The sequence below is a fragment of the Actinotalea sp. Marseille-Q4924 genome (genome assembly GCF_916618755.1).
Lineage (GTDB): Bacteria > Actinomycetota > Actinomycetes > Actinomycetales > Cellulomonadaceae > Actinotalea.
The window spans coordinates 229,839-285,972 of the sequence record NZ_CAKAKB010000002.1 but is presented as its reverse complement, the minus strand read 5'-3'; the positions used below and the strand labels follow the sequence as shown (position 1 = coordinate 285,972).

Annotated in this window: 57 protein-coding genes (2 of these 57 only partly in view); 18 read left to right on the top strand and 39 right to left on the bottom strand. The window is 74.4% G+C overall.

Going from position 1 to position 56,134, the window contains the following annotated elements; genetic code table 11:
- The 3 genes from LG379_RS05605 to arsM all read right to left on the bottom strand — a co-directional run.
- A protein-coding gene (locus LG379_RS05605; protein ID WP_225753605.1) for a metalloregulator ArsR/SmtB family transcription factor crosses the window boundary here: on the bottom strand, positions 1-163 show its start. 551 nt of this gene lie to the left of the window's left edge; 163 of the gene's 714 nt are visible here — the first part of the coding sequence; its start codon is at positions 161-163; its stop codon lies off the left edge, out of view.
- 147 nt (positions 164-310) lie between these two features.
- Positions 311-565 (bottom strand): hypothetical protein, encoded by a 255-nt coding sequence (locus LG379_RS05600; RefSeq protein ID WP_225753604.1) that lies wholly within the window; start codon positions 563-565, stop codon positions 311-313.
- Positions 566-602: 37 nt separating this feature from the next.
- On the bottom strand, positions 603-1,424 hold the full coding sequence (gene arsM, locus LG379_RS05595; protein ID WP_225753603.1) for an arsenite methyltransferase: 822 nt from the start codon (positions 1,422-1,424) through the stop codon (positions 603-605).
- Positions 1,425-1,509: 85 nt separating this feature from the next.
- Between arsM and LG379_RS05590 the strand changes: the two genes are divergently transcribed.
- Complete coding sequence (locus LG379_RS05590; protein WP_225753602.1) at positions 1,510-1,887, top strand: helix-turn-helix transcriptional regulator; 378 nt, start codon at positions 1,510-1,512, stop codon at positions 1,885-1,887.
- Between the two features lie 7 nt (positions 1,888-1,894).
- Positions 1,895-2,350 (top strand): isoprenylcysteine carboxylmethyltransferase family protein, encoded by a 456-nt coding sequence (locus tag LG379_RS05585; protein ID WP_225753601.1) that lies wholly within the window; start codon positions 1,895-1,897, stop codon positions 2,348-2,350.
- Between the two features lie 177 nt (positions 2,351-2,527).
- Here LG379_RS05585 and LG379_RS05580 read toward each other — a convergent pair whose 3' ends face one another.
- The 6 genes from LG379_RS05580 to LG379_RS05555 all read right to left on the bottom strand — a co-directional run bounded on the left by LG379_RS05580 (position 2,528) and on the right by LG379_RS05555 (position 7,479).
- Complete coding sequence (locus LG379_RS05580; RefSeq protein ID WP_225753600.1) at positions 2,528-2,920, bottom strand: cupin domain-containing protein; 393 nt, start codon at positions 2,918-2,920, stop codon at positions 2,528-2,530.
- A 43-nt stretch (positions 2,921-2,963) separates the two neighbouring features.
- Positions 2,964-4,274 carry a YihY/virulence factor BrkB family protein gene (locus tag LG379_RS05575; protein ID WP_225753599.1) on the bottom strand — a complete coding sequence of 437 codons (1,311 nt, stop codon included), beginning with the start codon at positions 4,272-4,274 and terminating at the stop codon, positions 2,964-2,966.
- Positions 4,275-4,327: 53 nt separating this feature from the next.
- Entirely contained in the window at positions 4,328-5,092 is a 765-nt protein-coding gene (locus LG379_RS05570) for a hypothetical protein (RefSeq protein WP_225753598.1), read from the bottom strand.
- Between the two features lie 148 nt (positions 5,093-5,240).
- Complete coding sequence (locus LG379_RS05565) at positions 5,241-5,918, bottom strand: DUF3618 domain-containing protein (RefSeq protein WP_225753597.1); 678 nt, start codon at positions 5,916-5,918, stop codon at positions 5,241-5,243.
- Positions 5,915-6,406 carry a phage holin family protein gene (locus LG379_RS05560; RefSeq protein WP_225753596.1) on the bottom strand — a complete coding sequence of 164 codons (492 nt, stop codon included), beginning with the start codon at positions 6,404-6,406 and terminating at the stop codon, positions 5,915-5,917. Before LG379_RS05560 ends, LG379_RS05565 begins: the two co-directional genes overlap by 4 nt.
- On the bottom strand, positions 6,403-7,479 hold the full coding sequence (locus LG379_RS05555) for a hypothetical protein (protein WP_225753595.1): 1,077 nt from the start codon (positions 7,477-7,479) through the stop codon (positions 6,403-6,405). The genes LG379_RS05560 and LG379_RS05555 overlap by 4 nt, the downstream gene beginning before the upstream one ends.
- A gap of 1,036 nt (positions 7,480-8,515) precedes the next feature.
- Here LG379_RS05555 and LG379_RS05550 point away from each other — a divergent pair.
- From LG379_RS05550 to LG379_RS05535, 4 genes are all read left to right on the top strand, one after another.
- Entirely contained in the window at positions 8,516-9,835 is a 1,320-nt protein-coding gene (locus tag LG379_RS05550) for an ABC transporter substrate-binding protein (protein WP_225753594.1), read from the top strand.
- Between the two features lie 201 nt (positions 9,836-10,036).
- On the top strand, positions 10,037-10,957 hold the full coding sequence (locus tag LG379_RS05545) for a carbohydrate ABC transporter permease (RefSeq protein WP_370634458.1): 921 nt from the start codon (positions 10,037-10,039) through the stop codon (positions 10,955-10,957).
- Positions 10,957-11,883, top strand: coding sequence for a carbohydrate ABC transporter permease (locus LG379_RS05540; protein WP_225753593.1), 927 nt, complete (start codon positions 10,957-10,959; stop codon positions 11,881-11,883). Before LG379_RS05545 ends, LG379_RS05540 begins: the two co-directional genes overlap by 1 nt.
- A gap of 125 nt (positions 11,884-12,008) precedes the next feature.
- Positions 12,009-13,100: a LacI family DNA-binding transcriptional regulator gene (locus tag LG379_RS05535; RefSeq protein WP_225753592.1), complete on the top strand. Its 1,092-nt coding sequence runs from the start codon at positions 12,009-12,011 to the stop codon at positions 13,098-13,100.
- A 58-nt stretch (positions 13,101-13,158) separates the two neighbouring features.
- Here LG379_RS05535 and LG379_RS05530 read toward each other — a convergent pair whose 3' ends face one another.
- On the bottom strand, positions 13,159-13,977 hold the full coding sequence (locus LG379_RS05530; RefSeq protein ID WP_225753591.1) for a VIT family protein: 819 nt from the start codon (positions 13,975-13,977) through the stop codon (positions 13,159-13,161).
- Positions 13,978-14,035: 58 nt separating this feature from the next.
- Positions 14,036-14,491 carry a nitroreductase family deazaflavin-dependent oxidoreductase gene (locus LG379_RS05525; RefSeq protein ID WP_225753590.1) on the bottom strand — a complete coding sequence of 152 codons (456 nt, stop codon included), beginning with the start codon at positions 14,489-14,491 and terminating at the stop codon, positions 14,036-14,038.
- A 179-nt stretch (positions 14,492-14,670) separates the two neighbouring features.
- Between LG379_RS05525 and LG379_RS05520 the strand changes: the two genes are divergently transcribed.
- The gene (locus tag LG379_RS05520; RefSeq protein ID WP_225753589.1) at positions 14,671-16,194 is read left to right on the top strand and encodes a PP2C family protein-serine/threonine phosphatase; all 1,524 of its coding nucleotides are present in this window, start codon (positions 14,671-14,673) and stop codon (positions 16,192-16,194) included.
- 24 nt (positions 16,195-16,218) lie between these two features.
- Here LG379_RS05520 and LG379_RS05515 read toward each other — a convergent pair whose 3' ends face one another.
- From LG379_RS05515 to LG379_RS05465, 11 genes are all read right to left on the bottom strand, one after another.
- Positions 16,219-16,461, bottom strand: coding sequence for a hypothetical protein (locus LG379_RS05515; protein ID WP_225753588.1), 243 nt, complete (start codon positions 16,459-16,461; stop codon positions 16,219-16,221).
- 119 nt (positions 16,462-16,580) lie between these two features.
- On the bottom strand, positions 16,581-16,799 hold the full coding sequence (locus LG379_RS05510; protein WP_225753587.1) for a hypothetical protein: 219 nt from the start codon (positions 16,797-16,799) through the stop codon (positions 16,581-16,583).
- A 238-nt stretch (positions 16,800-17,037) separates the two neighbouring features.
- Positions 17,038-17,802, bottom strand: coding sequence for a triacylglycerol lipase (locus LG379_RS05505; protein WP_225753586.1), 765 nt, complete (start codon positions 17,800-17,802; stop codon positions 17,038-17,040).
- Entirely contained in the window at positions 17,802-18,578 is a 777-nt protein-coding gene (locus LG379_RS05500) for an alpha/beta fold hydrolase (RefSeq protein WP_225753585.1), read from the bottom strand. The genes LG379_RS05505 and LG379_RS05500 overlap by 1 nt, the downstream gene beginning before the upstream one ends.
- Entirely contained in the window at positions 18,575-18,940 is a 366-nt protein-coding gene (locus LG379_RS05495; protein WP_225753584.1) for an STAS domain-containing protein, read from the bottom strand. Before LG379_RS05495 ends, LG379_RS05500 begins: the two co-directional genes overlap by 4 nt.
- A gap of 180 nt (positions 18,941-19,120) precedes the next feature.
- Positions 19,121-19,570: an ATP-binding protein gene (locus LG379_RS05490; RefSeq protein ID WP_225753583.1), complete on the bottom strand. Its 450-nt coding sequence runs from the start codon at positions 19,568-19,570 to the stop codon at positions 19,121-19,123.
- A 131-nt stretch (positions 19,571-19,701) separates the two neighbouring features.
- Positions 19,702-21,351 carry an NAD(P)-binding protein gene (locus LG379_RS05485; protein WP_225753582.1) on the bottom strand — a complete coding sequence of 550 codons (1,650 nt, stop codon included), beginning with the start codon at positions 21,349-21,351 and terminating at the stop codon, positions 19,702-19,704.
- Complete coding sequence (locus LG379_RS05480) at positions 21,351-22,421, bottom strand: thiamine pyrophosphate-dependent enzyme (RefSeq protein ID WP_225753581.1); 1,071 nt, start codon at positions 22,419-22,421, stop codon at positions 21,351-21,353. The genes LG379_RS05485 and LG379_RS05480 overlap by 1 nt, the downstream gene beginning before the upstream one ends.
- A complete protein-coding gene (locus LG379_RS05475; protein WP_225753580.1) occupies positions 22,418-23,638 on the bottom strand; it encodes a hypothetical protein in 1,221 nt (406 codons plus the stop codon). Before LG379_RS05475 ends, LG379_RS05480 begins: the two co-directional genes overlap by 4 nt.
- On the bottom strand, positions 23,622-24,260 hold the full coding sequence (locus LG379_RS05470) for a 2-oxoacid:acceptor oxidoreductase family protein (protein ID WP_225753579.1): 639 nt from the start codon (positions 24,258-24,260) through the stop codon (positions 23,622-23,624). The genes LG379_RS05475 and LG379_RS05470 overlap by 17 nt, the downstream gene beginning before the upstream one ends.
- 73 nt (positions 24,261-24,333) lie before the next feature.
- On the bottom strand, positions 24,334-24,693 hold the full coding sequence (locus LG379_RS05465) for an EAL domain-containing protein (protein WP_225753578.1): 360 nt from the start codon (positions 24,691-24,693) through the stop codon (positions 24,334-24,336).
- 283 nt (positions 24,694-24,976) lie between these two features.
- On the opposite strand from LG379_RS05465, the gene LG379_RS05460 reads away from it, so the two are divergent.
- The 3 genes from LG379_RS05460 to LG379_RS05450 all read left to right on the top strand — a co-directional run bounded on the left by LG379_RS05460 (position 24,977) and on the right by LG379_RS05450 (position 27,021).
- The gene (locus tag LG379_RS05460; RefSeq protein ID WP_370634437.1) at positions 24,977-25,249 is read left to right on the top strand and encodes an SDR family NAD(P)-dependent oxidoreductase; all 273 of its coding nucleotides are present in this window, start codon (positions 24,977-24,979) and stop codon (positions 25,247-25,249) included.
- Between the two features lie 105 nt (positions 25,250-25,354).
- Positions 25,355-25,891: a low molecular weight phosphatase family protein gene (locus LG379_RS05455; RefSeq protein WP_255632890.1), complete on the top strand. Its 537-nt coding sequence runs from the start codon at positions 25,355-25,357 to the stop codon at positions 25,889-25,891.
- 191 nt (positions 25,892-26,082) lie between these two features.
- Positions 26,083-27,021 carry a hypothetical protein gene (locus LG379_RS05450; protein WP_225753576.1) on the top strand — a complete coding sequence of 313 codons (939 nt, stop codon included), beginning with the start codon at positions 26,083-26,085 and terminating at the stop codon, positions 27,019-27,021.
- 46 nt (positions 27,022-27,067) lie between these two features.
- Here the strand turns inward: LG379_RS05450 and LG379_RS05445 are convergent, their stop codons facing one another.
- Positions 27,068-27,634, bottom strand: a complete 567-nt coding sequence (locus LG379_RS05445; RefSeq protein WP_225753575.1) for a hypothetical protein — start codon at positions 27,632-27,634, stop codon at positions 27,068-27,070.
- A gap of 332 nt (positions 27,635-27,966) precedes the next feature.
- Between LG379_RS05445 and LG379_RS05440 the strand changes: the two genes are divergently transcribed.
- Positions 27,967-29,586, top strand: a complete 1,620-nt coding sequence (locus LG379_RS05440) for a diguanylate cyclase (RefSeq protein WP_225753574.1) — start codon at positions 27,967-27,969, stop codon at positions 29,584-29,586.
- Between the two features lie 46 nt (positions 29,587-29,632).
- Here the strand turns inward: LG379_RS05440 and LG379_RS05435 are convergent, their stop codons facing one another.
- From LG379_RS05435 to LG379_RS05405, 7 genes are all read right to left on the bottom strand, one after another.
- Positions 29,633-31,825 carry a bifunctional diguanylate cyclase/phosphodiesterase gene (locus LG379_RS05435; protein ID WP_225753800.1) on the bottom strand — a complete coding sequence of 731 codons (2,193 nt, stop codon included), beginning with the start codon at positions 31,823-31,825 and terminating at the stop codon, positions 29,633-29,635.
- Between the two features lie 107 nt (positions 31,826-31,932).
- Positions 31,933-32,433, bottom strand: coding sequence for an ATP-binding protein (locus LG379_RS05430; protein WP_225753573.1), 501 nt, complete (start codon positions 32,431-32,433; stop codon positions 31,933-31,935).
- Entirely contained in the window at positions 32,417-33,334 is a 918-nt protein-coding gene (locus tag LG379_RS05425) for an MEDS domain-containing protein (protein ID WP_225753572.1), read from the bottom strand. The genes LG379_RS05430 and LG379_RS05425 overlap by 17 nt, the downstream gene beginning before the upstream one ends.
- An 88-nt stretch (positions 33,335-33,422) precedes the next feature.
- A complete protein-coding gene (locus tag LG379_RS05420) occupies positions 33,423-35,093 on the bottom strand; it encodes a phospholipase D family protein (RefSeq protein ID WP_225753571.1) in 1,671 nt (556 codons plus the stop codon).
- Between the two features lie 129 nt (positions 35,094-35,222).
- Positions 35,223-37,097: a phospholipase D family protein gene (locus LG379_RS05415; RefSeq protein ID WP_225753570.1), complete on the bottom strand. Its 1,875-nt coding sequence runs from the start codon at positions 37,095-37,097 to the stop codon at positions 35,223-35,225.
- Between the two features lie 107 nt (positions 37,098-37,204).
- The gene (locus LG379_RS05410) at positions 37,205-38,791 is read right to left on the bottom strand and encodes a ribonuclease J (RefSeq protein ID WP_370634457.1); all 1,587 of its coding nucleotides are present in this window, start codon (positions 38,789-38,791) and stop codon (positions 37,205-37,207) included.
- A gap of 249 nt (positions 38,792-39,040) precedes the next feature.
- Positions 39,041-40,720: a peptide chain release factor 3 gene (locus LG379_RS05405; RefSeq protein ID WP_370634435.1), complete on the bottom strand. Its 1,680-nt coding sequence runs from the start codon at positions 40,718-40,720 to the stop codon at positions 39,041-39,043.
- A gap of 291 nt (positions 40,721-41,011) precedes the next feature.
- On the opposite strand from LG379_RS05405, the gene LG379_RS05400 reads away from it, so the two are divergent.
- Positions 41,012-42,460: an HNH endonuclease signature motif containing protein gene (locus tag LG379_RS05400; protein ID WP_225753568.1), complete on the top strand. Its 1,449-nt coding sequence runs from the start codon at positions 41,012-41,014 to the stop codon at positions 42,458-42,460.
- A gap of 166 nt (positions 42,461-42,626) precedes the next feature.
- On the opposite strand, the gene LG379_RS05395 is transcribed toward LG379_RS05400, so the two are convergent.
- Together LG379_RS05395 and LG379_RS05390 are read right to left on the bottom strand one after the other, a co-directional pair.
- Entirely contained in the window at positions 42,627-43,088 is a 462-nt protein-coding gene (locus LG379_RS05395) for an aromatic ring-opening dioxygenase LigA (RefSeq protein ID WP_225753567.1), read from the bottom strand.
- A gap of 258 nt (positions 43,089-43,346) precedes the next feature.
- The gene (locus LG379_RS05390) at positions 43,347-44,471 is read right to left on the bottom strand and encodes a glycerate kinase (protein ID WP_225753566.1); all 1,125 of its coding nucleotides are present in this window, start codon (positions 44,469-44,471) and stop codon (positions 43,347-43,349) included.
- A gap of 173 nt (positions 44,472-44,644) precedes the next feature.
- Between LG379_RS05390 and LG379_RS05385 the strand changes: the two genes are divergently transcribed.
- Entirely contained in the window at positions 44,645-45,046 is a 402-nt protein-coding gene (locus LG379_RS05385; RefSeq protein WP_225753565.1) for a four-helix bundle copper-binding protein, read from the top strand.
- Between the two features lie 112 nt (positions 45,047-45,158).
- Here LG379_RS05385 and LG379_RS05380 read toward each other — a convergent pair whose 3' ends face one another.
- Genes LG379_RS05380 through LG379_RS05370 form a run of 3 tightly spaced genes read right to left on the bottom strand, consistent with a single transcriptional unit; the run spans position 45,159 to position 48,910 of the window.
- The gene (locus LG379_RS05380) at positions 45,159-46,709 is read right to left on the bottom strand and encodes a serine hydrolase (protein WP_225753564.1); all 1,551 of its coding nucleotides are present in this window, start codon (positions 46,707-46,709) and stop codon (positions 45,159-45,161) included.
- Positions 46,710-46,757: 48 nt separating this feature from the next.
- Positions 46,758-47,699: a F510_1955 family glycosylhydrolase gene (locus LG379_RS05375; protein WP_225753563.1), complete on the bottom strand. Its 942-nt coding sequence runs from the start codon at positions 47,697-47,699 to the stop codon at positions 46,758-46,760.
- An 8-nt stretch (positions 47,700-47,707) separates the two neighbouring features.
- The gene (locus tag LG379_RS05370) at positions 47,708-48,910 is read right to left on the bottom strand and encodes a glutamate--cysteine ligase (RefSeq protein WP_225753562.1); all 1,203 of its coding nucleotides are present in this window, start codon (positions 48,908-48,910) and stop codon (positions 47,708-47,710) included.
- Between the two features lie 266 nt (positions 48,911-49,176).
- On the opposite strand from LG379_RS05370, the gene LG379_RS05365 reads away from it, so the two are divergent.
- Positions 49,177-49,683 (top strand): CrcB family protein, encoded by a 507-nt coding sequence (locus LG379_RS05365; RefSeq protein ID WP_225753561.1) that lies wholly within the window; start codon positions 49,177-49,179, stop codon positions 49,681-49,683.
- Positions 49,680-50,078, top strand: a complete 399-nt coding sequence (locus tag LG379_RS05360) for a CrcB family protein (RefSeq protein WP_225753560.1) — start codon at positions 49,680-49,682, stop codon at positions 50,076-50,078. The genes LG379_RS05365 and LG379_RS05360 overlap by 4 nt, the downstream gene beginning before the upstream one ends.
- On the opposite strand, the gene LG379_RS05355 is transcribed toward LG379_RS05360, so the two are convergent.
- The 3 genes from LG379_RS05355 to LG379_RS05345 are packed head-to-tail and all read right to left on the bottom strand — an operon-like array spanning position 50,053 to position 51,923.
- Entirely contained in the window at positions 50,053-50,670 is a 618-nt protein-coding gene (locus LG379_RS05355) for a peroxiredoxin (RefSeq protein ID WP_225753559.1), read from the bottom strand. The genes LG379_RS05360 and LG379_RS05355 overlap by 26 nt on opposite strands.
- Positions 50,667-51,620 carry a cytochrome c biogenesis CcdA family protein gene (locus tag LG379_RS05350; protein ID WP_225753558.1) on the bottom strand — a complete coding sequence of 318 codons (954 nt, stop codon included), beginning with the start codon at positions 51,618-51,620 and terminating at the stop codon, positions 50,667-50,669. Before LG379_RS05350 ends, LG379_RS05355 begins: the two co-directional genes overlap by 4 nt.
- 3 nt (positions 51,621-51,623) lie before the next feature.
- A complete protein-coding gene (locus LG379_RS05345) occupies positions 51,624-51,923 on the bottom strand; it encodes a glutaredoxin family protein (RefSeq protein WP_225753557.1) in 300 nt (99 codons plus the stop codon).
- Between the two features lie 253 nt (positions 51,924-52,176).
- On the opposite strand from LG379_RS05345, the gene LG379_RS05340 reads away from it, so the two are divergent.
- Positions 52,177-52,932 (top strand): response regulator transcription factor, encoded by a 756-nt coding sequence (locus LG379_RS05340; RefSeq protein WP_225753556.1) that lies wholly within the window; start codon positions 52,177-52,179, stop codon positions 52,930-52,932.
- The gene (locus tag LG379_RS05335; protein WP_225753555.1) at positions 52,929-54,077 is read left to right on the top strand and encodes a cell wall metabolism sensor histidine kinase WalK; all 1,149 of its coding nucleotides are present in this window, start codon (positions 52,929-52,931) and stop codon (positions 54,075-54,077) included. The genes LG379_RS05340 and LG379_RS05335 overlap by 4 nt, the downstream gene beginning before the upstream one ends.
- Here LG379_RS05335 and LG379_RS05330 read toward each other — a convergent pair.
- Positions 54,040-54,273 (bottom strand): hypothetical protein, encoded by a 234-nt coding sequence (locus LG379_RS05330; RefSeq protein ID WP_225753554.1) that lies wholly within the window; start codon positions 54,271-54,273, stop codon positions 54,040-54,042. The two genes, LG379_RS05335 and LG379_RS05330, sit on opposite strands and share 38 nt — an antisense overlap.
- Before the next feature lie 321 nt (positions 54,274-54,594).
- Between LG379_RS05330 and LG379_RS05325 the strand changes: the two genes are divergently transcribed.
- Positions 54,595-56,134 carry the 5' portion of a heavy metal translocating P-type ATPase gene (locus LG379_RS05325; RefSeq protein ID WP_370634434.1) on the top strand. The gene runs 824 nt beyond the window's last position, so the window shows 1,540 of its 2,364 coding nt (coding positions 1-1,540); it begins with the start codon at positions 54,595-54,597; its stop codon lies beyond the right edge, outside the window.

Genomic DNA, 56,134 nt, shown 5'->3' with positions numbered 1-56,134 from the left:
CCAGGCGGTCCAGGTGCTCCCGGACGGTGTTGACGTGCAGTCCCACCTCCTCGGCCACGGTCTCCACCGGGAGGGGGGTCCCGCGCTCCTCGAGCAGGCGCAGGATCGCCACCCGGCTCTCGGAGGAGAGGACCCGGTACGCGTCGACGGATCGCCGGACCATGAACCCAGTCTCCGCCGGGTCAAACGCCGCCGCCTGGGACCAAAGAGCCCCCGTCCGGTGACGGACGGGGGCTGTTCGGTCGATCCCGCTCCCTGTCCGGCGGCCGGCCGCGGGCTGACCGACGGGAGCGGGCGGTGGGGCGGCGCGTCAGGCCGGGCAGCAGGCGGGCTCGCGCCCGCCCACCGCTCGCGCGCCGACCGGTCCGGCGACCGCGCCGGCGAGCACCGCGAGGGTCCGCCGGACCGCCGCGGACGCCTCCCGGACGACGTCGCCGACGACGCCGACCCGCGCCGGCTCCGCCCGCGGGTCGGCTCCGCGCCGGGTCGCGTGGCGCGCCGCGACGGCGACGAGCTCGTCGTGACGCTGGTGGTGGATCTGCAGGAGGGTCTCGGGCGAGTACATGGCGGGCTCCGTTCGGTGCGGTGGGGTGGGTGGTCGGTCAGACGGTGACGGGCTTGACGGCCCGGACGATCGCGCCGTGCAGCCCGGGCCGGACCTCGTGCGTGAACGTGACCTCGGTCTCGGTGAACCCGGCGGCGGTCAGGCCGTCCAGGTACTCCTGGCGGGACAGGGCGCCGGCGATGCAGCCGGCGAAGTCCCCGCGCTCCGCCCGCTCGGCCGGCGACAGGTGGTCCTCCGCGACGACGTCGGAGATGCCGACACGTCCGCCGGGGACCAGCACGCGGAAGACCTCGGCGAGCACGGCGTCCTTGTCGGTCGACAGGTTCACGACGCAGTTCGAGATGACGACGTCGACGGCGGCATCGGGCAGGGGCAGCGCCTCGATGCGGCCCTCGAGGAACTCGACGTTCGTGGCGCCCGCCTCCGCAGCGTTGCGCCGCGCGAGCTCGAGCATCTCGGGCGTCATGTCGACGCCGTAGGCGAAGCCGGTGGGTCCCACCCGGCGTGCGGAGAGCAGCACGTCGATCCCGCCGCCGGACCCGAGGTCCAGCACACGCTCCCCCGCCCGGAGCTCCGCGACGGCGGTCGGGTTGCCGCAGCCGAGGCTGGCGAGGACGGCGCCGTCGGGCAGCTCCGCGGTCTCGTCCGCCGCGTAGAGGGCCGCACCGAACACCTCCTCCGTCTCGACCGGTGCCGTCGCGTCGCCGCAGCAGCCGGCGGCCGGGGCACCGGCCGTGCTGTCCCCGGCCGGGGCGGCAGGGCTGCCGCAGCAGCCGCCGCTGGACCCCGTAGCGGTCAGCACGGTCGTCGCCGCGGCGCGGTAGCGCTCACGGACCTGCTCGAGCCTGTCGTTCTCCATGGCCCCTCCAGACATTGATGTGTGTCGATGTATGGACTCTGGAGCAGACATCGACAGATGTCAATACCTGAGCGATACTCGTTCCATGACCACCGACACGCTCGCCGGACCCATCCCTGAGGTGGCGTGCTGCGCCCCCCTCGTCCGCGCGCCGCTGGGGGCGGCCGAGGCCGAGGGGCTGGCCAAGGTCCTCAAGGCGATCGCCGAGCCCAACCGGCTGCGCGTGCTGTCCCTCGTCGCCGCCCGCGACGGCGCCGCCTGCGTCTGCGACCTCACCGAGCCGCTCGGCCTGGCGCAGCCGACCGTGTCCCACCACCTCAAGACGCTCGTCGACGCCGGTCTCCTGACCCGCGAGAAGCGCGGCGTCTGGGCGTACTTCTCCCTCGTCCCGGGCGCGCTCGACGACGTCGCACGTGTGCTCAGCACGGCCGGCGTCACCCCCGTCGCGGACTCCTGCGGCTGAGGCCCTCGTGCGCGACGACACGCCCCTCATCACCGCGCAGGCCGTCGCGCTGGCGGCGCTCGCGTGGCCGGGCCGGGCACGGTGGGCGCTGCCGGCGCCCGTGACGACGACCGCCGTGCTCGCCGGCGCCGCCGGTGGCGCCCTCGCCGTGGCCGGTCTGGCGCCGCACGGCACCTCGATCACCCCGCGCGTCGAGCCGCCGTCCGGCAGCGGCCTGCACACCGGGGGCGCGTACGGCGTGAGTCGTCATCCCATCTACGCCGGACTGCTCGTCGCCGGTGGCGCCGTGGCGGTGCTGCGACGCCGGCCCGAGCCGCTGGTGGCGTGGGCGGCGCTCGTCGCGGTGCTCGACACGAAGACCCGGCGCGAGGAACGGCACCTGCTCGAGCGTTTCGGCTCGGTCTACGCGCGCTACCGCGAGCGCACCCCCCGCCTGCTGGGCCTGCCCGCTCGACGCCGGTGACGCCGTCGCCGGTGACGACCGGATCCACGGTGCTCGAGCGCGGAGGGATCGCCGCGTCCCGCGCGGAAGACTCTCCGCGCTCGGCGTGAGCCCGTCGCGGTCGGCTGACGGCCGACGTCGCCCGGACGCGGCGAGGCCCGCCGCGCGGTGTGCGGGGCGGGCCTCGACGGGCGTCGGTCAGGAGGTCGGCGGCTCGTCCTTGCCGGCCTCCTCGGCCGCGTCGGCCTCTTCCTTGGTCTTGTGGACGGCGCCGTCGGCGTGCTCGGGCGGGCCGTAGACCGTGTAGAGGATCAGCGGGTTCTCCCCGGTGTTGACGAAGTTGTGCTTCTTCCCGGCGGGCACCACCACCAGGTCTCCCTGGGCGACCTTCCTCTTCTGGCCGCTCACGATCGCCTCACCGATCCCGCTGACGAACGTGAGGATCTGGTCGATGTCCTCGTGGACCTCCTCGCCGATCTCGCCACCCGGCGGGATCGTCATGACGACGAGCTGGGTGTGCTCACCGGTCCAGAGCACGCGGCGGAAGTCCGGGCTCTCCTCGGCGACGGTCGCGATCGTGTAGTGCTCCATGGAGCTCTCCTTCTCTCGGGGTCTGGGACTGAGGGGCGCCGGGTCAGGACCGGTGGATGTCGCGACGCGAGAGCACCCGGCGATGGGCACCGGCGGTGTCGTCGTCGCCGCGGTCGCGACGTGACGCCCGCTGGGTGTCGTCGTCGCCGCGCTCGCGACGGGCGGCCCGCTCGGCGTCGTGGTCGCCGCTGTGGTTCTCGCCGTCGGAGTGGCCGGCGCTGAGGCGGAGCTCACGGCCCTTCGCGATGTCCTTCTCGTGCTGCTTCTGCTTCTTGTCGCTGGCCTTGGTGTCGCGCGGCGGGAGCTGGATGGTCTCCTCCGCCTCGATGCCGGCGACGAGCTCACGGGAGCGCTCGAGCTCGGCGTCGACCTCCGCACCGAACAGCAGGGCGTTGTTGGTGATCCAGATCCACAGCAGGAAGAGGATGACGCCCGCCAGGGCGCCGTACGTCTGCGCGTAGTTCTCGCCACCACCGAAGCCCGTGACGTAGACGACGAAGCCCACCGTCGCCAGCGCCCAGACGATGATCGCCACGAACGCCCCGACGCTCATCCAGCGGAACTTCGGCTGCTTCACGTTGGGCGTCGCGTAGTACAGGATCGCGATGACGAGCGCCACGAGCAGCACGATGACCGGCCACTTGGCGATGTTCCAGATCAGCACCGCCTGGCTGCTCAGGCCGATGAAGCCACCGACCTGCTCCGCTACCGGGCCGGAGAGGACCATCGCGCCGACGATGACGGCGACGAGCACGAGCATGACGAACGTGACGCCGTACAGGACGGGGCGCAGCTTGTAGAACGGCCGGCCCTCGTCCACCTGGTAGATGCGGTTCATCGCGCGGCTGAACGCGTTGACGTAGCCCGATGCCGACCAGATCGCCAGCAGCAGACCGATGATGAAGCTGAGCCCGGCGCCCTGGGCGCTCGTGAGGTTCGTGATGACGCTCCGGACGAGGTCCAGCGAGTCCTGCGGCATGCCGCGGCCCTCGGCGAACTCGACCACCCGCTCGACCGTCTGCTGCCCGTTGCTGAACAGCCCCAGCAACGACACCAGCGCCAGGAGGGTCGGCGCGATCGCCAGCACGCCCCAGTAGGTCAGCGCGGCGGCGAGGTCCGTCACCTGGTCGCGCTGGAACTCGCGGAACGCCTTGCGGGCGGTGTACTTCCAGCCCGGCTTGGGGATGTCGTCCGGCGAGTCCGGCTTGCGCTCGTCGTCCGGGTGCGGCGCGGTCGCGGCCTTCTGGGACGACGGCACCTGCGTGCCGCCCTCGTGCGACTGGGTGCGGTCCGCCCCGTCCGCCCCGTCCGCCCGGGCGGCGCCGGTGCTGCTGTCGTGCGACGTCCTGCTCATGTCGTTCTCCTCGGTCTGTGCCGCTCGGGCTTCCGGTCGGCTACCGGTCCGGGTCAGTGGGTGGTCGAGGGTGGGCCGGCGGCGCCGTCCGGCTGCGCCGATCTGGCCTGCGACGCCGTGTACGCGGGTGTCCGGAGGGCCGCGACCCAGGGGTACGTACGCAGACCGGGTGGCGTCCGCAGCGGCTGGAACCGGATCGACCGGTCGACCGCGAACGGCGCCTCGGCCATGATCTCCAGGGTTCCGAAGGCCCGCCACCGGGAGCGGGGCGACGCCCACGACAGGCTCAGGACGAGCGGCCGCGCGGCGAGCTCCGCAGCGAGCGCGTCGCGGTCGGCGGGCAGGTCACGCGCCGCTGCCGGCTCCGCCAGCAGGAGCACGGGGCCACGCGGGCCGAGGAACGGCAGCACCGACCCGTAGGGCGCCCGTCCGTGACCGCGGCGCGGCCCCGGGACGTGCCGCAGCCCCGGGGCGGTACCCACGGGCGAGGACAGCAGCAGGTCGACCTCCCCCGCCCGGACTGCGAGCCCGACCACGTCGGGCAGCCGGCGCGGGAGGCCACCCCCGCGGGACAGCCGCACGACGACGTCGTCGTCCCCCGCCTCGTCCAGCCAGGTGCCGGTCGCGTCGGCGCCGGTCAGCCCGTACCGCCGCAGCCGCCCGCGCAGGACCAGGCCCTGCGGGTGCAGCGCCTTGCCGCGGCGCAGCCGGGCGACGACGCCGACGACGGCGCCGAGCGTCGTCCCGAGGAGGGCGGCGGCTCGCGACGCGGACGCGGTCCCGTACCGCCCGGGGATCCCTGCGACCCCGGGAGGCACGGCACCCGTCCGTGTCCGTCCGTCCACGTGCACCTCGCTCCTCGTCCGATGTGCGCCGCGGCGGGGGTGGTCACCCACCCCCGCCGCGGTGTCGTCGGTCGTCCCGGCCGCGGCGTGCACCGGCCGGGACGACGACGGTCAGTACTGGTCAGTACTGCGAGCGCTGCTCCTCGACGTGGTGCTGGGCCTGGCCCTGCACCTCGTCCTTGGCGCCCTGGGCGTCCTGCTTGACGCCCTCGGCCTCGCTGCGGCCCTCGGACTTGAGGTGGTCCGCGGCGTCCGTCGCGCGCTCCTTGACGGCCTGAGCGGCCTCCTGAGCGGGCTCCTTGAGGTCCTGTGCGACCTCCTTGGCCTTCTCCTTGGCGCCCTCGACGAGCGGCTGCGCCTGCTCCTTGGCCTGGCCGGCGAGCTGCTTCTCCTTCTCGGAGACCGGCAGCAGGCTGCCCGCGAGCCACCCGACGCCGAAGGCCACGAGACCGGCGGCGAACGGGTTGCCCTCGGCCTGGTGCTTCACCGTGCCGGGAAGCCCCTTGGCCTGGTGGCCGACGGAGTGCGCCGCCGAGCCGACGGAGTCCTTGGCGCCGTGCAGCGCGTCCGAGGTCTTGTCCTTGGCGCTGTGCCCGCCGGAGGACACCGACGACGAGGTGCTCTGCGCGGAGCCCATGACGCGCTCCTTCACGGAGCCGAAGCGGCTGCGCACGTCCTGCTTGCGCCGCTGGACGATCGCCGACGGGCTGACCTTCTCCTCCAGGGCGTCGACGTCGTTGCTCAGCTCGGCCCGCGTACGGGCGATGTCAGCGCGGATCTGGTCCGGGTCGGTGCTCATCGGTTCTCCTCCTCGTGGCCCTTCAGTGCGTTCGGGATCTTCTTGACGGTCGACGCCGTCTGCGGGAGCCCCTGGACCCGCTTGACCTCGGCCTTGCCCTTGAGGGCGAGGACCGCGGCGACGATCCCCCAGATCACCGCGACGATGAGCGCCGCGAGAGCCGAGTCCATCCAGTTGTTCAGCAGCTGCCAGAGCGTGATCGACAGGAACAGCAGGACGAAGTAGCCGGCGACGGCCGCGCCGCTGAGCATCCCCGCGCCCTTGCCGGCGCGCTTCGCGGACTCCGTCGCCTCGGCCTTGGCCAGGGCGACCTCCTGCCGCATGAGCGTCGAGAGGTCCTCGGTGATGTTGGAGAACAGCGCCCCGAGGGACGGCCGCTCCGTGTCGTGGTCGGGGCCGGTGCCCGGCGCGGAGGCTCCGAGAGGAGCGCCCGCGGTGGCACCGCGAGGAGCGCCCGCGGTGGCACCGCCGGGGGTGTGGGTGGTCATCGGTTGTTCCCCTCGTCCACCGGGCTCCACGGACGGGTCGCCTCGTGCTCGGGCACCTCACCGGTGCCGCCGCCGAAGATGCCGCCGTCCTCGTTGCCGTAGGAGTCCTGCCCGTAGCCGGCGCTGCCCGCGGCGTACTGCCCGGCGCCCGACGGCGGGTTCTGCGTCCCCGTGCCGTAGGTGTCCGCGACGGTGTCGCCGTAGACCGGCGTGCCGACGTCCTCCGTGCCGGTCCCGTACGGGTCGGCGGATGACGCGCCCTCGGGGTACGTCGCCGAGGTGCCGGGCGTGGCCTGCACGCCGTACGTCGGGTCGCCGTCGGCGGTCCCGAGCCCGTCGGTGCCCTCGCCGTACACCGCGCCGGTGCCGTAGGTGCTGGTGGTCGGAGCGGCTGCCGCACCGGCCGTGCCCGCGGCGACGCCGTACGCGCTGGTGCGCGTCGGGGTCCCGTAGGTGCCGGAGACACCCTCGGCGCCGTAGGACGCGGCGCCGTAGGCCTCGGTGCCCTCGTCCGAGCCGGCGGCCTGGCTCTCGTCGTTGCTGATCTCCTTGACGCCGCGCGTCAGGCGGCCCGCGAGCAGGCCGGCGCCGGCGGCGAGCGCCAGGAAGGTGCCCGGACGGCCCTGCGCGAAGCGCTTGACCTCACCGAGCAGCTCGCCCGGCTCGCGGTTCTCGAAGAAGCTCGCGACCTCGTCGATGCGCTGCGACGCCTGGCGGGCCAGGTCGGTGGCCATGCCCGGCTCCGAGGAGGAGTCGGCCATCGAGCCGAGCTCCTGCCCGAAGGAGCGGATGCTCCCGGCGAGCTTCTGCTGCTGGGAGCTGGCCTCGGAGGTCAGCTGCTCGCGGCCCTGGCCGAGGAGCTGCTTGGCCTGGCGGCCGGCCTCGCGGCCGACGTCCTTCGCCTCGCTCTTCGCCTCGCGGGCGAGGTGCTGCCCGCTCTCGGCGGCGCTGTGCGCCACGCCGGAGGCCTGGTCCTTCGCGGTGTGCGCGGTGTCCCGCGCTGCCTCACGGGCGGCGTCGGTCCGCGACCCGTCCGTGCTCGACGGCTGTCCCGTCTCGTAGTCGTAGGTCATCGTGCTTCCTTCCGTTCAAGGTGCGGCGGCGGCACTGGTCCGAATGTCGGGGTGCTGGTGTCCTGCGGGGCCGGCGACCTGGGGGCCGCCGGGTGTGCTCCACCCCGCGGCGTCCCGGAGCGGGACCCTGCGGGACCCCCGGCACCACGGCACCGTCGGGTCGTCCGGTCGGTTCTCCACGAGCGGTGGTCCACGGGGCGTTCCCCCTGGACCGGTCGTCCGTGGAGGACGTCCCGGTGGTGCGCCGACGCGGACGTCGGTGCGGAACACGGCCGGCTCTGTCCACAGCCGACCCGAGCACTTGAGGCAGCCTCCGGAGGACAAGGCCGGTGGCTGCCGACGCAGTGACGCTAAGTCGGGTCTTGACATCGCGCGACTTGAACGGTTACGGCGTCTCGGCGGGCAAACGCCCTGATCATGAGCGTGCGGTGCGGCCCGGACCGGCCGTCGGGCCGATCCGCGAGCTCATCGAGAGGCCGGGTGCCGAGGCACGACCGACGGCGTCCAGCGCGGAGAGCTCGCCGCGACATGCGCGGGCGACCCTCCACGAACTGGCGCAGGCCGACGCGATCGGCCGGCATGCACCCGAGGGCGCGACAGGCGGTACGCGCCGCGTCCCCGGCTCCGCACGGGTCCTCCGTCGGGCCGGACGCCGTCCTCGCGCCGGGGCCGACGCCGCTCTCGGCCGGGGCTGGTCGCGTCCTCGGCACCCCACGTCAGGGTTGGGAGCGCTCCCAGATGGAACCGGTCTCATTAATTCTTTCGGGTGACACCGCAGCGCTCTGACCTGGACGTAAGCGTTTTCATCCGTGACGGCGCGCGGTCACGGTTTCATCACGACGTTTGACACGCCCGGTACCGGCGCGCCAAGTTGTGACCACCGCGATGAGACCGGTCCCACCACTCGGGACCAGCGACACCGGCTCAACGATGAGACCGGTCTCAGCGGAACCGACACGCGCAACCCGCACCCGAATCCCGGGCGGCGGAAGCAGGGGGCGGCACCGATGCCGCCCAGGAGACGAAGGAGTCGGACGTGCGCAACATCGGGAAGCCGTGGCTGGCGATCACCGCCGGGATCGCGGGCACCGCGCTGCTCGCCGGGTGCGGCGGCGGCGACGCTGCCGACGACGCAGGCAGCGGCAGCGGCGGAGAGGGCGGCTCGGAGGGCGGCGAGGTCACCCTGACCGTCGCGACCTTCAACGAGTTCGGCTACGAGGACCTCATCACGGAGTACGAGGAGCTCAACCCGAACGTCACGATCGAGCACCGCAAGGCCGCGACGGCGAACGAGGCCCGCGACAACCTGAACACGCGCATCGCCGCGGGCGGCTCCGGCCTGGCCGACATCGAGGCCCTCGAGGTCGACTGGCTCGCCGAGCTCATGCAGTACCCGGACACCTTCGCTGACCTCACGTCCGACGAGGTCGAGGGCCGCTGGCTGGACTGGAAGGTCCAGCAGGCCACGACCGAGGACGGCAAGCTCATCGGCTACGGCACGGACATCGGCCCCGAGGCCATCTGCTACCGCGCCGACCTCTTCGAGGCCGCGGGCCTGCCGACGGACCGGGCCGAGGTCGCCGCGCTGCTGGGCGACACGTGGGAGTCCTACTTCGAGGCAGGCAAGCAGTTCTCGGCGAACTCGGACGTCGCGTGGTTCGACTCGGCCGGCGCCACGTACCAGGGCATGGTCAACCAGCTCGAGGCGGCGTACGAGGAGACGGACGGCACGCCGATCCCCCTCGACGAGAACGACCAGGTCAAGGACCTGTACGAGACCGTGCTCGCGGCGTCGGTCGACGACGGCCTCTCGGCCGGCCTGGCCCAGTGGAGCGAGGACTGGACGAACTCCTTCCAGAACGACGGCTTCGCGACGATGCTCTGCCCGGGCTGGATGCTCGGTGTCATCGAGGGCAGCGCGGCCGGCGTCACCGGCTGGGACATCGCCGACACCTTCCCCGGCGGCGGCGGCAACTGGGGCGGCTCGTTCCTGACCGTCCCCTCGGCCGGCGAGAACGTCGAGGAGGCCAAGAAGCTCGCCGCGTGGCTGACGGCGCCCGAGCAGCAGGTCAAGGCGTTCCAGGCCAAGGGCACCTTCCCGAGCCAGATCGAGGCCCTGGAGAGCGAGGAGCTCACCTCCGCCACGAACGAGTTCTTCAACGGCGCCCCGACCGGCGAGATCCTCGCCAACCGTGCCGCTGCGGTCGACGTCGCCCCGTTCAAGGGTGCGAACTACTTCACGATCCACACCACGGTCGCCGACGCCATCACCCGCGTCGACGTCGACAAGACGGATGACGCCGCCAGCTCGTGGGAGAAGGCCGTCCAGGCCTTCGACGAGCTCGGCCTGGGCTGACAGGTCCGCGGGGCCGGGCGGTAGCAGCACCACCGCCCGGCCCCGTGCCGTCCCCCACCCGGTCCGGAAGGAACCCCATGGCCACCGTCACCCTCCCGTGACACCCCCAGCACGCGCGCGACCGCGGGCATCGACGCCCCGGCACCCGCGGCCCGACAGTCCTCCGGCGGCGGCCTCGGCCGGCGCCCCGCCCCCTCCCCGCTGCGGAACTTCCTCGGCCGGCTGGACGTCAAGGCCTCGCCGTACCTCTACATCGCGCCGTTCTTCCTGCTGTTCGCGCTCGTCGGGCTCTTCCCGCTCGCGTACACCGCGTACGTGTCGGTGCACGACTGGCACCTCCTCGGCGGCCAGGGCGACTTCGTCGGCCTGCAGAACTACGTGGACGTCCTGCAGCAGCCGCGCTTCTTCACCGCGCTGCGCAACACGTTCAGCATCTTCATCCTCTCCGCGGTACCCCAGCTCATCGCCGCGATCGCGATCGCCGCGGTCCTCGACGACAACATCCGCGCCAAGACCTTCTGGCGGATGGGCGTCCTGCTCCCCTACGTCGTGGCGCCGGTCGCCGTGGCCCTGATCTTCTCCCGGGCGTTCGCGGACCAGTCCGGCATGGTGAACGAGCTGCTCGGCATGGTCGGCGTCGACCCGATCCGCTGGCACGCCGACTCCCTCGCCAGCCACGTCGCGATCGCCACGATGGTGAACTTCCGCTGGACCGGCTACAACACGCTGATCCTGCTTGCTGCCATGCAGGCGATCCCCCGCGACCTCTACGAGGCGGCGATCATCGACGGCGCGAGCCGGGTCCGCACGTTCTTCTCCATCACGGTCCCGATGCTGCGGCCGACCCTCATCTTCGTCATCATCACGATGACCATCGGTGGCCTGCAGATCTTCGACGAGCCGCGCATGTTCGACCAGCTCGGCCAGGGCGGCGCAGACCGGCAGTGGATGACGATGACCATGTTCCTCTACGAGCTGGGCTGGGGCGCGCAGAAGAGCTTCGGCCGGGCGTCGGCGGTGGCCTGGATCCTCTTCCTCATCATCATCGCCATCGGCATCGTCAACTTCATGATCACGCGCCGGATCGCCTCCACGGGGTCGGTCAAGGGAGGGACCCACTGATGGCCAGGACGAGCACGCCCTCCCTGCCGATGGTGGAGCAGATGGCCGGCAGGGGCGCCGCCCGCGCCGCCGGCCGACGGCGCGGCGGCGACGGGATGGGGGCGAACCGTCGCCCCGGCTGGGTGACCTATGCCGTCATGGCGCTGGTCCTCGCGATCTCCGCCTACCCGCTCTACTACGCGTTCCTCCTCGCGTCCTCGGACGCGCAGACCATCGCGCAGAACCCGATCCCCTCGCTCATCCCCGGCGGCAACTTCCTCGAGAACATGCAGCGGGTCCTCGCCTCGGACATCAACTTCTGGGTCGCGTTCCGCAACAGCCTCATCATCGCGGTGCTCGCCGGGTTCTCCGTCGTGCTGTTCTCCACGCTCGCGGGGTTCTCGTTCTCGAAGCTCCGCTTCCGGGGCCGGGGGCCGCTGCTGGTCTTCGTCATCGCGACGATGGCGGTGCCCACGCAGCTCGGCGTCGTGCCGATGTTCATCGTCATGTCGGAGCTGGGCTGGGTCGGCCGCCTCGAGGCGGTCATCGTCCCGGGCCTCGTCACCGCGTTCGGCGTCTTCTGGATGACGCAGTACCTGGAGAGCGCCCTGCCGTACGAGCTCATCGAGGCCGCCCGCGTGGACGGCTGCTCGATGATCCGGACGTTCTGGCACGTCGCGATCCCGGCCGCGCGGCCCGCCGCCGCGATGCTCGGCCTGTTCACGTTCGTCGCCTCGTGGACGAACTTCTTCTGGCCGTTCATCGTCCTGGGACCCAGCAACCCGACCCTGCCGGTCGCCGTGCAGCTGCTCCAGGCGTCCTACTTCAAGGACATGTCGCTGATCATGGCGGGCGTCGTCGCGTCGACGATCCCCCTGGTCGTGCTGTTCGTGTTCGTGGGCCGTCAGCTCGTCTCCGGCATCATGCAGGGCGCCGTCAAGGGGTGACCCGAGCCCGCCCGGTGCCGCGGACGTCCCCGGCACCGGGCCGCGGCGCCGTCGTCGGTCGCACCGCCCGCCCGCACCACCCGAAGCCCGCACCGTCGCGGGCACGACGAAGGTAGATTCGCATCGTGACGACCGAGGGGACCACCGTGAAGGTGGAGGCCGCCGCGGGCGCGCGCACCACGGCGAGCAGCACCATCGCGCGCGGGGCGCAGCGCCGCGCGGCTCCGACGCTGCGCCAGGTCGCGGCCGCGGCCGGCGTCTCGCGGGCGACGGCGTCGCGCGTCATCAACGGCGGGCACCTGGTCAGCGACCACGCCAAGCAGGCCGTCGAGGCCGCGATCGCCGAGCTCGGCTTCACGCCCAACCCGGTCGCCCGCAACCTCGCCACCCGCCGCACCGGGTCCGTCGCCCTGGTCGTGCCGGAGCCCAACGCCCGCCTGCTGTCCGACCCGTTCTTCGGCAGCGTCATCAACGGGCTGTCGCTCTCGCTCGAGGCCGCGGACCTGCAGATGCTGCTCGTCATCGCGCGGCCGGGACGGAGCCACGACCGCGCCGTCCGCTACCTCACGACCGGTCAGGTCGACGGCGCCGTCATCGCGTCGCACCACCGCGAGGACCGGCTCAACGCCCGCCTCGTCGAGTCGGGGCTGCCGTGCGTGTTCGTCGGCCGCCCGCTCGACGTCGAGGACTCGCACTGCGTCGACATGGACAACGTCGGCGGGGCGAGGCTGGCCACCGAGTACCTCATCGAGCACGGCCGCCGACGCATCGGGACGGTCGCCGGCCCTCAGGACATGCCCGCCGGCGTCGACCGCCTCACCGGGTGGCAGGAGGCGCTGAGCGCCGCCGGCCTGTCCGCCGACGCCGTCGTCCACGGCGACTTCACCGTGCCGGGCGGGGCCGAGGCCACGCGACGACTCCTCGCCGAGCACCCCGACCTCGACGGGATCTTCGTGGCGTCGGACCTCATGGCGTCCGCGACGCTCACCGAGGTCGCTGCCCTGGGGCGGCGCGTCCCCGACGACGTCGCCGTGTTCGGCTTCGACGACCTGGGAGTCGCCTCGACCACCACACCGCCGCTCAGCACCGTCATCCACCCGGTCGAGGCGATGGCGGCCCGTGCCGGGACGATGATCGTGGAGATGCTCAGCGGGATCGAGCACGCCGCGGAGCCGGTGGTCTTCCCCGCCCGCCTCGCGCTGCGCGCCTCCGCCTGACTCCGCCTGACCCCGGCGGCGACCGCCGCCTCTCGTCGGCCGGCGGTCGCGACCGCGGTCAGAGCATCACGGTCGCGCCGAGCAGCTCGCCGATCCCGTACGTCACGCCCATCGCGAGCGCTCCCCCGACGAGCAGGCGCAGCACCGCACTCAGCCGCGCGGCCCGGCCGAACCACGCGCTGACCGACCCCGTGAGCACGAGCGCGACGAGCACCGCCACGAACGTCACCGGGATCCGCGTCGCCTCGGACGCCAGCACCATGGCCAGCAGCGGGAGGGCGGCGCCGAGCACGAAGGCCACCGCGGACGCGAGCGCGGCGTGCCACGGGTTCGTCAGGTCCTCCTCGTCGAGGTTGTGCTCGACGTCGAGGTGGGCGCGGACGGGGTCGACGGCCGTGAGCTCCTCGGCGACGCGACGCGCCGTGTCGGCGGTCAGCCCCTTCTGCCGGTAGAGCCCCGCGAGCTGCTCGAGCTCGCCCGCCGGGTCCTCCGCGAGCTCCCGCTTCTCCTCGGCGATGAGCGCCTTCTCCGTGTCGCGGGCGCTGCTCACGGAGACGTACTCCCCGAGCGCCATGGACACGGCGCCGGCGGTCAGCGCCGCGACACCGGCGACGAGGATGGCCGTGCGGTCGGTCGTGGCGGCCGCGACGCCGACGACGAGGCCCGCTGTCGAGATGATCCCGTCGTTGGCGCCGAGGACGCCGGCCCGCAGCCAGTTGAGACGCGACTTGAGGCCGTTGGCCGGACCGCCCGGCGTGTCGGTCCCACCGGGGTCGCCGTCGGGCGTCGCCTGCGGGACCCGGGCGAGGGCGTCGTCGGCGGCGGACGCCTGCGGCGCCGCGGGACCGGGGATGGCATGACGCGAGGACCCGTCCATGCCTCGCAACCTAGGCCTGCCCGCGCGCCGGCGCCAGGAAGGGAAGGCTGTCCGACCCTCAGGCCGGCGTCGCGTCCGCGGCCCCGCGTCCGGGGTCCGGCGAGCACACCACGACGGGGATCTCCCGCTGCGTGCGCGTCTGGTACGTGGCGTAGCCCCCATACACGCCGACGGCGGCGCGCCAGAGCTCCGGCCGCTCCTGCGGGGTGGCCGTGCGTGCCCGCATCGGCACGCGGCGCGGGCCGCGCTGGACGACGACGCGGTCGTCCGCGACCAGGTTGCGGTACCACTGCGGGTGGCTCTCGCGCCCGCCGTCGGACGCGACGAGCAGCAGGTCGTCACCGTGCTGGATGGCGCTGAGGACGGTGACGCGCGGCTGACCGCTCACGCGGCCCGTCGTCGTCAGGAGCACCTGCTCGATGTGGCCGAGCCGGGCGCCGACGCGGCCGCCGGTGCGCCGGTAGAGCCAGCGGTGCGCGGCGGTGACGGCGACCTGGACGCGGCGGTTGATCATCCGGCCAGCGTAGGCGGGCGACGACGGCGCCGCGGGGTGAGGCCGCCGTGTGGGGCCACCCGGGTGACGCTCGCGCCGCCGTCGTGCCCGGGAGCGCGGCGTGGTGCTGGTCCGAGGTCGACGCCGTGTGACAAAGTCAGCCGGGCACGCCAGGTGCCCGGGGAGCGGCGGGGGGTGGCGTGGACGACCTGACGGCGCACATGTCGGCCCTCTGGCGGGCGCGCGGCGTGGGGATCGTCCTGGGTCACGGCGAGTCGCTGCTGCGGTGCAACGACGAGTTCGGCGTCATCTGCGGCCGCACCGCCGCCGAGGTGACCTCCCTGACGTGGCGGGAGATCACCCCGCCGGACCGGCACGACCGCGACCTCGTGATGTTCCAGCAGTTCCTCACGGTCGACAGCGCCAGCCTGTTCAGCGAGCTCGCGCTGCCCGACGGCGGTCGGCGGCCGGTCCTCGTGGCCGCGGCGCTCGTGGACCAGGAGGGTCCGCGGTGGATCGCCGTGGTCATCGACCTGAGCAAGGACGAGCAGCTGCGCCGCATGGCCGAGGCGGACGCGGCGATCCTGTCGACCCTGCTCGAGGACGCGCCGTTCGGCTTCGCCCTGCTGTCCAACGACCTGCGGTTCCTGCGGATCAACCACGAGCTGGCGGCGATGAACGGCCACTCGGTCGCCGAGCACGAGGGGCGGTTCGTCTTCGACGTCCTGCCCCAGCTGCGGGAGAGCGCCGAGCCGATCCTGCGGCACGTCCTCGAGACCGGCGAGCCGCTGCGCGAGGTCGAGATCGTCGGCGAGACCGACGCCGACCCCGGCGTCGAGCACATCTGGCGGGAGTCCTTCTTCCCGGTGCGGGCGCCCGGGCGCCCCGCCGTCGGCATCGCGGCCCTCGCGCGCGACGAGACGGAGCTGCGCCGGCTCCAGCAGGAGATCGAGGCGCTGTCGGACCAGCGGCGCCAGGCGCTGGAGGAGCTGCAGCGCAGCCTGCTGCCGACCCGGGTCCCGCGGGTCGCGGGGTTCGACGTCGCGGCGCGGTACATGTCCGCGTCGGAGGAGGTCCGCCTCGGCGGGGACTGGTTCGACGTCGTCCTCATGCGCGACGGACGGCTGGCGCTGTCGATCGGCGACGCCGTCGGGCACGGCATCGCGGCGATCGGCCTCATGTCCCGCGCGAGCGGCGCGATGCGGGCCTACGTCTCCCAGCAGCTCGACCCGGACGCCATGCTGCGCAACCTCGACCTGCTCATGAACGAGAGCGAGGGCGAGGCGGTCGCGAGCGCGCTGGTCGGGCGGCTCAGCCTGGACGGGGTCCTCGAGTACTCCACCGCCGGCCACCCGTACGCGCTGCTGCGGTGCGCCGACGGCGGCGTCCAGCGCCTCACCGAGGCGCAGGGTCCTCTGCTCGGGGCGCGTCGGCACCCGCGCTACCGCAGCCGCATGACGACGCTCGATCCGGGCGGTGCGCTCGTCCTGTACACCGACGGCCTCATCGAGCGCCGCGACGAGAGCCTCGCGGTGGGCATGGGCCGGCTCGCGGGCGCGATCGCGGGGCAGCCGCCCGGGGGGTCCGCGGAGGACCTCGTCGCCGCGGTGCTCGAGGCGTGCCTGGACGACCGGAGCCGCGAGGACGACGTGTGTGTCATCGCCGTGGTCCGTTCCACGGGGGTCGACGACGACGCGTCGGGCGGGGTCGCCGGCGCGCGGTGACCCGGGGGGCCTGAGGGCCGACGGTCAGGCGGGGACGACGTCCCGGACCTCGACCCCGGGCGCCCGCTCGGCGAGCAGGCGCGCGTGCAGCTCGGCGTCGGCCTGCTCGTCGGCCTCGAAGGCGATCCGGACCGAGCCTTCCTCCGCGTCGCCCTCGCGCGCGACGACCTCCCCGTCGTCGGGGTCCTGGAGCAGCTGGTCGACGAAGGGGCCGGCGACGCCCTCGTCGATCGCGGCGGGGACGCGCAGTCGTGCCTCGAACCTCATCGGTCCAGCATCAGGGGCGGCGGCGTGGGACGCCACCGGGCGACGCGCCGGCGGGAGCCGCGCCGACGGCGCGGTGCCCGGACGCCGCCCGCAGCGAGGCCCGCCAGTCGGCGGACGTCTCAGGCGGCGTGGCCGTCACCGAGCGCGCCGGCGTCCTCGACTGGCGTGAGCACCGTGAGGTCCGGGACGTCGGCGTCGGCGTCGGCGTCGAGCAGGGTGTCCAGACGCTCGTCGTCGAGGCCGTAGGCGAGGCGGACGATCTTCTCCTCGCGGCCCGTCGCGCGGGCGAGATCGGCGACGAGACGGTCGATCGTGCGCGCGGCATCGGTCAGGGTCATGTCGCTCCTTCGTCGGCGTGGACCCCCCGCGCGGACTCCTCGTCCCCAGTCTGGAGACAAGGTTGTTGAAAGTTCAAGACCAAGGTCGGCCTGTCCTCAGCCACAGCGGCTGATCTACCGATCCTTGAACGAACCATGACCGACGATAACCCGTGACCCAGATCACACGGGTGACCGTCCACAGGCTGGCGCGCCGGCGTCCGGGGAGGTGTGTGGCGTGGGGCGTCGAGAGGTGGCGTCAGGGGGCGGCGTCGGCGACGACGTCGTCGACCAGCTCCTTGAGCCCCTCGTCCGCGAGCACGCGGAAGTGGCCCGGCGTCGCGAGGACCACGTTGCGCGCCCCGAGCAGCTCGCTGCCGCCCGGGATGTGCGGGTCCCAGACGCTGTACGCGGACACGATGCGGCTGTGGACCGCGGCCTCCGCCGCGAGCACCCCGAACAGCGGGTTGGACGGGACGAAGGCCCGCACCGCCGGCAGCAGCGGGAAGAACCGCGCGAGGTGCGACCCGACGAACGGCGTCCCCACGGCCACGAGGCACCGGATCCGCTCCTCCGGGTCCTCCTGGAGCATGGCGAGCTTCCCGATGAGCCCGCCCTTGCTGTGCGCCACGACGACGACGTCGCGCAGGTCGTGGACGCGCAGATGGTCGCCGAGCACGCGGGCGCCGGTCTCGACGGGTGCGCGGTTGTAGCCGAGCGCCGAGAGGACGTGGACGCGGTGGCCAGCGGCGTGCAGGCGCCGGGCGAGCGGCCGCAGGAAGTGCCAGCTCTCGTAGACGCCGGGCACGAGGACGACGTCCGGCGGGACGGGGTGGTCCTGCCGACGGAAGGCGTCGGCGCCACGGGGCGACAGGGCGCCGACGACCTGCAGCCGCACGACGTAGCCGTAGTCGAGCACCCGCCACCAGCTGGTCCGCCACGCCGTCGCTGCCAGGCGCAGCACCCCCCGCGCGGCGCCGAGCCCGGAACCGGCGACCCGCGCACCGAGAGGCGGGCGCGCCATCAGCACGGCACCGCCCGCTCACGCATGCGCTCGATCACCGCACGCACGGCGTCGGGGCGGGACCACTGCACCACGTGCGCCCCTCCGGGGATCTCCTCGGCGCTCCCGTCCCTGGCCGAGGCCGCGAGGGCACGCACGAACGCGGTCGGCGCCACCGGGTCGCGCCCGCCACGCACGACCGTCACGGGCGCCGTCACCAGCGGCAGCCGCTCCTCGATCCGGTAGGACACCATGTGCCGCGCCGTCTCCAGGTACCAGCGCACGCCGGTGCGCAGGTACTCGCGCAGCTGGAGGAGCGCTCCCCGCGGGGGTTCGCGGACGAAGTCGACGGCGAGCCGCAGTCCCTGCCGCACGATCGACGGCGCGGCCGGGTCGACGACGGGCCCCAGCAGGACGACGGCGCCGACCAGCTCGGGCCGTCGGACCGCGAGCTCGGTGACGAACTGGGCGCCCATGGAGTGACCGACGACGACGGGCCGGTCGAGCCCGAGCTCCTCGATGAGGGCGGCCAGCACCTCGGCGTGCTCGACGACCGTCAGCGCCGGCTCGTCGGGGATGCGGCTGCGCCCGAAACCCGGCAGGTCGGGCGCGACGACGCGCACAGACCGGCTGAGGTCACGCTCGAGCGGGCCGAAGTAGCGGGACGAGACGCCGATGCCGTGCACGAGCACGACGGCGTCCGCAGCGCCGCTCGCCCCGCGGTCGCCCGTCCCGCCGGCGCCCAGCTCGAAGCAGGCGACAGCGTGCCCGGCGAGGGACAGGGTGCGCAGACTCACCTCTGCACTGTCGCGGCGTCCCCTTCGGTGCGCACGTCGACGATGTCGACGGCGTCCTTCATCCCGGTCACCTCGAGCAGGAACATCACGGTCTGGGAGGACACGAGCAGGGTCACCCGGTCCTGGCCGCGGCCGCAGAGGCGGGCGATGAACGCCAGGCCCGCAGAGTCCATGAACGTCACGCGGCGCGTGTCGACGACGACGGGCAGGCCCGCCACGGCCGCGTCCGCCGCGGCCTGCTGCAGGTCCCGACCGAGGTCGGAGTCGATCTCCCCGGACAGCACGACGTGCGTCGCGCCGTCGACCTCGAGGACCTGGACGGCCCCGGGCTCGCCGCTGGGGATGGGGATGCCTTCGTTCACCAAACGTTCCTCCGGGACGTCGCTCGCCTGTCGGCTGGGGTGCCGGACGGCGGGTCGTTCTGCTTCACCGCTGCGGGGTCCGGGCAGAGGAAGGCCCTTAACCCTACCCCGGGCGGTGCTCCTGAGATCAAGGGTGTCCGCCGGACCATCGGTCGGCCCTGCGTGAGCCGCCGCTGCCCGTCATCGGCTTCCCCGTCCCGGTGCTCCCCCGCGGGCGGTGCGCCCGGGTCGGACGCGGAACCACACCACCTTCCCCCCGCGGCGTCGCTCGACCCCCCAGTCGCTGGCGAGGTGGTCGATGATCTGCACGCCCCGTCCGCCGACGGCGTCCGGCGGCTGGTGCCGCAGGACGGGCAGGTCGCGGCTGTGGTCGCAGACGCGCACGACGAACTGCCCGCGCTCCTCGGCGGCGTCGAGCTCGACGTCGGCGTCGGCCGGCCCGTGGCGCACGGCGTTGGAGACCACCTCGGTGGTGAGCAGCGCGAGGACCTGCTGGTCGGCCACGGTCGCACCGCGGTCGCCGGCCCACTCCTGGACGGCGCGACGTGCGGACCGGACCGCTCCGGTCCCGGAACGCAGGACGAGGTGCAGGTGGGTCACCGCTCGATGCCGTTCGTCTGCGGTTGCCACTGCACCTCCTTCCGTCCCTGGGGTATCCGGACCATCGTGGGCTCCCGGCACCGATCCGCAACCGGTGGCACCCGCCCGCCCGGCCACGACGCTCTGCCCGGTCACCCGGACGAGGGACGACGCAGGCGCCGTCACGTCGGTTCCGCGACCATCTCGATGGCCCCCGCGGGGCACTCCGCCGCGCACAGGCCGCAGCCCTTGCAGTAGTCGAGGTCGATCTCGTAGCGGCCCCCGGCGCCGAGCTTGATGACCGCGTCGTCGGGGCACACGCCGTAGCAGTTGTCGCACTCGAAGCAGCTGCCGCAGGACATGCACCGACGCGCCTCGAAGAGCGCCGTGTCCGCCGTCAGGCCCTGCACGACCTCCTCGAAGCCGGTCGTCCGCCGCGCCGTCTCCAGCCGGGGGCGGACGGCGTGCGGCGCGTCCGCGTAGTACCAGGGGTTGAGCAGGTCGAAGCCCACCACCGTGGAGGTCGCTCGCGCGTTCGGGGCGACGGGCGACGTCGTCGGCGTGACGCCCGGGCCACCGAGGTACGCGTCGATCGCGCGGGCGGCGCGGGCGCCGTGCCCGATGCCGACCGTGACGCTGCGCTCGGTGGGCGTCGCGTCCCCGCCCGCGAACAGGCCGGGGTGCCCGGTCATGAGGTCCCCGTCGACCTGGACGACCCCGTCGACGACCTCGACCCCTGGCACGCCCGCGACAAGCGACAGGTCGGCCTCCTGGCCGACGGCCAGCACGAGCGCGTCCGCCTCGAGGTCCTCCAGCTCGCCGGTCGGCTGCGGGAAGCCGCTCTCGTCGAGCTCCATGCGCTCGACCCGGACGACGCCGGCGTCGGCGTGGGCGACCGTGGACAGCCAGCGCACCTGGATCCCCTCGTCCAGGGCCTGCGCGACCTCGTCGTCGTGCGCGGGCATCCGGTCGCGGTTGCGGCGGTAGACGATGATGGCGTCGGTCGCGCCGAGGCGGCGGGCGGTGCGGGCGGCGTCGACGGCGGTGTTCCCGCCGCCGTAGACGAGGACGCGGCGGCCGAGGACCGGGCGGGCGCCCTCGGCGACGTCGTGCAGGAGGGTCACCGCGTCGAGGATCCGCGCGGCCTCCCCCGCCGGCACGTAGGCGCGGCGGCCGAGCTGCGCGCCGACGGCGAGGAAGACGGCGTCCCAGCCCTCGGCGAGCGCGGCGTTGGCGTCGGTGACGGGCGTGTCCGTCTCGATCCGCACGCCGGTCGCGACGAGGCGGGCGATCTCCCCGTCGAGCACGTCGCGCGGCAGGCGGTAGGTGGGGATGCCGTAGCGCATCATCCCGCCGGGCTCGTGCCCCCCGTCGCGCACGGCGACCTCGTGCCCGAGGCGGCGCAGGTGGTAGGCGGCCGAGAGGCCTGCGGGTCCGGCGCCGACGACGAGCACGCGCCGCCCGGTCGGCGGACCGGCCTCCGGCAGCGCCCAGCCCTCGGCGAGCGCGAGGTCGCCGAGGAACCGCTCGACGGCGTTGATGCCGACGGCCTCGTCGAGGAAGGACCGGTTGCAGGCCGTCTCGCACGGGTGGTAGCAGACGCGCCCCATGACGGCGGGGAACGGGTTGCGCTCGACGAGCGTGCGCCAGGCGGTCTCGTACTCCCCCGCCTCCGCGGCGTAGAGCCAGGCCTGCGGGTCCTCGAACGCCGGGCAGGCGTTGCCGCACGGGGCGATCCGGTGCACGTACTCGGGCCGCTCGGTCCGCCACGCGCCGGTGCGGTTGGCGAGGCTGGAGCCGACGGCGAGCGTCGTCGCGAAGGAGCGGTCCATCACGGCACCTCCGGCCTGACGGGTGGGGCGGCGGGGGCCGACGAGGCGGACGACGGCAGCGCCGCGACGGGCTCGAGGAGTCCGTAGCGGGCGATGTTGCGGTCCGCGATCGCCTGCAGGTGGTCGATGACCTCCTGCCGGCGGACGGGCTTGAACAGGTGCGCGAAGCGGCCCTGGTCGACGAGGTACTCCTCGACGGGGACGCGCCGGCGGATCCGCCGCACGGCCGTGACCTCGCCCTCGACCGCCTCGATGACGGGGAAGAAGCCGCTCTCCACGGCCAGCCGCGCGGTCCGCACGGTGGCGGCGGACTCGGTCCCCCACCCCAGCGGGCACGGCACGAGCACGTGCAGGTACCGCGCGCCGTGGAAGGACATGGCGCGGGTGACCTTCTCCTCCAGGTCGCGCAGGTCGGCGATGGAGGCGGTTGCGACGTACCGGACGTCGTGCGCGATCGCGATGCGCGCCATGTCCTTGCCCTGGCCGAAGACGTTCCCGGGCTCCGGGCCGACGACCTGCGTCGTCGCCGTGCGGGCGGCCGGCGGCGTCGCGCCGGAGCGCTGCACGCCGGTGTTCATGTACCCGCCGTTGTCGTAGCAGACGTACAGGACGTCGTCGTCGCGCTCGAACATGCCGGACAGCGCGCCCATGCCGATGTCGACGGTCCCGCCGTCGCCGCCCTGCGCCACGACCCGCACGTCGTCGCGCCCGAGAGCCCGCAGGCCGGCGGCGACGCCGGACGCGACCGCGGGGGCGTTGCCGAACAGCGAGTGCAGCCACGGCACGCGCCAGCTCGTCTCCGGGTACGGGGTGGAGAAGACCTCCAGGCAGCCGGTGGCGTTGACGGTGACCATGCGGCCGTCGGTGGCGCGCATCGCGGCGTCGAGCACGTACCGGGCGCCGAGCGCCTCGCCGCAGCCGCGGCACGCGCGGTGGCCGGACGTCAGCGCGTTGCTGCGGTCCAGGCGGGACTGGCCGCTGCGCCGCTCGGGGTCCAGGAGCCGGTTGCCGACGGCCCAGCTGCCCACCTGGTAGTACTTCACGGGCATGCCCAGCTCGGTCGTCGTCATGGCGCCACCTCCGCTGCGGCCGGGACCCCGATCCGCTCGACGGTCGCGAGCGCGCCCTCCCGGGCGAGCAGCGCGTCGTCGAGGTCGAGGAACGTCAGGTCGGGCAGGTCCCCGACGACGGCGCGCTCCACGACGGCCTGCAGCGACGCCCGGGTGACCGGCCGTCCGCCCAGGCCCGCGACGACGGTGTGCAGCGCGGGGACGGTGGGCGCGAGGCTGCGGCGCAGGTCGTCGGTGACGATGCCCCCCACCCCGGTCTGGAAGGCGCGCTCGACGACGACGACGCGGCTCGCCCCGGCGAGGGCGTCCCGCACGGCGTCGGCCGGGAACGGCCGGTACAGCGTGAGGCCGAGGACGCCGACGCGGCGCCCGGCCGTGCGCGCGGCGTCGACGACGTCCTGCAGCGTGCCGACGACGGACCCGAGCGCGACGACGACGGTGTCCGCGTCCTCGAGGCGGTACGGCTCGAGCAGCCCGGGCACCGGCCGCCCGAGCACGTGGGCGAGCTCGTCGGACAGCGCGGGCAGCACCTCCGGCACGCGCTGGTGGCGGCGGTGGGCGACGTAGCGGACCTCGGTGAACGCCTCGGGGCCGACCATGGCGCCGATGGAGACGGGGTCGTCCGGGTCGAGGCGCTCGTGCGGGGCGAACGGCGGCAGGTATGCGTCGACCGCGGCGGCGTCGGGCACGTCGACCCGCTCCACGGCGTGCGTGAGCACGAACCCGTCCATGCAGACCATGACCGGCAGGGAGGCCGTCTCGGCCAGCCGGAACGCCAGGACGTGCAGGTCCGCGGCGGCCTGGTTGGAGGACGCGTGCAGCTGGACCCAGCCGGAGTCGCGCTGCGACATGGAGTCGGAGTGGTCGTTCCAGATGTTGATGGGTGCGCCGAGGGCGCGGTTCGCGACGGTCATGACGATGGGCAGGCCCAGCCCGGCGACGTTGAAGACCGCTTCCGCCATGTGGAGCAGGCCCTGGCTCGACGTCGCGGTGTAGGTGCGCGCCCCCACCGCGCTCGCGCCGATGAGTCCCGACAGCGCCGACGTCTCGCAGTCCACGTTGAGGTACTCGCAGTGCAGCTGACCCGACTTCACCAGGCGGGAGATCTGCTCGACGATGTGCGTCTGCGGCGAGATCGGATAGGCACACACGACCTGCGGCCGGCACGCGGCGACGGCCGCGGCGACGGCCTTGGAACCCTCAACCTGCTGCAGCACGCGGCACCTCCGCCGTCTCGAGGGTGGCGCCCTCCCGCTCCGCCGGCGGGGCCGCTTCGGCCGTGTCCGGTCCGAGGACGAGCCAGTAGGCGGCGCGGGCCGCCTCGGCGTTGCGCTGGCCGACGACGCCGGGGAACCGCTCCAGCAGCGCGGCGACGACGGCGTCGAGGCTCACCAGGCCGGTGACGGCGGCGAACGCCCCGAGCAGCGGCGTGTTCGGCAGGGGCCGACCGAGGTGGTGCCGCGCGATGGCGGTCGCCGGGACGGGCACGACGACGGTGCGGTCCGGCGGTGGTGCGCCGTGCAGGCCGAGGTCGGCGGGCCGGCGCGGGCTGTCGAGCAGCACGAAGCCGTCGGGGCGCAGGCCGGCGAGCACGTCGACGTGGCCGAGGAGCGTGACGTCCTGGACGATCACGGCGTCCGGCGTGGTGACGGGGTCGTGGGCGCGGATGGGCTCGTCGGCGATGCGGCAGAAGGACACGACGGGCGCGCCGGTCCGCTCGGAGCCGAAGAAGGGGAAGGCCTGGGCGTACCGGCCCTGCCGGAACGCGGCCTCGGACAACAGCTCGGCGGCGGTCACGACCCCCTGGCCGCCGCGTCCATGGATCCGTACTCGGAACACTGCGCACCACCTCACCACCGTGTTTATCCCGCCGAGGTGCGGTGATGCGCGGGACGAACGTCCCCGCGCCTGGTCAGCGCCCTCCGGTAGAGGGCTGGTTCCCGCCGTTCGGACGCGTGCGTCGCGCGCCGTGCGGGACTGCCCAGGACGGGGCGGGCTGCGGCACCTGCGCCGCCGGGGCCGGCCGTGCCGGCCGGGCACCCAGCCGGGACGGCAGGGGCTCACGGATCTCCTGCGTCACCGCGCTGAGCCGCTCCGGCGGGACCGGGCGGGCGATCCCGTACCCCTGCGCGAGGTCGCAGCGCATGTCGCGCAGCGTCAGGAGGGTCGCGTCGTCCTCGATCCCCTCCGCCACGACGGACAGGCCGAGCCGCTGGCTCAGCTCCACCACGGACCGCACGATCGCCTCCGACGCCTCGTTGCCGTGCAGCACCGGCGCGGACTCGCGGAGCGGGTCGCGCAGGTCCAGGCCGGCGGACGTGACACAGGTCGGCGCCCGCCGCCTCCACCTCGGCGGCGGTGCCGCGGGCTCCCTGCTCGTTCTCGTGCCAGGTCACGCCGACGTGCCGCCCGGGGCCGGCGAGCCGGACTGCCACGGCCCCTGCCGATTCAGCGCGCCACGCGCGTGGTGGACGAGATGGCTCGACCCATGTGCGGGACACGGTCACCGTCGACCTCGACGGCGCGTTCTGCTGCCTTCAGGCGGCGCCCGGCACATGGTCTCCGGCGGCCGCGGCGGGCGCGTGGTCGCAATTACGAGCGTCTACGAGCAGGCGCCGCCCGTCGGGGCCGCGCCGTACGGCGCCGCGAAGGGCGGCCTGGGCCTCCTGGTGAAGGTGGCGGCGCTGGAGCTGGCGGAGCACGGCATCACGGTGAACGCCGTGGCCGCGGGTGAGATCGCAACGCCGATGACCGACGATCCTGACCCACGACCGGTGCCCACTCCGCACGTGGGACACAGTGTCTCCCCGATCGTGAGCCTTCCGTGACCCTGCGATGGACCAGACTGGCGACGTCCGACAGCACCTGGAGGCCATGTGTCCTACCCGCCGTCCCGTCCCGAGGTGCCGGCGCGCCCGTTTACCGTCCTCACCGTGTGCACGGGCAACATCTGCCGCTCCCCCGCCGTCGAGCGGCTGCTCGCCGCCGGCCTCGGGCCGGACTCGGGCGTGCGGGTCGAGAGCGCGGGCGTGGGCGCCGTCGTCGGGGCGCCGGTCGCGCCCCTCATGGCCACCCGGCTCGACGCCGCCGGCGTGGTCCACGACGGGTTCGCGGCACGCCAGGTGACCGAGCAGATGGTCCGCGACGCCGACCTCGTGCTGCCCCTCACCCGGCGGCACCGCTCGGCGCTCGTCGAGCTCGCACCCTCTGCCGTGCGCCGGACGTTCACGCTCCGCGAGCTCGCGCGGCTGGCCACGGCCGTCGGGCCGCACGCCCTGCCCCCGGGGTCCCCAACCGAGCGCCTCGCCGCGCTCGTCCCGCTCGCCGCCGCCCAGCGCGGCCTGCACCGTGCCCGGCCCGAGGACGACGACGTCGTCGACCCCTGGGGCTACGACGAGTCCGCCTACGCGCGGTCGTTCGACCAGATGGCCCCGGCGGTCGAGGCGATCGTCGCCGTCGTCCGGGGCTGAGCACCGCGGGGCGCGCGACAGGTCGTTCGCACTTGGAGTCTCGTTGTCCGTTATGATCTCGGTCACCTGAGTCACACGAACCGGAACCGTGACGCCGCGACCGACGGCCCGCGCGTCGCGGCCCTTGACGCGTCCGGCGACCGGCGAGGCCGTACTCTCAGCGGAATGACGCACAGTGGGAAGCGGGTCCGGTGACCGACTGGAGCCCCAGGGCGACGGCGACCCTGCGCCCCCGCCCGCCCGGTCGGCTCGCCGCCCGGGAGGTGCGTCGGCGCATGCTCGACCAGGGCCACCAGGTGATCCGCGAGCGCGGCCTCGCCGTCGGCCTCGACGACATCCGCATGGAGGACCTCATCGCCGCGGCGGAGGTGCCGCGCTCGTCCGTGTGGCGCATCTGGACCGCGAAGGCCGACTACGCCGCGGACCTGCTCGTCTCCGCCGTCGACCCCCGCGGCGCGAACGTCCTGCACGCCCAGGTCGACCACGAGGCGGTGGACGTCGCCCTCGCGCGTCTCGACGAGCTCACCGACCGGATGGACACCGCCGAGCAGCGTCGGGCCGCCCTCGAGGACATCGTCAGCCGGGCCGTCGACCACAGCTACCTGTCGTTCGCGGCCTCGCGGGCGTGGCGCACCTACTTCGCGCTGCTCGCCTCGCTCCCCGCGCTGCACCAGTCGCGGGTGCGCGCCGCCATCACCGCGCGCATGTACGAGGCCGAGCGGGAGTTCGCCGCCGAGATGGGCGCCTACTACGCCGAGATCGCGCGCCGCGTCGGCATCCGCCTGCGCCGCCCCGACGCCGGCTGGGAGTCCCTCGCCCTGGCGTGCTCCGCCGTCGTCGAGGGTCTCGCGCTGCGCTCGGAGATCTACGAGCCGGTCGCGCGCGAGCCGGAGCCCGAGCCGCCGACGACGGCGCGCACCGCCCGCTCGAACGGCGACGCCGCCGCTGCTCCGTCGACGGACGCCCCGCCCGAGGAGCCCACCGTCGACTGGGGAGCGCTGCGCCCCACGATCGGCGAGCTCGTCGAGGGACCGCGCGGGACCGGTGACCGGTGGAGCACCGCGGCGATCGCGATCCTCGGCATCATCGACGCGTTCACCGAGCCGGACCCGGACTACCGGCACGACTGAGGCTCGGGGTCGTCGGGCCTGTCCGCCCGACGACGAGCGCGGCCGCTCAGGTCGCCGGCGCCGACCTGGCCATGCGGAAGATCGGCCGCCGGTTGTGGCCGCCGCCCTCCGTCGCGGGGTTGGGCACGGAGGTGACGGGACCGACGTGCTCGGGCTCCGCGGCGTCGTCGTCGGGCTCGATCTCGATCGGTGCGGTGACCAGGTCACGGACACCCGCCACCACGGCCTCCGTCGCGGCGACGCGCGCCTCGGCGCGGTCCCGCTGGTGCCGCACGGCCGCGAGCTGCCCCTCCAGGTCCGCCACCTGGGCGGCGTGGGCGGAGCGCTCGCTCTCCAGCCGTCGCTGGAGCACCGCGGTCTCCTCCGCGAGGCGCGACTCCAGCCCGAGGATCTCCGCCTCGTGGCGCGACACGAGGTCCTCGAGGTCGGGGACGCGGTCGGCCTGCCGGCGCACGGCGTCGAGCTGCGCCGCGACCCCGGACTCCTCCAGCGCACGACGCGCCAGGTCGACCCTCGTCTCGCGCTCGGACGCCCGCAGGTCCGACCAGTGCTGACCCCGCATCAGCTCGAAGCGGGTCTTCTCGATGCTCTCCGCCAGGCTCTCCGGTGTCATGCTCGACGGTAGGCACGAGAGGGCGCCAGATCACAGGGCAGATGTCCGGGTTCACCCGGACAGCCGCACCTTTCACCCGGGTTCGTCGGCGGTGATCTTCGGGCAGCCGCTCCGGTCGGGTGCGGGCCCTCCCATGGCGCCTCGGCACGGGACTGTCCAGGGCACACGCCGCAATGTGGACCAATCGGGTGAACAGTCCCGGACACCGGCCGCGCGTAGGCAGAGAGCGCGCGCTTCACCCGCTCCGCGCCGTCATCATCGGTCCGAGCGTCGCTCACAATCGGGCAGAGCTCACGACTCGACCCGAGACGACCAGACAAGGGGGTGTCGACGTGACCACCGCCGGCACCCTCGTCCCCGTCCGCGAGTTCGGACCGTTCGACGAGCTCTCCGACCAGGCCCACCAGCACTACATCGACGGCTTCGCCGAGCGCGCCGTCGCGGCCTGTCGCACGTACCAGCCGCTCGCCCGCGCCGCCGGCGACATGTCCACGCTGCGCTTCCTGCTCTACACCGAGTCGATCTCCCTCATGGAGCTCGGTCGCCACGGCGACGCCGTGGACGCGGCGCGCACGATCCTGTCGCTCAGCGGTCCGGACGACCACGTGTGGCGCGCGAAGGCCCTGGCCATGGTCGCCGAGGCGAGCACCCGGGAGGGCCAGCAGAGCCGCGCGCTCGGCGCGCTGGCCGAGGCGGACTGGGCGGTCAGCGCCGTGCCGTCGGGCTCGTACGGGCACATCTCGGCCAGCATGGCCGTCGCCCTGGCGCTGCGCTCCGTGACGCTGTTCGAGCACGCCGACGAGCGCCTGTGCGAGCTGCTGCACGTCGAGGACGACTGGATCCGCCTCCTCGTCGTGCACGAGCTCACCGAGCTCGCCGCCACCTGGGCCGTGAGCCTCGCGCTCCTGGGCCGCACCGAGGACGCGCGGGTCGAGTTCCTGACGACGCTGGAGCGGTCGCTGCACATGCAGCGCCTCGGCTGGAGGACCGACTCCCCCGCGATGGTCGCGCGGGGCGAGATCTACGAGGCGTTCGCGCTGCTCAACCTCGGGGAGCCGGAGCTCGCGCTCGGCCGCGCGCTCGCGGCGAAGGACCGGTTCCAGCACCGCCGGGAGCTCCTGGAGACCCAGCTCTACCGCCTGGTGACCGCGCACGCCGCGACGACCGACGGCGACTTCGCGCGCGCCCGCGAGCTGCTGCGGGCCGCGGTCGCCGACGCGACCGCGAACGGCCGCGAGGCGTGGGTGGGCATGGGCCTGGAGGCGCTGGCCGAGGTCGACGTCGCCGAGCACGGCCACACGCCGGCGACCGCCATCTGGCGGGACATGGCCCGCTCCGCGCTCGCCCGCCTCTGGAGCGAGCGCGAGGGCCGGTTCACCGCGCTGCAGGACCGCGACCACATCCGTCGCCTCACCGCCGAGACCGACCGCATGGGACGCGTCGTGCTCCAGGACCCGCTGACGGGGCTGGGCAACCGGCGCCTGCTCGTCGCGACGCTCGAGGCCAGCCCGCGGCCGATGTCCGTGGTGTTCATCGACGTCGACAACTTCAAGTCCGTCAACGACCAATACTCCCACGCCGTGGGCGACGAGGTGCTGCGCCGGATCGCGCAGGTGCTGCGCGCCCAGTGCCGCGCCGAGGACGTCATCGTCCGCTACGGCGGCGACGAGTTCATCGTGCTCACCGCCCACGACGACCGCCGGGCGCGCTCCGTCGCCGAGCGCGTGCACCGGGCGATCCGGAACCACCCGTGGGACGAGCTCGAGCGGGGCCTGACGGTCACCGTGTCCATCGGCGTCGGGGTGCCGGACGCCAGCACGGAGAACCCGCTGGTCGCAGCCGACATCGCGCTCATCACGGCGAAGCGCGCGGGCCGCGACCAGGTCGCCGGGCTGGAGTCCGACGACGACCCGGCCGACGACGCCGCGAGCGTCGCGCTCCGGCGCGACTGACGCTCGTCCCGGCGCGCCGACGCCCCTTCGTCGAGGGCAGTGGCGCTCAGGCGAGGTGGGCACCGCTCAGGCGGGACCGGCCAGCCCGAGCGGCGGCCAGCCACTCCTCCGCGCCACCCGCCGTGCGCGAGCGGTCCAGCACCTCCGCGAGCTCGTCGCCGGTCATCGGGCGCCCGAGGTGGAAGCCCTGGACGCGGGTGCAGCCGAGGCGCCGCAGCGTCGTGAGCTGGCCCGCCGTCTCCACGCCCTCCGCGACCACCTGCAGGCCCAGCGTCCGGGCCAGGCCGATGACGGCCTCCACGATGGCCGTGTCCTCCCCCGGCCGGTCCAGCCCCTCGACGAAGGACCGGTCGATCTTCACGACGCTCACCGGGAACCGCTTGAGGTACGCCAGCGACGCGTAGCCGGTGCCGAAGTCGTCGATGGCCAGGCGTGACCCCGCGTCGGTGACGCGCGCGAGCTCCCCGGCGGCGGCGTCGCCCGCGTCGAGGAGCACGTGCTCGGTGATCTCCAGCAGCACGCGCGCCGGGTCCGCGCCGCTGTCCCGCGCGGCCCGGTCCAGCTGGTCGGCGAGCGCGAGGTGGCTGACCTGCCGCGTGGAGACGTTGACGGTGACCTGCATGTCGGGCACCCGCGCCTGCCACCGCGCGAGCTGCCGGCAGGCCTCCTGCAGCACCCAGTCGCCGATGGGCACGATGAGGTCGCTGGCCTCGGCCACGTCGATGAAGGCCTCCGGCGACAGGGTGCCGCGCACCGGGTGCTCCAGCCGCAGCAGCGCCTCCGCTGAGACGACGCGGCCGTCGGCGACGTCGACGATCGGCTGGAAGAGCAGCCGGAAGCCGCCGTGGTCCAGGGCGTGCCGCAGAGCCTCCTCCGTCGCCAGCCGCTCCACCGCCATGGTGTGCAGCGTCTCGTCGTAGAGCACCCAGCGGTCCCGGCCCGCGCGCTTGGCCTGGTGCATCGCCAGGTCCGCCTCGCGCAGCAGGACCTCCGGGTCGGCCGCCGGGTCCGACGTCGTCGTCACACCGATGCTCGGGCCGACGACGAGCCGGAAGCCGCGCACTTCGACCGGCTCGCTCATCCGCTCGTGCAGCCGGCGCGCCACCCGCAGCGCCTCCGTCTCGTCGCGCACCCGCATCGCGACGACGAACTCGTCACCGGACAGCCGGGCGACCGTGTCCGGCGCGGGCACCGTCTCCGTGAGGCGCTGCGCCATCTCCCGGAGCACCTCGTCGCCGGCGGTGTGACCGAGCGTGTCGTTGACGTCGCGGAAGCGGTCCAGGTCGCAGACCAGCACCGCCAGCCCCCGGTCGGCACCGGCGAGCTGCCCGACGGCGAGGCGCAGGTGGTCCATGAGGAGCGTGCGGTTGCCCAGGCCCGTGAGGGCGTCGTAGAGGGCGCGGTGCGCGAGCTCGGCCTCGGCGGCCCGGCGGGCGGTGACGTCCTCGACGTGCTCGATGACGTACGAGGGCGAGCCCTCGCGCTGCACGACCGACGCCGTCACGCGCACCCACGCCCAGCCGCCGTCGGCGCGGCGCAGGCGGCGCTCCTGCTGGAAGCCGCTGCTGCTGCCGGCGGCCATGCGGGCCAGCTCGTCGAAGGCGGCCGCCAGGTCGTCGGGGTGGTGCAGCTCCGCGGACGGGCGGCCCATGAGGTCCTCCGGCGCACGTCCGACGAGGTCGGCGAGGGTCTGGTTCGCCTCGAGGATCCGCCCTTCCTCCCCGGGCTCGAGGCCGAGGATCACCATGCCGACGGGCGCGCCGTCGAACGCCGAGCGGAACCGGCGCTCGCTGTGGTCGAGCTCGCGGTCGACGATGAGCTGCGCGGTGACGTCCCGCCAGGTCACCAGGAGCTCGTCGCCGAGACGGACGACGCGCAGGTCGACGTACCGCTCGTCGCCGTCGGGCGTGGGGACGAACAGGGACTCCAGCAGCAGCGATGTCCCGCCCGTGAGCACCTGCACGTAGCGGTGGAAGAGCGCTGCTGGACCGGGCCGGGACACGGCGTCGTCGTCGGGCGGGACCCACTCGTCGCCGACGGCGGTCCCCCGCGCCACGGCAGGCGTGTTGGCGTGCACGACGACGAACCGCGTCACGGCGCCGCTCGCGTCGCGCACCGGGCGGACGACGGCGACCGGGTCCAGGACGTTGTCGAGCGCACCCTCGACCCGCAGCTGCTCCGCGGGCTCGCGCTCACCGGGCCACGCCCCAGGGGACGATGCCCCGGGACGGTCGATCATGGCCACGCGTCAACGGTACGCGCGCCCCGGGGATCCGGCGATCCCCGGAAGACGGGCACCTCTTCCCCCCTCGTGGGGGGTCGCGGTCGGTCACATCAGTCCGGGCGTCACACGACGCGGAGGGTGAACCAGACCACCTTGCCGCCGTCGGGCAGCAGCTCGCTGCCCCACCGCTGGGCGAGGTGCTGCACCAGCAGCATGCCGCGACCGTCGACGGCGTCCTGCGGCGGGTGGCGCACCACCGGGTGGGTCGTGCCCTCGTCCACGGCCTCGACGCGGACGACGTCCGCCGTCCCCCGGACCGTCACGGCGACCCGGCCGCCGGCCGGACCGTGCTTCTGCGCGTTGGCGACCAGCTCGGTGGTCAGGAGCGCGAGCGTCCGGTCCGTCGCGGCGGGCCAGCCCTGCCCGGCGACGACGTCGCGCAGCCACCGGCGGACCTCCGCCAGCGGGAGGTCGTCGACCTGGAGGCGGGCGACCTGCTCCGCGGCGGCAGCCGTGTCCTGACCGGCACCCGCCTCGTCCCCCGCTCCGGCCACGTCGAACGCGACGTCGCTCGCCTGGGCCGTCGGCAACGTCTCGGCGCCGCCGTCAGGGCTCAGGAACACCACGTCCCCTGCCGCGGGGGCTCACGGGCTCCACCGGGCGAAGGCGTCGCCCCGCGTCGGCGACCACCACGTGGCGCAGACCCAGCAGGTCCACGACCTCGCGCGCGCACGTGGAGCGGGCGTCGTGCAGGACCAGCGTCGCGTCGCGCTCCTCGCCGAAGCGGTCGAGCACGAGCATGCCGTGGTGGTCGATGAAGAGCAGGGCACCGGCGTCGACGTGGATCTCGCCGGCTCCCGGTCCCATGACCGGCCCGGGCGCGACCAGCTCGAGCGTGCGCCGCAGCGCCGTGGCGTCGGTGAGGTCCACCTCGCCGCGCAGGGCGAGGTCGTGCTCGTCGTCGAAGTAGAGCTGGAAGCGGGTCGCCCCGATGCTGGCCAGCGGGTGCACCTCCGCGAAGGCCGCCGCGACCTCGGCGCCGAGGAGGGACCGGTCGAACGCGCACATCACCGACACCGGGGCGCCGCGCGTCACCCGGTCGAGCGCCACCTCGTAGGCGAGGTGCACCGCCTGCTCCTCCGGGGTGCGGACCCACGGGGTGCCGTCCCCGGCGACGCGCAGACCGCGGTACCCCGACGCGGTCGCACGCCGGCCCCAGTCCGCCCAGAACGCCGCCTGCTCCCCGGGGTCGGACGGCCCGTCGTCGGGGCGCTGCGTCGGCAGGTCGAGGATGCTCAGGGTGCCGGAGCGTTCGAGGCGGTCCACGTCGAGGCCGACGAGCTCGGCGGCCAGCTCGTCGTGGGGCTTGGCGCCCACCCAGACGACCGCGAGGCCCTGCTCGACCCCCTCGGCGAGGAACCGGCTGGCGCGCCGGTGGAAGTCCGCCGCGTCGTCGAAGACCCAGCAGAGGTGGTCGTGCACGCTCAGCCCGTCCGGGGCGGCGACATCGCCTGCCGTGCGCATACCTCAGGGTCCCACCTCACCGGGCGAAAGACGAGCGTCTTGGTCACCAGGACCAGCCGGTCCTCGTGACCAGCGACGGCGCACGGCCTCAGTGCCGGCGGTGCAGCTTCATCCGCGGCGGGCGGCCGTCCGGATCCGCGATGACCCGGTACGCCGGGGTGACGAGCAGCCGGCGCCAGCGTGGCACCCCGTCGGGGTCGTGCGGGCGCAGCCGGCCCGGTGGCCGTGGACCCTCGCGACCGGCCTCGTGCCAGGCCTGGAGGGCCGCGGCGCTGCGTCGGATCGTGACGATGGCGTCCTCCGGGTCGAGCAGGCCGTCGTCGTCCTCGAGGTCGAGGTGCTCGCGCAGCAGCGCCAGGCGCAGGTCGCGCGCGAAGACGCGGGCGCCGTCGCCCAGGCCGCCGGGGTCCCGCGGCTCGCGCGGGTCCCGCGTCCCGTCGACGATCGCGGCGGTGAGCTCGGAGTCGTGCGTCCAGGAGCGGCGGTTGAAGTTGTCGCTGCCGACGGTCGCCCACACGTCGTCGACGACGCACACCTTGGCGTGCACGTACACCGGCAGGCTCGCGTGGTTCTCCACGTCGAGGACGAGCACCCGGTCCCCGCCCGCCTCGAGCACCAGGTCGAGCGCGACCGCGTGACCGTGCCTGGACGCCGCGACCGCCACCCGCCCGTCCTGGTCCGGGTACCGCGGGACGACGGCGACGAGGTGCAGCCCCGGCTCCCGGCGCAGGGCGTCGGCGAAGACCCCGGCGACCTCCGCGGACCACAGGTACTGGTCCTCGATGTAGACGAGGCGTCGCGCGCGGAGCATGGCCTTGCCGTACCCGCGGGCGGCGCTGCGCTCGCCGTCGGGCGCGAACGGGTAGCCGGGCCAGCGGTTCGGGTAGGTGCGCAGCAGCTGGACCGTCGCCGCGCCGGCCGCGGGAGGGTCCGGGTGCTGCGGCGGGAGGCGGTCGGCGCTGCGGTCCAGGCGGCGGGCCAGGTCCGGGATCGCGTGCCACGGGAGCCGGGACAGGGCGGCCCGGTCCGCCCACCGCTCGCGGAAGACGTCCTCGACGTCGCGCACCGAGGGACCGCGCACCTCCACCTGGACGTCGTGCCACGCGGGCGTGTCCCCGTACCAGTGCGAGAAGCCCTGCGGCTGCTCGTCGCCGTGGTGGTCGGCGTCGTCGCGCCGGCTGTGGGCGAGGTCCAGGCCGCCGACGAACGCGACGTCGTCGGCCGGGCGCGAGCGGTGGCGCAGGACGACGAACTTCTGGTGATGGCTGCCGAACGGCCGCACCCGCTGGTCGAGCAGCACCTCGCCGCCGTGGTCGTTGACGCTCTCCGCGAGCGTGCGGTTCTGCTCGTGCGAGAACTCCAGGCGGTCCAGGTGGGAGCGCCAGATGAGCCCCTTGACGACGACGCCGCGCCTGGCCGCCTCGCACAGCAGCCGGGACACCGTCAGGCCGTCGTCGCGGAGCTTCTGCCCCGGGTCCCCGCGCCAGTCCGCGAACAGCAGGAGGTCCCCCCGCCCGGCGGCCTCGACGACCTCGGCGAGCCGCTCGAAGTACGCCCGCCCGTGCAGCAGCACGCGCACGTCGTTGCCGTGCGTCCACGCGCGGAGCCGGGTCGCGGGGTTGCCCCGCTGGGAGTCCGTGAGGAGCCAGTCGTGGTGCTCGTCACCGGACCGCTCGGCGGGCACCTCGAACGACGACGGCGACGTGATCCGCAGCCCGTCGCGGCGCAGCGGCGGGCGCGAGAGCGAGGGACGGAGCACGGGCGCCACGGTGTCACACCGGGTGGGCGCGTGACCACGGCCTTCCGGGCGCACGGCGTGGTGTTGCGCCGTCCGGGCGAGGGCGGGCGGGCTCGAGGGGCGTGCCGGGCTGGAGGGGCGGCTGCGCGCCTAGTGGTGCCCGCGCAGCTTCATCCGGGGCGGGCGGCCGTCGGGGTCCACGAACGCCCGGTACGCCGGCGAGGAGGCGACGCGCTGCCACGTGCTGGGCTGGTGGCCGAGGACGTGGGAGCGGAGCCGGCCGGGCGGCCGCTCGCCGACGCACCCCGCCGCGTACCAGGCGTCCAGGGCCACCACCCGGTCGCGCAGGGTGGCGACGGCCTCCGCGGGGTCGACCAGGGCGTCGTCGTCGGCGGCCGTGAGGTCGAGGTGCTCGCGCCACAGCCGGAGGCGCAGGTCGCGCGCGAAGACGCGCGCGCCGTCACCGAGACCCGCGGGGTCGCGCGGCTCGCGGGGGTCCCGCGCCTCGTCGACGACGGCGGCGGTCAGCTCGGAGTCGTGGGTCCAGGAGCGGCGGTTGAAGTTGTCGCTGCCGACCGTCGCCCAGACGTCGTCGATGACGCAGACCTTGGAGTGCACGTAGACCGGCCGCCCGACGGCGTTCTCGACGTCGAGGATGAGGACGCGGTCACCACCGGCCTCGTGGACCATGTCCAGCGCCTGGGTGTGCCCGTGCAGCGTGATGGGCAGGCGACGCTCCGCCTCCTGCTCGGGGAACCGCGGGACCACGGCGACGAGTTGCAGGCCGGGCTCGTTGCGCAGGGCCTCCGCGAACACCGCCGCGACGGACTCCGACCACAGGTACTGGTCCTCGATGTAGACGAGCCGCCTCGCCCGGCGCAGCGCCTTGGCGTACCCCCGCGCCACGGTCCGCTCGCCGTGCGGCGCGAACGGGTAGCCACCCCAGCGGTTCGGGTAGGTCCGCAGGAGCTGGACGGTGCAGGTGCCGACCGGCTCGGGCGACGGCAGGGGCTCGGGCAGCGGGTCCGGCCGGCGCTCGGGCAGGTCGAGCAGGTGGGGCACGAGGTGCCAGGGCCGCCGGGACAGCGCCGACGGGTCCTCCCAGCGCTCGCGGAACACCTCCTCGACGCACCGGACGGCGGGGCCACGGATCTCCACCTGCACGTCGTGCCACGCCGGCCGGCCGCCGTACCAGGTGTTGAACGGCATGCGCTGGGGGTCGCCGCGGTGGTCGGCGTCGTCGCCGCGGGAGTGCGCGACGTCGATCCCGCCGAGGAAGACGACGTCCAGCTGCGGGCGACCCGGGTGGCGCAGGACGACGAACTTCTGGTGGTGGCTGCCGAAGGGACGGACGCGCTGGTCCAGCAGCACCTCGCCGCCGTGCTCGTTGACCGTCTGCGCGAAGCGGCGGTTCTGCCGCACCGAGAACTTGAGCCGGTCCAGCTGGGAGCGCCACACGAGGCCGCGGACGAGCACGCCGCGGTGCGCCGCCTGGGACAGGAGCTGCGCGACGGTCGTGCCGTCCGGGCGCACGCACTCGTCGGGGTCGACGCGCCACCCGACGAACAGCAGCAGGTCACCGGCGCGCATGCGCTCCACCGCGGCGGCCAGGGCGGCGAAGTAGGGCCGGCCGTGGACGAGCGGGCGGACGGCGTTGCCCTCCGTCCACGTGCGGACGGCGGAGTGCGGGTTGCCGCGCTGCGAGGCCGACAGCAGCCACGGGTGGCTGCCCTCGAGGGGCACGGGCGGCGGGACGGTGAACCGGTCGGTCTCCAGGAGCGGGACGCCGTTGCGCCGGGTCGTGCTGCGCGGCGGCGGTGTGGCGAGCGACGGCTCGGTCCCGTAGGGCTGCGGACGCCAGGAGCGGACGAGGTCACGGACCGCGTCGCGGGAGGTGGTGCGGGACGTGCTGCTGGTGGCGGCGTCCCGGGGGGTGCGACGGCGGATGATCGCCGGCGCGTCCGGGTACCGGCGGTCCGGGCGCCGACTGTCGCCCTGCTCGTGCACCTGGACCCGGGAGGTCACCACAGCACCACGGTCGCACACGCAGGCCTGTCCTGCCGGGTCGTCGTGTCGTCGGCCCGGGCGCGCGGCGTCGTCGTCGGGCGCCGCCGCGCGCCGGGCGTCTCCCGTCAGGCCTCGACGACGACGGCGATGACGACCGGGCCCTGGCGCGTCTTGCGTCGCAGCGAACGGTCGACGGCCTTGCGGACCAGCTCGTCGAGGCGGTCGACGTCCTCGAGCTCCTCCCGCGGTGCGCGGCCGAGCGCCTGCTCGACGTCGCGGGTGACGCCCTGGAGCGTCTCGGGGCTCACGGCGACGCCGCGGCCCACGAACTCGAGCGGCTCGGCGAGCCGGGCGCCCGGGACGTCGACGATCGCGACCACGGTGAGCACGCCGTTGTCCCGCAGGGCGCGGCGCTCGTCGAGGGTCTGCTCGTCGGCGTGACCGACGGTCTGGCCGTCCACGTAGACGTAGTCCGCCTGGACAGCGCCGGCGATGGTGGCCTCGCCGTCCACGAGGTCCACCGCGACGCCGTCGCGCGCGATGACGACCCGGTCGGCCGGCACGCCCGTGCGGATGGCGAGCTCGGCGTTGGCGCGCAGGTGCTTGGACTCGCCGTGGACCGGCATGACGTTGCGCGGACGGACGATGTTGTAGCAGTACACGAGCTCGCCGGCGCTGGCGTGGCCGGACACGTGGACCTTGGCGTTGCCCTTGTGGACGACGCGCGCGCCCCGGTCCGTCAGCTTGTTGATGAGGCCGTAGATCGCGGTCTCGTTGCCGGGGATGAGCGAGCTCGCGAGGAGCACGGTGTCGCCCTCGGCGAGGCGGATCTGGTGGTCGCCGTTCGCCATGCGCGCCAGGGCCGCCATCGGCTCGCCCTGGGACCCGGTGCAGATGAGGGTCACCTTGTCGTCCGGCATGGACTCGAGCTTCTGGGCGTCCACGACGAGGCCGCGGGGCACGTTGAGGTACCCGAGGTCGCGCGCGATCCCCATGTTGCGGACCATCGAGCGGCCGACGAAGCCGACCTTGCGGCCGTGCGTGCTCGCGGCGTCGAGGATCTGCTGGATGCGGTGCACGTGGCTGGCGAAGCTCGAGACGATGATCCGCCGGGGCGCCGTCGCGAAGACCTGGTCGATGGCCGGGGACAGCTCCTGCTCGGAGAGCGTGAAGCCCGGGACCTCCGCGTTGGTGGAGTCGGTGAGGAAGAGGTCGACCCCCTCCTCGCCGAGCCGCGCGAAGTGACGAAGGTCGGTGATCCGGTCGTCGAGCGGGAACTGGTCCATCTTGAAGTCGCCGGTGTGGAGCACGAGGCCCGCGGCCGTGCGGATCGCGACCGCGAGGCCGTCCGGGATGGAGTGGTTGACGGCGATGAACTCCAGCCCGAACGGGCCGGCCGTGTGCGTGTCGCCCGCCTCGACGTGGACCGTCGTCGGCGTGATGCGGTGCTCCTTGAGCTTCGCCTCGACGAAGGCCAGCGTCAGGCGCGACCCGATCACCGGGATGTCGCGGCGCTCGCGCAGCAGGTACGGGACGCCGCCGATGTGGTCCTCGTGGCCGTGCGTGAGGACGATGCCGACGACGTCGCCGAGCCGGTCCCGCAGCGAGGCGAAGTCCGGGAGGATCACGTCGACGCCCGGCTGGTGGTCCTCGGGGAAGAGCACGCCGCAGTCGACGACGAGCAGCTTGCCCTCGTGCTCGAAGACGGTCATGTTGCGGCCGATCTCACCGAGGCCGCCGAGCGGGGTCACCCGAAGGCCTCCGCGGCGCAACGGGGGCGGTGTCGAGAGCTGCTGGGTCGAGGCGATCTGCACGTGGGCTCCTAGCGCGTCCGCGCCGGGGCGGGACGAGTGGTCGTGGTCGGCGCGAGGCGCCGTTGGGTGGGTCCTGCTGGGTTCGTGGTGCTGCGTCGTGCTGCGTCGTGCTGCGTCGTGCTGGTGCGCGGTGGTGCTTGGTGGTGCTCAGTCGGTGGCGTCGGCCAGCAGCGGGGCCAGCTCGAGCTCGGGGCGGTCGCGCTGGAGGCCGCGCAGCCGCCAGATGTCGCGGAAGAGGGCGAGGCGGACGCCGTCGGACCGGTGCGCCAGCTCGACGCCGGACACGCCGGCGAGCAGCTCCGCGTCACGGTCGGTGGCGAGGCGCGCGACGGAGTAGCCGAGGGGCTCGGTGCGGATGGGGGCGCGGAACTCGTTCTCCATGCGGAACGCCGCGACCTCGAACTGCAGCGGGCCGACGGCGGCCAGGATCGGCTGGCCGTCGCCGCGCGCCTCGGAGATGAGGACCTGGACGACGCCCTCCTGCTCGAGCTGCGCGACGCCCTTGCGGAACTGCTTGGAGCGGCCCGGGTCGGCGACGCGCGCGGCGAGGAAGTGCTCGGGGGCGAACACCGGCAGCGGGGGGAACTCGACCGCAGGGCCCTCGGGGTCGAACAGCGTGTCCCCGACGCTCAGCGACGTCGCGTTGACCAGGCCGACGACGTCACCCGGGTACGCCTCGTCGATCGTCTCCCGCTCCCGGCCGAAGACGGACGCCGCGTACTTGGTGGCGAAGGGTCGGTTCGTCTGCGCGTGCGTGTACACGCCGCCGCGGCGGAAGACGCCGGAGTTCACGCGGAGGAAGGCGACGTGGTCCCGGTGGTTCGGGTCCATCCCCGCCTGCATCTTGAAGACGACGCCGCTGAACGGTGCCTCCACGGTGCGCGCGGCCCCGCGGACGTCCTCCCGCGGACCGGGAGGCGGTGCCAGCGTGGTGACGACCTCGAGGAGCTGCCGCACGCCGATGTTCGTGAGGGCCGCACCGAAGAGCAGCGGCGTGGTCTCACCGGCCAGGAAGGACGGCATGTCCGGCTCCGGCAGCAGGCCCATGGAGTCGACGGCGTGGTCCACACGGTCGGGCCAGCGCTCGCGCGCCTGGTCGAGCGTCAGCCGCTCCTCCTCGGCGAGCGTCGCGCCGCCGGGTGCGCGGCGGTACCCCATGACGTCGTCGGGCCGGCGGGTGTCCAGGAGGCCCTGGAGGTCACCGGCGTCGCCCACCGGCCAGGTCACCGGGGTGGCGCGGAGCTGGATGCGGTTCTCGAGCTCGTCGACGAGGGTGAGCGCGTCGCGGCCGGGGCGGTCCCACTTGTTGACGAACGTGATGACCGGGATGCCGCGGCGACGGCAGACGGCGAAGAGCTTGAGCGTCTGCGGCTCGAGGCCCTTGGCGGCGTCGAGGAGCATGACCGCGGCGTCGACCGCGGTGAGGACGCGGTAGGTGTCCTCGGAGAAGTCGGCGTGGCCGGGGGTGTCGAGGAGGTTGATGACGACGCCGTCGACCTCGAACTGCAGGGCGGCGGAGGTGATGGAGATGCCGCGCTTCTGCTCCATCTCGAGCCAGTCCGAGACGACACCCGCGCGGTTCCCCTTGCCGTGGACGGCCCCGGCCTGGGTGATCGCACGGGCGTGGAGGGCGAGCGCCTCGGTCAGCGTCGACTTGCCGGCGTCGGGGTGGGAGATGACCGCGATGCTGCGGCGGGGCGCGCCGGCCGGCGTTCGGACGGCCGTGACGGCGGTCGTCGGCCCGGCGGTCGCAGGGTTCGCGGAGGCTGACGCCGGGGAGGGGGTGTCCCCTTCGGCGTGAGCAGGGACCGCGGACGACTCGAGCACGACGAGCCAGTCTACCGGGGTGGTGGGAGGCGCGGCGGTGGTGGGCTCGGAGTGAGGCGGCGGCGGCCTGGGAGCAGGGTGGTGTCCCGCCCGACCCCCGTCCGTCCCGACCCGTTCGTGTGCATCGGCTCAGGGTGAACTCGCAAGACAGTGCACGATCCCGCGGACGCTGCGTCGTCCACAGCGTCGACGGTCCCCCGCATCCATGTCAGTGGCCGTTCGTACAGTTGTTCGAGTCAGCAGTCGGCGTCCCTCGTGGCGCCGAGCGCGGTGCGAGCAGCAGGGGGCGGCGTGACCACGGTCTTGGGCGCGGACAGGGCGTCCGTCCATGTCCGGCTGGAGGTGCTGGAACGGGCCGTCTCCGCCGTCGCCGCCGTAGAGCCCGCCGACCTGGACGGTGCCGCGGCCGCGGAGCTGTTCACCCGGCTGCACCACGTGGCCGACCGCCTGCGCGCGCTCGCCGTCAGCGTGCTGCCGGTGATCGAGACGGATGGGCTGTGGGCGGTCGAGGGGCACCGCACGGCGGCGCAGTGGGTGGTGCACCGCACCGGGGTGTCGGCGTCGGCGGCGCGGCGGGACCTGCGCCTGGGGCGGGCGCTGCGGGACGAGCTGCCGGTGACCGGCGAGGCGGTGCGTGCCGGGACGGTGGGTGTGGAGCACGCGCGGGTGCTGGCGGGCGTGGCGGCGACCTCCGACGCCCGACGCGAGGCGCTGGCGGACCCGGGCTCCGCGTGCGGGGAGGGGTTCCTGGTCCGTCACGCGGCGTCGTTGCCGGTGGACCCGTTCCGGTCCCTGGTGCGCCGGTGGGCCGCGGCGGCCGACCCCGACGCGGACGACCGCGGCTACACCGACGCGGTCCAGCGGGAGTTCCTGGACGTCTCGGCCACCCTGGGCGGGTACCACCTGGCCGGGTTCCTCACCCACGAGCACGGCACCGTCCTGGCCACCGCCCTGGCCGCGGTCACCACCGCACCGCAGGGCGCCGACCCCACGCGCGAGAGATCTGCAGCCGCCGACGAGAGCGGCGCACCTCGTGATGAGCGGTCCGCGGGACAACGACGCGCCCAGGCGCTGTGCGACCTGGCCCGCACCGTCCTGGACCGGGGACTGGCCGGCGCTGGCGCGGCCGTGCGACCGCACCTGACCATCCACCTCGACGCCGAGCACCTCCTGCCGGCCTGGACCGAGCGGCTGCGCCACGCCGCGACGACGCCGGACGTCACCGCCGGTGCTGCCCGCTCCAGCGGCACCGGCCCCGGTGCACCCCGTGCCGGGACGGCGGGCCCGGCGACGTGGGACGACACCACCCCGGTGCCCCTGACCGTGCTGCGGCGCCTGGCCTGCGACAGCGAGATCACCCGCATCCTGCTCGGCCCGGGCTCCACAATCCTGGACGTCGGGCGCGCCGCGCGCACCGTCACCGGACAGCTCCGCCGAGCCGTCATCACCCGCGACCGGCACTGCGCCTACCCCGGCTGCCACACACCCCCCGACCGGTGCGAGGTCCACCACCCCCACCACTGGGCCGACGGCGGCCCCACCTCCCTGACCAACTCCGTGCTCCTGTGCTGGCACCACCACGACCACGTCCACCGCACCGGCACCACCATCACCACCGACGCGACCGGGACGACCTCGACGATGACCGTGCACCCGCGGTGGGTCTTCCACGACCGCAACGGCCGGCACCTCGGCACCACCGGCCCACCACTGTCCCGACCACCACCACGTACCCCATGACCACCCCGGGGTAGCTCGACGGCACCGTCGTGCTGGCCGTGCATGCCGAAGGCCCCGCCCTCGGTGAGGAGGACGGGGCCTTCGCCCCCTGGGAAGGGTTCAGTGGTGCTGCGTTCTCGCCTCCCAGGCGGCGAGGTCAACCGCTCGATCGCGGCCGGTCAAGCCCTCAGGCGTTGACGGACTGCCGCGGCGCGACACCCGCACCGGCCGGGACCAGCGCCCGCAGCGCGAACCCGGTCGCGGCGAACAGCACACCCATGCCCGCAGCGAACGCGGCCACACCGAACGCGATCACCGACGTGAACAGCGACGCCCGCAGGAACGAGCCGTTCATCACCGAGGCGCGCGCCGGGTCCTCACGGTCCAGCTCGGCGTAGGTCTTGCCACCGGAGCCCTCCAGCGCGTGCTTGTTGATGATGTCCGCCTGCACGTACGCGTCCAGCGGACCATTCACCACGTTCCCACCGAACGCCATCGCGTCGTCGGGGATCGTGATGTTCTCCGCCACCAGCTGGCTGCGCACGGTGATCCAGGTCGCGGCACCACCGGCGACGAGGAGTGCGCCGGCGACGATCAGCAGGATCGCGATGATCCGCACAGGCTTGGCGTTGACGACCGTGGTGGACATGGGTCCACTCCCTTCCCAGGAACTTCTCCGTGTGCCGGGAAACCCTGACCAGGGCCGTCCCGGTGAGCCGTCTGCGGCTCGATGACCACACTCTTTCCCACGCCGAACGCCGTTCATTAGGCCCAAAGGCTCCCGGACCAAGGGCCCACGGCGAACCGCCTCGGATACGGATCCGCAGGTCAGCGCCTCGGGCACGGCGCGACACGGCAGTCGTCGCCCGGAGCCGGGCCGACGTGATCCCGGTCACACAGCGACGGACTACCGGGGAAGCACCTCGATCAGCTCGCGCCCGACCTCGCGCAGGAGCACCGGCGCCCGGGCCAACGAGTCCTCCGTCGACGCCGCCCGGTCCACGAGGGACCACACGCGGGCGAGACCGACGCGCGCCGACGCATCGGCGCCCAGACGATTCACGCCGCAGACGGCGACCACCGGCGGCAGCGCTCCTGCCCGTCCTTCCCGCGTCGCCCGCACCACCCCGATGACGGCCTTCCCCCGCAACGACTGCTCGTCGAGGCAGCCCTCCCCCGTGACCACCAGGTCTGCCGCTGCGACCTCGCGGTGGAAGCCGACCAGCTCGAGAACGAGGTCCACACCCGAGCGCACCGTGCCGCCGAGACCGGCCATCAGCCCGTACGCCAGGCCCCCTCCGGCTCCGGCGCCGGGCAGGTCCGGCGCCACCCCGACGACGTCCGCCCAGCGAGAGAGGGCCTCGTCGAGCCGCAGCACGTCGTCGGCGGTCGCTCCCTTCTGCGGCCCGTAGACCGCTGCAGCGCCGTCGGCACCGAGGAGCGGGTTGTCGACGTCCGTGGCGACGATCACCTCCACGCCGGCGAGCCGTTCGCGGGCGGGCTCCAGGTCCACCGTGGCGACCTGGGCCAGCCCGGCACCGCCGTCGGGGACGGGCCGGCCCCGACCGTCCAGCAGCCGGGCGCCGAGCGCTGCCAGCATCCCCGCTCCGCCGTCGGTGCACGCCGTCCCCCCCACGCCGACGACGACGCGCCGGGCGCCCGCGTCCACCGCCGCACCGATGGCCTCACCCACGCCGCGGCTTCCGGCCGTCAGCGGGCGAAGGCCTCGCCCCTGCAGGAGCCTCAGCCCGGACGTCGCGGACGACTCCACGACGGCCGTCCGGCCACGGACGGCGGTGCGAGCGACCACCGGCGCCCCGTCGGGACCCGTCACCGTGACGTCGAGCGGCCTCCAGCCGCGCGCGAGGAGAGCGGCAACGGTCCCGTCGCCCCCGTCCGCGACCGGGACCGTCCGGATCCGGACCTCCGGGGAGACGTCCCTGATCCCCGCGGCGAGGGCGTCGGCCACCTGCGCCGCGGTGAGGCAGCCCTTGAACTTGTCGGGCGCCAGCACCACGGTCGGCTCGTCCACGCCACCATCCTCACGGACGCACGGGCCTGTCGTCAGACCGGTGCACGACCAGACGCGCCGCGGGCGCCGCTCCTGGACGCGCGACCGGATGCACGAGCCCATGCCCCTTCATACGGTCGACAGGTGACCGGCGGTGCCCGACCGGGGCTCGCCTCACCGACGAAGGAGGCAACATGCGGACCACCGCGATGATGGAGACCTACCCGGCGTCGATCAACCTGGACCGGGAGCTGCTGGCCCGGGTCGTCGACGCCGCCGCGGAGTGCGGCCAGGCGTGCACGTCGTGCGCGGACGCCTGCCTCAGCGAGGAGATGGTCGCCGACCTCCGCACGTGCATCCGGACGAACCTGGACTGCGCCGACATCTGCGAGACGACCGCGCGGGTGCTCTCGCGCCACACCGGCTACGACGCCACTATCACCCGTGCGCAGCTGGAGGCGTGCATCGCCGCGTGTCGCTCCTGCGGGAACGAGTGCGAGCAGCACGCCGAGATGCACGAGCACTGCCGGGTGTGCGCCGATGCGTGCCGCGCCTGCGAGACGGCCTGCGCGGAGCTCCTCGCCACCATCGGCTGAGCCCACTGCCGCCGGTCGGCGCGCCCGCGCGCCGGCCGGTGTGGCACGCGGGCGCTCCACGCCGGACCGCCCGAGGCGGGACGCCCGCCGGCGCTGCGTCGACGGCCCACGCTCAGAGGCGCGCCGACGACCCGACGACCTGCGCACGCAGGTCCCGCAGCGGCGGTGCCCCGAGCGGCTCCGTGAGCCACCGCGAGGAGACCGACCGCGTCGCCGCGTCGACCTCCACCGCGAGCCGGTGCGGCGTCTCCACGAAGGCGAGGTCCAGCCGGAGCCGCTCCCCGACCCACCCGCCGCTCACGGCTACGGGGACCCGGGCGCCCGGACCTGCGGCGTCCGACAGGTCCACGTCGTGCACCTGCCACGCCTCCCCCACGACGTCGGTCCGGAGTCGGACGGCGCCGTCGTCGGCCTCGAGCTCGACCACCCAGCGCGCCTCGCTCGTCGCCTCGGCACCCACCCGGGTCGTGGTCAGCTGCACGCCGACCGGCCCGGACGCGGCCTCCGTGCGCAGGTCCAGCCAGGGCTCCGCCGACGGCGGCGCGGTGTCGCCCGGCACGCCCGGCAGCGTCAGGGCGGCGAGGCGCGCCGCCAGGGCGTCGTCGGCCGACGGGTCCCCCGACGCACCCGCACCGGCGCGATCCCCGGCACCCATCGCCGGCAGCAGGTGCTCCCACGCGGCGTCGAGCACCTCCTGCATCGCCTCGGTCGCGGCGGTCATCGCCAGCACGGCGTCCTGCTCGGGCAGCACCACGCAGAACTGCCCGTAGGCGCCGTCGCCGCGGTACCCGTGCCGGGACATCCAGAACTGGAAGCCGTAGCCCTGGGACCAGTCGACCGGCCGGTCCTGGCCGGCGTTCGCGACATGGGACCGGGTGGCCTCGTCGACCCAGGCCTCGGGCACGAGCCGGCTCCCGCCCCAGTGCCCGCCCTGCAGGTAGAGCAGGCCGAGCCGCGCGACGGCGTCGGTGGTGGCGTGCAGGCCCGAGAAGCCCAGCTCCATCCCGGCGTGGTCACGGTGCCACGCGACGTCGCCGATCCCGAGCGGGTCCAGCACGCGCGGCCGCAGGTATTCCGTGAGGCCCAGCCCGCTGCGTCGGGTGATGATCGCGGCGACCGTGTACGTGCACGGCTGGTTGTAGGCGAAGACCGTGCCGGGCTCCTCGTCCGGCGGCAGCAGCAGGAAGCCCCGGACCGGGTCGGCGCCGTCGATCTCGAGCACCCGGTCCAGCGTCTCGTCCCGGTGCCCGCTGGCCATCGCGGCGACGTGACGGACCAGCATGCGGCGGCTCCGCTCGTCGGTGACCACGGCGTCGAGCTCGGGGAAGTGGGACAGGACGGTGTCGTCGAGCGACACGAGCCCCTCCTCCACCGCGAACGCCAGCGCCGTCGACGTGAAGCTCTTGCTCAGCGAGTACAGGAGGTGCCGCCGGTCGCGCGCGTAGGGCGCCCACCAGCCCTCCGCGACGACGTGCCCGTGACGCAGCAGCATGAGGCTGTGCGGCTCGATGACCGGCGACGCCTCCAGCACGTCCAGGAACGCCTGCACCCCCCGCGCGTCCACCCCCTGCTCGCGCGGCGCGCTCGAGGGCAGGGCTGCACCGGCGGGCGGCGTGGCGGCGGTCTGTGTCTGCGCGGACGACGACGCCCGGGTGTCGGTCATGCGTCCGTCCTACCAGGCCCGACGGGCTCGCGCGACGACGGCGACGCGTCAGCCCAGCGTGAGCGGCGCGAAGCCCTGGCCACCGTCCGTTGACAGCAGGACCCGCGCGCCGGTGATGCCGACGACGTGCAGCGCGCCGTCCACGAGCGCCGCGTCGAGCGCCTCGGGCGGCCCGCCGAGCGACCCGCGCTCCTCCCACGTCGCGCCACCGTCGACGCTCACGTGCACGCTGCCGTCCGGCGCCGCCCCTACGACGGTGGCGTGGTCGGCGAAGGCGACCCGCTGCAGCAGCGGCCCGTCGACCGGCTCCCAGGTGCGGCCGCCGTCGGCGGAGCGCTGCGGCCCGTCCTGGTGCGTGACGACCACGGTGCCGCCGTCCGGCGAGACCGCGAGCGCGTACGGCGCCACCGGCGGGTCCAGCTGCTCCCACTCCCGCCCGTCGGTGCTCGACCACAGCCCGGCGGCGTCGAACCCGAGGACGACCGAGTCAGCGGCCGCGAGGGCGTGGAAGTCCGACTCCCCGCCGCGCGAGAGCACGGTCCAGGTCTGCCCGCCGTCGGTCGACTCGATGAGACCCATGGGCTCGGGCAGGTCGACACCGGGGCCGGGGTGACCGGAGGCGAGGAGCCGCCCGGGCTCCGGGGCGGAGAAGCCCATGAGGTCGATCTGCGGACCGACGGAGGTCATGCCATCGGGGCCGTACCGCACGACGCCCTCGTGGGTCGCGACGAGCACGACGCCGTCCTCCTCGAGCGCCACGCCGTGCACGTGCCCGCCCGGGACCGGCGGGGCCTCCTCGCCGGCCTGTGCCCCTGCCTCGTCGTCCGCGTCCGGCGTGGCGGTCGCCGTCGGCGCGCTCGACTGCGAGGGCGGTACGGCCTCGGACGGTGCCGGGCTCACCCCGGGCGTGGCCGTCCCGGAGCCGCAGGCGGCGAGCAGGAGGACGACGACGGCGCCCGTCGTCGTGGTCGTCAGCGTGCGGTGCAGCATGGGCGGAACTATCGCACCGTCACCTCGACGGCGTCCCGGACGACCGCTGCGAGGTCGTCGTCCGTCGCCGCCGCCACGCGCCGCTGCCGGTCCGCGCCGGTCCCCCGGGACAGCACCTCCTCGACGTGCTGCTCGACCCACGGTGCGTCACCGCTCGCCGCGAGCGCCGGGCGGACGTGCTCGACGAGGTCCTGCACGACCTCGGCGGCCGGTGCCGCCCGCCGGTGCACCGGGTGGACGAGCTCCGTCGTCAGGCCGGACCGGCTCGCGCGCCACGACGCCATCCGCAGGAGCGGCGTCGGCACGTCGTCGGCCGGCTCGCCGGCGCGCCACTGCGCGGCGGCCGTCTCGACCAGCCCGCGCGACAGGGCGGCGACCAGCACGGCGTCCTCCGGCTGGAGGCACACGTCGGCCACCCGGACCTCGACCGTCGGGTACGACCGCGACAGCCGGGCGTCGAAGTACATCATCCCCTCGTCCACGAGCGCGCCCGTGGACAGGAGGTCGGCGACGAGCCGGTGGTACCCCTCGGGCGAGCCGAACCGGTCCGTCGGCCCCGTGGTGGGGAAGCGCTGGAACACCTGCGTGCGGTAGCCCGCGTAGCCGGTGTCGGCGCCGTTCCAGTACGGCGAGTTGGTCGACAGGGCGGTGAGCACGGCCAGCCACGGACGGATGCGGTCCAGCACCGCGACGCCCTCCTCGTCCGACTCCACGCCGACGTGCACGTGGCACCCGCACGTCAGCTGCTCGTCGGCGGTGACGCCCATGAGCTGCGCCATCGCGCGGTACCGGGTCACCGGCGTGAGCACCGGCACACCGGGCCGCGGGGATGTGCCGAGGGCGACCACCCGGGCGCCGACCTCCTGCGCTGCCGCGTCCGCCCGTCGCCGCAGCCCTCGCAGGTCGTCGACGAGGTCCGTGAGGAGGGTCCGTGGCGGCGTCGCCGTCTCCACCTGCTGCTGCTGCAGCTCGGTCTCCAATGGCGTCCCGGGACGGTCGGCGCCGTCGGCGCCGTCGTGGCCGGGTGTGCCCGCGTCCGCGCCGTCGGCGTCGCTCGGTGTGCCGGCGGTCCGGACGTCCCGCGCGACGACGACGGGGCCGACCGGGACCAGCTCGCCGCTCGTCGGGTCGACGAGCAGCAGCTCCTCCTCGACACCCATCGTGCGCGGCTGGGACCGCGGGCCGGGGTGACGTGTGGCGTTGTGGGTCATGGGTGTGGGTGACCTTCCGACGGGCGGGCCAGCTCGTGATCAAGCGACCGACAGCCTCACACGCCGAACCTGCGGACGCGCGTCGTGCCGGGTCCCGACGCACGTCTCCTCCCGCTACGCCGACGACGGCGTCGCTGGTCGCCCCGGCAGCAGCGGCCGCGTCGGGAGAAGGAGAGCTGCCCGAGGTGCCCGCCGCGCGCGCAGTACGGTCGGCCCTGCGGCGCACGGCGACGGGCCGCCCTGGGCATCCACGCGGAGGGAGAGACATGCCGGACCCCGACCACGGCCCCTCCCGCGGCCGCCCGCCGCACCTGCGCCCGTCGCTGGTCCTGCTCGTCGCGGCCGGCGGCGCGGTCGGGACGGCGGCGCGCTACGGCGTGACGACGGTCGTGGGCCCGGGCGACGGCTGGCCCACCGCGACGTTCGCGGTCAACCTGCTCGGCGCCTTCCTCCTGGGGCTGCTGCTCGAGCGGCTCGCGCGGCGGGGACCGGAGTCGGCGGGGGCGCGTCGTGTCCGGCTGGCCGTGGGCACCGGGCTGCTCGGCGGGTTCACGACGTTCAGCACGCTCGCGATCGAGGTGGAGCGGCTCGCCGCCGCGGGCCGGCCCGCGCTCGGGATCGCCTACGGCCTGGTGAGCGTCGCCGCGGGGTTCGTCGCCGCGCTGCTGGGCGTCCTCGCCGCCGCCCGGCACCGCGACGACCGGGTGGCGCTGCCCGAGGACCCGGACGTCGCGGAGCGCATCGGGCAGCCCGTGGGTGAGGACCACCGATGACGGTCCTCGTCGTCGTCCTGCTCGGCGGGGTCGGCGCCGCAACAAGGTTCGTCGTCGACGGCGCCGTCCGCGCCCGGCGGGGCACCGCCTTCCCCGTCGCGACCATGACGATCAACGTGACCGGGTCCCTGCTCCTCGGCCTCCTGACGGGCGCGCACCTCTTCCACGGCCTGGGATCGCTCACCCTGGCCGCGGGCGCCACCGGGTTCTGCGGCGGCTACACGACCTTCTCCACCGCGATGGTCGAGACGGTGCACCTCGTCCAGGCGGGCGAGACCCGGCGCGCCGTCGTGAGCGCGCTGGGGACCCTCGTCCTCTGCGTCGCGGCGGCGGCGCTCGGCGTCGGCGTCCTGTGGCTCGCCGCCGGGCTCAGCCCTGGGCCAGTGCCCGGGTGACGATCTGCAGGAGCTCGTCGGGGGCCAGCCACATGGACGGGTAGGAGCCGCTCCAGCGCTGTGTCCCGTCGGCGTCGACGAGGACGAACCCGTGACCCGGCAGCCCGGCGTGCATGCCGGTGCCGAGCATGCCGTAGGCGTCCGAGACGGTGCCGTCGTCGAGCAGGAACGGCGCCTCGACGCCCAGGCGGGCGCGGTCGGCGTTGATCTGCTCCGCGGTGTTCATGACGATCGGCAGGACGGTGATGCCGGCCTCCGCGAACCCCGGGTGCTTCTCGATCTCGGCCATCTGCGTCAGGCAGGAGTCGCAGCCGGCACCCTCGTTGAAGTACAGGACCACCGGTCCGCCGCGGTGCTCCGCGAGGGACACGGTGCCGCCGTCCGAGGCCGCGAGGGTGAAGGGCGGCGCGGTCCGCCGGTCCGCGGACTCCACGGGGCGCGACGTGAGCAGCCCGACGGTGACCAGCGCGCCGACCACGAGGAGGGCGGCGGCGACCACGCCGGCACGCGCCCGGGACCGCGCGGGCCCGTGCTGCCCGGTCTCGACCTGCTGCTGTGCGGCGATGCGTCGCATCGCGGTCCCGGACGTCATGGTCGGTCCTCCTGAGGAGCGGCGGGGACGGGTGTTGCGGGGGTCGGGTCGTCCTCGGCGGCGCCGGCGACGACGGCCACCACGCCGTGACGGCGTCGGTCGGCGAGCGTCACCCACACGAACAGGCCCACCAGGGCGAGCAGGCCGAGCCCGAGGACGGGCTCCGGGACGGGGCTGAGGACGTCCTGCACCACGGCGAAGAACCCGGTGAGCGCCGTGCTCGCCCGCTCCTGCGCGGCGGTGCCGCCGGTCATCTCGGTGGAGCCGGCGAGCGCCACGACGAACCCCGCCATGACGACGAAGGCGACGGCGACGGCGACGTTGAGGGTGTTGGTGGCGACGAGCCGCCCGGCGACGCGGAAGCGCACCGGCCGGGCGCGCAGGAAGCGACGCTCCCCCAGCCGGGCCGTGTCCCACAGCAGGGCCATGAGGAACAGCGGGAACACCATCCCGAACGTGTACGCCACCCCGAGGGTCAGGCCGCCCAGGGCGCTGCCGGACAGGGCCGAGAGGGTCATGACCCCGGCGAGGACGGGTGCGCAGCAGCTCGACGCCACGCCGGAGAAGACGCCGAGCGCGAAGAAGCTCCCCGTGTCGCCGCGCCGGGTGTCGGGGGCGCGGAGAGCGGAGGGCAGGGACCACATCCGTCCGGACAGTGCGAGGACCGCCAGCGCGAGCATGAGCGCGGCACCCGCGTAGTACAGCGGCGCGTGGTACCGCGCGATCGCCCCGGCGACCAGGCTCATCCCCAGGGTGATGGGCACGAGCACGAGTCCCAGCCCCGCGGCGAACACGAACGTCAGCGGGAGCAGACGCCACCGGGCGTTCTTGACCGCCCCGGCGAGGTAGCTCGGCGCCAGGAACACGATGCAGCACGGCGCGAAGAGCGCCACGCCGCCGGCGAAGAACGCGGCCAGGATGCTGCCCGTGGCCAGGAGCTCGGTGCCCACGGCTCAGCGCCCCGAGGTCGTGGCCGGCACCCGGCCGCCCAGCACCATCCGGAGGAACTTCTTGCGCGGGAAGCGGCCGCTGCTGAAGAACGTGCCGTCGACCAGCACGAGGGGGTTCATCGCCGGGCGATGGGCCGCGACGAGCGCGCGGCCTGCCGGGGAGTCGATCGACACGACGGTGAGGTGGACGGGGTGGTCCCGGGCGAGCTCGCGCAAGGACTCCTGTGCCTCGTCGCAGAAGTGGCACGCGGGGCTGTGCACGAGGGTCACCTCGTACGGCTCGGCGAAGGGGCCGGGGCTCACGATGCCTCCAGGGCGCGGGTGCGGCAGTGCTGACACCTGAACCGTGGCGGCCACGCACCGGCCCGGCGGTCACCGTTCGATGGAGGTTCGGTCAAGATGCCCGACCCGGCGCCTCGCGCGGCGGTCACGGCCGCAGCGACCTCCCGTCGCGGGCGAGTGACCCACGCCGGCTCGATCAAGGTTCGGTGAAGATCCCCCCGCCGACCAGGGCGCGCCCGGGCCGCGGGACCGCGACGGCGGTCAGAATGACCCGGTGAGCACGCCAGCGAGCCGCCCGACGAGCGGCACCCCCACCGGACCGGCGGCCGCGCCGCGCCGGCGCGCCGTCGTCGTCGACGACGAACGGGCGCTGGCCGACGTGGTGCGCAGCTACCTGGAGCGCGACGGCTTCGAGGTCGCGACCGCGGCCGACGGCGAGGCGGGTCTGGAGCTCGTGCGCACGGTCGACCCCGACCTCGTCGTCCTCGACCTCGGGCTGCCCGGGATGGACGGGATCGAGGTGTGCCGGTCGCTGCGGACCTTCTCGGACTGCTACGTCGTCATGCTCACCGCCCGCGCCGACGAGGTGGACATGCTCATCGGCCTCTCGGTGGGCGCCGACGACTACATGACCAAGCCGTTCAGCCCGCGGGAGCTCATGGCGCGCGTCCGCACGCTGCTGCGACGGCCGCGGGCCTCGACGAGGCCGGCGGAGCCGCCGGTCCCCCCGCTGACGATCGGTGCCCTGCGGATCGACACGGCGGCCCGCGAGGTGCACCTCGACGGCGCACCGGTGAACCTCACCCGCACCGAGTTCGACGTCCTGGCCGCCCTGGCCGCCCGCCCCCACGCGGTGCTCAGCCGGTCGGCGCTCATCGAGGCCGTGTGGGGCGCGAACTGGGTCGGCGACGAGCACCTCGTCGACGTCCACGTCCTGCACGTCCGGCAGAAGCTCGGCGACACCGCGACGGAGCAGCGCTACGTCCGCACGGTCCGTGGGGTGGGGTACCGCATCGGCACGGGCGGATGACCGCGGACGGGGGACGGCGCCAGACCGCGCGGGGGTCGCGGTCCGGGCTCACGGGCCGGCTGCTCACGGCGCTGGCCCTCGTCCTCGTGACCGCGGGTGTCACGGCGTGGCTGGTCGCCGGCGTCGTCGGACCGCCGATCTTTCACGAGCACATGCTCCGCAGCGACGTCGAGGCGACCGGCTCCGCCGTCAGCCACGCCGAGGAGGCGTTCCTCACGGCCGGCGCCCTGTCGCTCCTCATCGCCCTCGGCACCGCGGCCCTGGTCGCCCTCGGGGTCAGCCTCTTCCTCACCCGCCGCATCGGGGCCTCGCTGGGCCAGCTGACGTCGGCGGCGCAGCTCGTGGCCGGGGGTCGCTTCGAGGCCCGCGTGCCGGACCCCGGCATGGGGCCGGAGCTGGACGAGCTCGCCGGCGCGTTCAACCACATGGCCGCCCGCCTCGACGAGAGCGAGGGTCTGCGGCGCCGGCTCCTGTCGGACGTCGCCCACGAGCTGAGGACGCCCGTCGCGACGCTCTCGGCGCAGCTGGAGAGCATCGAGGACGGTGTCGTGCCGCTCGACGAGGCCACGATCCAGGTGCTGCGCGACCAGGGTGCGCGGCTGACGCGCCTCGCGGAGGACCTCGCCGCCGTGACCCGCGCGGAGAGCGGCGACGTCCGCCTCGACGTGTCCCGCCGGCAGCCCGCGGAGCTCGTCGCCGCGGCCGCCGCGGCGGTCGGGCCCCGCGCGGAGGCGGCCGGCGTCGCCGTCGTCACGGACGCACCGGCCGACCTGCCCGCGCTCCTGGTGGACCCCGAACGGATCGCCCAGGTGCTCGGCAACCTCCTCGACAACGCGGTCCGCCACACGCCCGCCGGCGGCACGGTCACCCTGGGCGCCAGGGCGGCCCGAGGCCGGGTGGAGCTCACCGTCCGGGACACCGGCGAGGGCATCGGAGCCCAGCACCTCCCGCACGTCTTCGAGCGCTTCTACCGCGCCGACGACGCCCGTGACCGGCACAGCGGCGGCTCCGGGATCGGCCTGGCGATCACCAAGGCCCTGGTCGAGGCGCACGGTGGCACCGTCCGCGCCACCAGCGAGGGCCGAGGGCACGGGAGCACGTTCGTCGTCAGCCTGCCGGCGGCCCCTGCGGCACCCGTCCGCTGAGCCGGGTCGCGTCCAGCTCGTCGCGCAGGACGCGGTAGGTCGCCGGGTCGATCTCCCCCGACGCGAGCCGGGCGTCGAGGACCTCCCAGGCCGACGGAACCCGTCGCGCCGGGAAGAGCCGGCTCACGCCCCACACCACGAGCGCGACGACCGCGACCCAGAAGACGATCATCCAGGTCCAGCCACCCACTCCCATCTGGGTGCACCACGGGCCCATGGGGGTCCCCTCTCCTCACGGCACCCCGTCCGGGTGCCCACGCCACGACCCTGCGCCACCTGCCGCGAAGAGCGCGCTCCCGATCCATGAAGGTCTGCTGAAGATGCTGTGCGGCCGGTGGATCCGCGAGCACGGCCCGCCCCCCGGCGCTCACCATGAACAAGCCGACGCCCTCGATGAAGACTCGCTGAAGATGCGTCGGCGGACCCCGGTGGTCCCACCTCCCGTCCCCCGGCGCCGTCCTACGGTCCGGGCAGACCGGCTCACCGAGCCGTGCGCGACACCCCTGGGAGGACCTCCGTGACCACCACGCCGACGACGCCCCACGCGTCCGGTGCCACCGCACCACCCCCGGCCGGCGGACCCGCCGCGCCGAGCGCCCCGACGGCGCCCGACGCCGCCGGAACCGTCGAGCTGACCATCGGCGGCATGACGTGCAGCTCCTGCGCGGCGCGGATCGAGAAGAAGCTCAACCGCATCGACGGCGTCACCGCGACGGTGAACTTCGCGATGGAGACCGCCACCGTGCGGCTCGCGACCCCGGTGCCCGTCGAGACGCTCGTCGCCGCGGTCGTCGACGCCGGCTACACGGCCACGGTCCCCGCACCGCCGTCGGCGGACGCGGCGGCCGACGACGCCGCCCCCTCCCCCGCGGACGACGCCGTCGCGCAGCTGCGGCAGCGGCTCGTCATCACGGCGGTGCTGACGCTGCCGACCCTCGCCCTGGCGATGGTGCCCGCGCTGCAGTTCGAGTCCTGGCAGTGGCTCTCGCTGACGCTCGCCGCGCCCGTCGTGGTCTGGGGCGCCCTGCCGTTCCACACGGCCGCGTGGAAGAACCTGCGGCACCGCTCGGCGACCATGGACACGCTCATCTCGATGGGCGTGAGTGCAGCCTTCCTCTGGTCCGTCTACGCGCTGTTCCTCGGCGACGCCGGCATGCCGGGCATGACGATGGAGTTCACGCTCTTCCCCGAGCCGGGGTCCGGCAGCAGCGACATCTACCTCGAGATCGCCGCCGCGCTGACCATGTTCATCCTGCTGGGGCGGTACTTCGAGGCCCACGCGAAGCGCCGGTCCGGCGCCGCCCTGCAGGCGCTCCTCGACCTCGGCGCCAAGGACGTCGCGGTCCTGCGCGAGACCCCGGACGGTCCCGCCGAGGTGCGGGTGCCGATCGAGCAGCTGGGCGTGGGCGACCGGTTCGTCGTGCGGCCCGGCGAGAAGGTGGCGACGGACGGCGTCGTCGTCGACGGCACGTCCGCCATCGACGCCGCGCTCCTGACCGGCGAGTCCGTGCCCGTGGAGGTGGCGCCTGGCGACCCGGTCACGGGAGCCACGATCAACGCGGGCGGACGGCTCGTCGTCGAGGCGACGCGCGTCGGCGCCGACACGAAGCTGGCGCAGATCGCCCGGCTCGTCGTCGAGGCGCAGTCCGGCAAGGCCGCGGTGCAGCGCCTCGCCGACCGCATCTCCGGGGTGTTCGTGCCCGTGGTGATCCTGCTGTCGCTCGGGACGCTGACGACCTGGCTGCTCACGACCGGAGACACCGTCGCGGCGTTCACCGCCTCGGTCGCGGTGCTCATCATCGCCTGCCCCTGCGCGCTCGGCCTCGCCACCCCCACCGCCCTGCTCGTGGGCACGGGTCGCGGGGCGCAGCTCGGCATCCTCATCAAGGGCCCGGAGGTCCTGGAGTCCACGCGCAAGGTCGACACCGTCGTCCTCGACAAGACCGGCACCGTGACCACGGGCCGGATGACCCTGCAGCACGTCGTCCCGGCCGACGGCGTCGACGCGACCGAGGCGCTGCGGCTCGCCGCGACCCTCGAGAACGCCTCGGAGCACC

Coding starts and splice junctions, on each gene's coding strand:
- LG379_RS05385 (WP_225753565.1), top strand. CDS start 44,645: ATGCGGACCACCGCGATGATGGAGACCTACCCGGCGTCGATCAACCTG.
- LG379_RS05480 (WP_225753581.1), bottom strand. CDS start 22,421: ATGACGACGACCGAGCTGGGCATGCCCGTGAAGTACTACCAGGTGGGC.
- LG379_RS05435 (WP_225753800.1), bottom strand. CDS start 31,825: ATGATCGACCGTCCCGGGGCATCGTCCCCTGGGGCGTGGCCCGGTGAG.
- LG379_RS05555 (WP_225753595.1), bottom strand. CDS start 7,479: ATGACCTACGACTACGAGACGGGACAGCCGTCGAGCACGGACGGGTCG.
- LG379_RS05395 (WP_225753567.1), bottom strand. CDS start 43,088: ATGTCCACCACGGTCGTCAACGCCAAGCCTGTGCGGATCATCGCGATC.
- LG379_RS05335 (WP_225753555.1), top strand. CDS start 52,929: ATGACCGCGGACGGGGGACGGCGCCAGACCGCGCGGGGGTCGCGGTCC.
- LG379_RS05560 (WP_225753596.1), bottom strand. CDS start 6,406: ATGACCACCCACACCCCCGGCGGTGCCACCGCGGGCGCTCCTCGCGGT.
- LG379_RS05575 (WP_225753599.1), bottom strand. CDS start 4,274: ATGAGCAGGACGTCGCACGACAGCAGCACCGGCGCCGCCCGGGCGGAC.
- LG379_RS05505 (WP_225753586.1), bottom strand. CDS start 17,802: ATGGCGCGCCCGCCTCTCGGTGCGCGGGTCGCCGGTTCCGGGCTCGGC.
- LG379_RS05540 (WP_225753593.1), top strand. CDS start 10,957: ATGGCCAGGACGAGCACGCCCTCCCTGCCGATGGTGGAGCAGATGGCC.
- LG379_RS05365 (WP_225753561.1), top strand. CDS start 49,177: ATGCCGGACCCCGACCACGGCCCCTCCCGCGGCCGCCCGCCGCACCTG.
- LG379_RS05460 (WP_370634437.1), top strand. CDS start 24,977: ATGGTCTCCGGCGGCCGCGGCGGGCGCGTGGTCGCAATTACGAGCGTC.
- LG379_RS05380 (WP_225753564.1), bottom strand. CDS start 46,709: ATGACCGACACCCGGGCGTCGTCGTCCGCGCAGACACAGACCGCCGCC.
- LG379_RS05600 (WP_225753604.1), bottom strand. CDS start 565: ATGTACTCGCCCGAGACCCTCCTGCAGATCCACCACCAGCGTCACGAC.
- LG379_RS05530 (WP_225753591.1), bottom strand. CDS start 13,977: ATGGACGGGTCCTCGCGTCATGCCATCCCCGGTCCCGCGGCGCCGCAG.
- LG379_RS05355 (WP_225753559.1), bottom strand. CDS start 50,670: ATGACGTCCGGGACCGCGATGCGACGCATCGCCGCACAGCAGCAGGTC.
- LG379_RS05525 (WP_225753590.1), bottom strand. CDS start 14,491: ATGATCAACCGCCGCGTCCAGGTCGCCGTCACCGCCGCGCACCGCTGG.
- LG379_RS05370 (WP_225753562.1), bottom strand. CDS start 48,910: ATGACCCACAACGCCACACGTCACCCCGGCCCGCGGTCCCAGCCGCGC.
- LG379_RS05510 (WP_225753587.1), bottom strand. CDS start 16,799: ATGACCCTGACCGATGCCGCGCGCACGATCGACCGTCTCGTCGCCGAT.
- LG379_RS05590 (WP_225753602.1), top strand. CDS start 1,510: ATGACCACCGACACGCTCGCCGGACCCATCCCTGAGGTGGCGTGCTGC.
- LG379_RS05330 (WP_225753554.1), bottom strand. CDS start 54,273: ATGGGAGTGGGTGGCTGGACCTGGATGATCGTCTTCTGGGTCGCGGTC.
- LG379_RS05580 (WP_225753600.1), bottom strand. CDS start 2,920: ATGGAGCACTACACGATCGCGACCGTCGCCGAGGAGAGCCCGGACTTC.
- LG379_RS05360 (WP_225753560.1), top strand. CDS start 49,680: ATGACGGTCCTCGTCGTCGTCCTGCTCGGCGGGGTCGGCGCCGCAACA.
- LG379_RS05445 (WP_225753575.1), bottom strand. CDS start 27,634: ATGACACCGGAGAGCCTGGCGGAGAGCATCGAGAAGACCCGCTTCGAG.
- LG379_RS05425 (WP_225753572.1), bottom strand. CDS start 33,334: ATGCGCACGGCAGGCGATGTCGCCGCCCCGGACGGGCTGAGCGTGCAC.
- LG379_RS05375 (WP_225753563.1), bottom strand. CDS start 47,699: ATGCTGCACCGCACGCTGACGACCACGACGACGGGCGCCGTCGTCGTC.
- LG379_RS05515 (WP_225753588.1), bottom strand. CDS start 16,461: ATGAGGTTCGAGGCACGACTGCGCGTCCCCGCCGCGATCGACGAGGGC.
- LG379_RS05565 (WP_225753597.1), bottom strand. CDS start 5,918: ATGAGCACCGACCCGGACCAGATCCGCGCTGACATCGCCCGTACGCGG.
- arsM (WP_225753603.1), bottom strand. CDS start 1,424: ATGGAGAACGACAGGCTCGAGCAGGTCCGTGAGCGCTACCGCGCCGCG.
- LG379_RS05485 (WP_225753582.1), bottom strand. CDS start 21,351: ATGGACCGCTCCTTCGCGACGACGCTCGCCGTCGGCTCCAGCCTCGCC.
- LG379_RS05410 (WP_370634457.1), bottom strand. CDS start 38,791: ATGACCGTCTTCGAGCACGAGGGCAAGCTGCTCGTCGTCGACTGCGGC.